Genomic DNA, 57,671 nt, shown 5'->3' with positions numbered 1-57,671 from the left:
ATTTAGAACCATTCCAACGATTGCTGCAATAATATAACCATGTAATTTCCCGTTCTTTTCAACGATTTTCCCGACGATGAATGCTACTAAAATGTAAGATATGATAAATCCGAATGTCGGACTGATAATTGATCCAAAACCACCACTGAATCTCGCAAATACAGGCGCCCCCGCAAGCCCGATGAACATATAGACCGCCATTGCCAGTGCACCCCTGCGACTACCAAGAATAAGTCCCGCAAGAATCGCAAAAAATGTCTGCAATGTAATCGGCACACCACCCACAACTAGAAATGGTACAAATGCGGTAATATTTGCGCCAATCATCATCAGTGCTGCGAACATTCCACTGTAGACAAGTGTTAACGGACTCATTGCGCTTTTACTTTTTGTTTTTACTGTAGCTGTTGTCATGATATGATACACCCCTAAAGTTTATGTTATCTTTAACAGAATAATAGATAACACATTATGAGTCAACAAATATTTAACGGAAGTTAACACAAATGACGTATTAGCAAATAAACAAAAGACCGATAGCAAATTCGCTATCGGTCTCTCTTTAGGATTTTTCGCCTTCGTCTTTTGGAAATAAAAAGTAAGAAATGATCCCGCTCAAAATCATCGCACCAATTATAATAGCCAAGCGCGTTAATCCGGGCACTTCTTGGAATTCTTTCGTCAATTTCATCCAGCCAAACCCTCCAACGAGCAGCATGACTGGAATGACAAATTTAAAAGCTCTCAACAAACTCACCTACTGTATATCATTATGGTAGCTTTATTCTACCATAAATCTGACCTATCACCAGCCGCGGCGATTTCCACAGCCACAACCGGGACGATGTCCACAGCCAGGACGATTACCGATACCGCCAACTTGCGGACCGAATCCGCCCATTCCTGGTCCCATACCTGGACCCATTCCGCCCATTCCTGGACCGAAACCTGGTCGAGCAGGGAGTGTTTGCCCCATCACATTCTGTGTTGTTTCTGTGAAATAGTGACGTGGAATTTCAACGTTATGCACCCGATTCACATTGACGATCGGATGGATATAAGGAACTTCACGCGGTACAAATTGATCGTGACAACGATACTGCGTCGGACATACTACCGGGCGTACTTGATTGCCACCCATCATATTCCCTTGATGACAATTTGGCTGCTGCCAATTACCTTGTTGCATCATACTATCACCTCCTCCTTCTAGTAGATGTGAAAAGAAGGAAGACAAACGGGCGATAGACACTATGAACTTTAATGAATATTGGATAATCTACTAACTACAGATGTTGAAATAAAGATTCCATTCAAATCCGCTGTGGCGCTCGGGGTTGCCTCCCATTGCGGACACAGGAAATAATAGAATTTCTTCTTGGTATAAACTGTATAATTTATGCAAAGTACGCAAAAATTATACAAACCGAACTCTTCGTTGTTCGGTTGGCTGCCCCTTTTAAGGCGCCTTCACCCAGTTTCCACATGTATTCGTATATTCAATATAGATTATAGCGCTTAGTCTTGAACTCCTGCATTACGCATTCTTCTGTAGTATAGAAACACTCGAGTCACTAGAAAGAGTGGGCTGATAGAACTGGCAATCAGAAAAGCCAGTATTACTTTATGGACGAGAGATCTATCATAATCAATATTAAAATTCATCCATAACACAAATGTCAGCAATGCGACTGAATAACTCGCCATAATACCATTCATAATCATTATTCTTCACACTTGCCCTTTTCGTTCCGCCTCATCGAAGCTCTTTATTTCAACCTATATAGAGCATTAAAAAAACAGAAAAACCTCACATCGCTGTGAGGTTTAGTTATTGGTAATCACGCGGAAGTTTTTTTTCATCCTCGAAGGAATCGGACTTTTCTCTTCTTTTCTCAAGCATTTCATATTGCTCATAAATTGGACCACCTTCGCCAATCATTTTTAATTTGGCGATGAAATCCTTATTAGTCCTAAGCTCCATTTCTGACGATTCAATAGGTAAACGTTCCATAGTCTATCATCCTCTCATCATTTTGCCGGGGCTAAATGCGGTGGAAAACATCCAAACGTTTATAGCATGTTCCATTTCTTTTCACTACCATTATACTAAATATTCTGTCACATGTAAATAGTAACACCTTTCACGTTTTATCGATTCACTAACAGGCTATACTATAGAAGATAAGTACGCCGGGAGGTTATTTTATGAAAAGAATTATTTTATTTGACGGTGTTTGTAATTTTTGTGATGCAAGTGTGCAGTTCATTATAAAGCGAGATCCTGCCAATCATTTTCTATTTACTTCATTACAAAGCGAAAAAGGACTGGAACTCACGAAAAAATATGCTATCCCGGAAGACGTTGACAGCTTGGTTTTGATTGAAAACGGTAAAGCGTTCACCAAGTCTTCAGCAGCGCTCCGTATCGCAAAAAAACTGGACGGATTATGGCATCTATTCTTCCTATTTATACTCGTACCACGTAAAATCCGTGACGGCGTATATAACTACGTCGCTATAAATCGCTATAAATGGTTTGGCAAGAAAGAAGATGCGTGTATGTTGCCATCGCCAGAACAGCGGAAACGCTTTATTTAACCAACGACAAAAGGGCCTGCCGATTTTTCATCGAGGGCCCTTTTGTTATTCACTTACACTTGTAGCTCTTTGTTTTCCTCAGCCGTAAACGCACGTGACCTGGTCAAAAAGCGTTTGCCTTCAACACCTTCGAGTGAAAACATGCCGCCGCGACCGTTGACAACGTCAATGATTAGCTGTGTATGCCTCCAATACTCGAATTGGTTTTTGTGCATATAAAACGGTGTTTCACCAATAGTACCAAGTAGGACATCCTGATCACCTATAATCAGTTCCCCATTCGGATAACACATTGGCGATGAGCCATCACAGCAGCCGCCCGACTGGTGAAACATGAGTGGACCGTGTTTCTCTACCAAAAACGCAATGAGTTCCAGTGCAGCGTCAGTTGCGAGTACGCGTTCCGTCATCCGCACTACCTCCCTCCTTTTCGAATCAATCACGCCTCGGCGTGATTGCGTCCAGATTTTGAATTGAGCTTGAGGCCTACAGGATGTAGGTCATGCAGTCGTTGCGACAGGAAGTCGCGAACTTAGACTGCCTTCCTTAACTCCCTTCAAAATCTGTGACATCCGTCGGAGGCTTTGGGCCAACAGGATGTTGGTCATTCAGACGTTGCCGCAGGACGCGGCGTTCTTAGTCTGAGATCCACAATTCAGCGGGGTTTGAACCCCCGCTGAATGAAATTAAAAGAAACCTTGTTTGTTTTCGCTGTAGCTAACAAGCATGTTTTTCGTTTGTTGGTAGTGGCTCAACATCATTAAGTGGTTTTCACGTCCAACACCGGACGCTTTGTAACCACCGAACGCAGCATGCGCTGGGTACATGTGATAACAGTTCGTCCAGACCCGCCCCGCTTGGATGCCGCGACCGAAACGATATGCCGTATTCATGTCGCGCGTCCAGACACCCGAACCTAAGCCGTATAGCGTATCGTTCGCAATTTCAAGCGCTTCTTCTTTTGTTTTGAATGTTGTAACCGAAACGACAGGGCCAAAGATTTCTTCTTGGAAAATCCGCATTTTATTATTCCCTTTAAAGACAGTTGGCTTGACGTAGTAGCCGTCTTTCAAATCGCCTTCAAGCTGATTTTGCTCTCCGCCAATCAGGCATTCCGCACCTTCCTGTTTGCCGATATCTAGATAGGAAAGAATTTTCTCCAACTGTTCAGTTGACGCTTGCGCACCCATCATGACAGTCGGATCAAGCGGATTTCCTGTTTTAATCGCTTTTACACGCTCAATTGCGCGGTCCATGAATTTATCGTAAATGGATTCTTGAATCAATGCACGCGATGGGCATGTACATACTTCACCCTGGTTCAGTGCAAACATGACGAAGCCTTCTACTGCTTTGTCCAAGAACGAATCGTCTTCGTCCATAATGTCTTCGAAGAAGATATTCGGTGATTTACCACCTAATTCGAGTGTGACAGGGATTGCGTTTTGTGAAGCGTATTGCATAATCAGACGTCCCGTTGTCGTTTCACCTGTGAATGCAATTTTCCCAATACGTGAGCTCGATGCAAGCGGTTTACCTGCTTCAAGACCAAAACCGTTCACGACATTCAAAACACCCGGAGGTAATAGATCTTCTATCAATTCTACAAGTACAAGAATTGATGCCGGTGTCTGTTCAGCAGGCTTCAGCACGACACAGTTTCCTGCAGCAAGTGCTGGTGCTAGTTTCCATACCGCCATCAGAATAGGGAAGTTCCATGGAATAATCTGTCCAACGACACCGATTGGCTCATGGAAATGGTACGCTACAGTATCGTCGTCAATCTGACTAACTCCACCTTCTTGCGCACGGATTGCACTAGCAAAATAGCGGAAATGGTCGATAGCAAGCGGCAGATCTGCATTCAATGTTTCACGAACCGCTTTGCCGTTATCCCACGTTTCAGCAACAGCTAGCATTTCTAAGTTTTGTTCAATGCGATCAGCAATTTTCAGTAACGTATTCGCACGTACCGTAACAGACGTTTTGCCCCAAGCATCTTTTGCAGCATGTGCCGCATCCAACGCAAGTTCAACATCCTCTGCAGTCGAGCGTGCAACTTCTGTAAATACTTTCCCCGTTACCGGCGTCACGTTATCAAAGTATTCCCCTTTAACCGGCGCTGTCCATTTTCCACCGATAAAGTTATCGTAGCGTTCTTTAAAGTTTACTTTCGCACCTTCCGTATTCGGAAAAGCATAAATCTGATTTTCTACCGCTTGTACCATTTTTCCATTCCTCCCTGTGAGTTGAATTTTTCACACAATGCCACTATATGTCGCAAACTTCCTCCGTATGCGCCTCTACCAGAAGCAATTAATGTATGCGCTTACAACAGACTTGAAATAAAAAAGAAGCTTGTCCTCTTATTCTGTCAGACTATGTTGATTATTTCAACTACTAGACTTTATAATCGTTCGACATAGATTGACATGTTCATCGGGAGCTACTTTATTATCCATGCGTGGTAAATTAAAGGGCCTACTCGTAAGTCTATAAATCGACTTACGAGTAGGCCCTTTATATAACAATGGTTTTACTGAGCAGTGTAGCCACCGTCCAAAATAATCGCTTGTCCAGTCATACCCTTTGCGGAGTCACTTGCAATATACAAAGCTAAATCCGTTATCTCCTTCACATCGAGCAGTCTTTTTTGAGGAACTAATGGGTATAGTACTTCTTCTAAAACTTGTTCAACTTCAATATTTCTTGTTTTTGCAAGGTCAGCAAATTGGTTCCTCACTAATGGCGTATCGACATACCCTGGACAAATCGCATTGACAGTAATTCCATCTGAAGCCGATTCGAGAGCAGCTACTTTCGTTAAACCAATTACCCCATGTTTTGCAGAGTTGTAAGCGGCTTTTCCAGCAAATCCAATAACGCCATTAATAGAAGCCATGTTAATAATTCTTCCAAACTCTTGTTTCTTCATATGAGGCAGTGCATGTTTGATGGCTATAAATGGTGCCGTCAACATAATTTTTACAAGCAGTTCAAACTTTTCAGTAGGGAAATCTTCGATAAATGATACATGTTGCATCCCCGCATTGTTGACAAGAATATCAATCCGCCCAAACTTCTCAACCGTAAATTCAATTGCCTTTTTGATGTCCTCTTCTTTTGTAACATCACAGACAATTCCTTCGACATTTTTTTCAATTTTGGAAAGTGCTTCATCGACGGCTTGTTGCGTTAAATCAGAGATAACAACTTTAGCACCAGCATCAGAAAATGCCTTTGCAATATCGAATCCGATTCCCCTTGCTGCTCCAGTTATAAATAACACTTGATCTTGCATCATATTCTTTGCCACCTTTACCTTTTAGATTGCTGTCCATCCACCATCTACTTTAATCGTTTCACCTGTAACAAAATTTGATAGGTTCGATGCCAAGTAAAGAACCGCTCCTGAAATATCTCCCGGTTGTGCCAGTTTGCCTAAGAGAATTCGACTTTCTACATCATTTTTAAATGCTTCATCTTCAAACATTTTAGTCGTCAATTCTGTTTCAATAAATGTCGGAGCAACGGCATTTACATTTATTCCACTTTGCGCCCATTCGACTGCCAACGCTTTTGTCAGTTGAACCGCTCCACCTTTACTTGCACAATACGCCGCCCTATTATAATAACCAACAAAAGCCATTTGGGATACGATATTGATGATCCTCCCACTGCGTTGCGGAATCATGTAAGTAGCGGCTTCCTGACTGCAAAAGAACGTAGATTTTAAATTTGTATCGAGCACTTGATCCCAATCATCTTCCGTCACTTCTATCGCCGGTTTAGCGATATTAACCCCCGCATTGTTCACCAATACATCTACCGTTCCAAATTGGGTCGCTACCTCATCAACCATCGCCCGAACCTGCTTGATATCCTTTAAGTCCGCTTGAATCGATTTACATTTCGTATTGTATTGGTGTAATTCCACTAGCGTGTTATGTAGTGCATTCTCATCTCGACCTACGATAACGACATTCGCTTTTAGTTCAGCGAATGTCCGGGCAATTTCTTTTCCAATACCCTTACTACCGCCCGTTACAATAACCGTTTTGTTTTCTAAATCTGAAAAGTATGGTTTCATATTAGCATCCTCCTACTCTTTCCGATCGTTTTTTAGGAAGTGAATAAGCGTTTTCTCCCGCTCTGCATTGATTGTTTCAGAAGTTTCTTGATCCCACATATAGAATCCTTCACCACTCTTATCACCGAATTTCTTTTGATTGACTAGATTTGATAAGTGAACTCCCGATTTACTTTCATTGCTAAGATCTTCAAACAAGTAATTTGAAATCGCAGAGAAAACGTCAAGGCCTCCCATGTCCGCAGTCATTAACGGTCCCGTTATCGGCAAGCGTCTCCCAATGCTATACGTTACAGCTGCATCGATATCTTCTTTCGTCGCAACACCTTCATCGAGCAGCGATTGTGCCTCGCGGAATAAAGCATACTGCAGCCGGTTCCCGATGAATCCTGGAACTTCTTTGTTTATCAAAATCGGCTTTTTATTCATTACGTTCAATAAATTCATAGCACGCTCAATCGTTACCTGATCAGTTTTCTCCCCTTTAACCACTTCGACAAGGGGGATTAAATGTCCCGGATTCCAAAAATGTGTAACGATAAAACGATTCGGGTACTCCATTTCTTCCGCTAAAGAAGTTGGCGTAAATCCAGACGTATTACTCGCAAGAACAGTATCTTTACTACATATTGCTTCAATCTCTTTATACAATTCCCGCTTCATTTGACTATTTTCTGGAATGACCTCAATTATAAAAGTCGCCTCTTGTACAATCTCTTCTAATGAAGTTGAAAATACAATGCGCTTACGAATTTCCTCAGCCATTGCTTCATTAAATAAATCATTGTGTACCATCACCGTTAATTTATTGCGAAGCCCTTTGTCTGCTGTTGCTAGGTCTTGTTCATTCATACCAGAGATTTTGACTTCTATCCCTGCCCACGCTGCTGATAGCGCAATTGAATGTCCCATCGTGCCGCAACCAATGATTGCTAGTTTTTCCATAACGGTCTACCTCCATTTTTCGATATGATAAAATACCCAACAAACTATAACAATTAGCTTGTTGGGTATCTATTACTTACATGCCTAATGAGAATAATACGACAGCTAACACGACGCCGAGTATTGGTACTATGACCGTTAATGCGCCAAACGCAGGATATGCGTCTTTATGCGTTTCGCCAGCAATTGAACGAATTGTCGTTACAACATAACCGCCCTGTGGCAATGAATCCAAAGAGCCTGAAGAAATTGCGACCACACGGTGTAACGCATCCGGATCGACACCCAAATCTAAATAATGTGGTGCAAGCAACGGTAAAGCAATCGCCTGTCCACCTGATGATGATCCAGTTAAACCTGCAATAACTGCTACAGCAAGTCCTCCTCCTATGAGAGGACTACCTGGTATAGCCGTCATAAAACTAACAGCGTCACCAAACGCGGGAGTTGCTTTTATGACTCCGCCAAACCCTACAACCGCAGCTGTATTAGCAATTGCAATAACTGCACCCATTGTTCCTTCTGAAACCGCTTTCCCAAAGTTCGAGAAATACTTTCTGTTGATTAAATACGTTGCGATTACACCACTCGTAAGAGCAACAATTAACGCAGATGTCCCCAATGAGTTATGGAATATAAATGAGATAATCAACACAACAAGTAAGGGAATTACACTTAACAATGGACTCGGTAAATGCTCCCTCACCTCATGATGATCCGTTTCTCTATCAACAAAATGTTCGCCTTTTGCCAACGCTTTTGAAATCATTTTTTTCAGCCACCAATAGCCGAAGATCGCCATAAATGCAGCTACAATTGCACTTACTTGCCATCCAGCATATGCAGTTGTTCCAAGGAACTCAATTGGAATCCAGTTTTGAATTTCTGGTGAACCCGCAGAAGTCATTGTAAACGTTGTAGATCCAAATGCTAATGTCGCTGGGATGAATCTTCTTGGTAAGTTTGCTTCTTTAAACAAACTGATGGCCATTGGATAAACAGAAAATGCAACGACGAATAAACTAACTCCCCCATACGTCAGGATTGCACAAGCGATTACAACAGCAAGAGCTGCCCGTTTCATACCAAGCTTGCCTACAATCCATTTCGAAACACTTTCTGCTGCACCGCTATCTTCCATAACTTTACCGAAAATTGCTCCAGTCAAGAACATTAAATACCATGAGCCGATGAAACTTGAAAAACCGCCCATATAATTTGTTACAAAGTTAGCTATCCCTTCATCCGGTACTCCCGGAAATAATGGAAGGCCACTTAATAGTGCAACAACGAGCGCTGACAGCGGAGCAGCAATTAGTAAGTTCATGCCCTTCATTGTCAAATAAATCAATAATGCTAGTCCCCCAAATAACCCTATCATCCCTAACATCGAATCGCCTGCCCCCTCTGCAGAAAAGAAATTATGCTTTCTTTCCGTACCTTCTTACTCGTAATAACGCTTGTTCAGCATGACCTGCAAAGTTCTCCAATTGACAGAGACGCGCTGCATATTCGCCGATATAAGCACTCGCTTCAGGTGTCACTTTTTGGTACGTTACCGTTTTGATAAACTTACCTACCCATAGACCGCCTGTATAACGAGCTGCACCTTTTGTTGGTAATGTATGATTCGTTCCAATCACTTTATCGCCGTATGCAACGTTCGTTTCAGGCCCTAGGAATAGACAACCGTAATTTGTCATGTTTTCTAAGAAATAATTCGGATCTGCTGTTAGAATTTCAACGTGTTCAAACGCTAGTCGGTCGGCTTCTACAAGCGCTTCTTCAATGCTATCCACTAACAGGATTTGGCCGTAATCATCCCATGAAACGCGTGCAACGTCAGCCGTTGGTAATACTTTAAGTTGTCTTTCGATTTCTTCTACAGTTTCATAAGCAAGTTTTTCCGAAGTCGTAATTAAGGCACCCGGAGATGTTGGACCGTGTTCACCTTGTCCAAGAATATCCGTAGCAATCATTTCAGCATCTGCTGTTTCATCCGCAACAACTAATGTTTCAGTAGGTCCAGCAAACAAGTCAATTCCTACGCGACCAAATAGTTGTCTTTTTGCTTCTGCCACGAAAGCGTTTCCAGGCCCGACAATCATATCGACAGATTGGATCGTTTCAGTTCCAATCGCCATAGCAGCCATCGCTTGAATTCCACCTAATAAATAGATTTCGTCCGCACCCGCCAAATACATTGCCGTGATTGTTGCATTCGGGATTTCACCGTTAATTGGCGGTGTGCAAGCGATTACACGCTTGACACCAGCAACTTTTGCCGTCAACACGCTCATATGAGCAGAAGCAACCATAGGGTAACGTCCACCAGGAATATAACAGCCGACGCTGCTTACAGGGATATTTTTATGCCCTAAAATAACGCCTGGAATGTTTTCTACTTCTACATCGTTCATTGACGCTAATTGCGCTTCTGCAAATTCACGAATGTTCTTTTGAGCAAATTTAATATCTTCGATTACTTCCGCAGGTACTTGCGCTACGATTTCTTTAATTTGTTCTTCGGTTAATCTGAATGCCTCAGGCGACCATTTATCAAATTTCTCGGAGAACTCACGAACCGCTTCGTCTCCTCTATTCTCAATTTCTTGAATAGCATTCGCTACAATTTTCGATACTTCAAGATTGTTTTTAGTCAATTCTTCTTGTGATTTACCAGCTTTCAATACTCTAACCATTTTATTTCCTCCTCTTTCTTTCTTGCATACGTATGCAAAGCACTTTATAGGTAAAGAGTATTTCAAATACTCTAGGAAGTCAACCTTTTTTTATGTCGTTTTACGCTCGATTAAAATCCCATTTACCTCTATATTGTCAGCAAAACCTGTGTACTCCTCTATTTCCGACATTAAATAACTGACTGTTTGATTTACCATTTCATTAATCGGTTGTGCCCAAGTCGTTAGACTATACGTCGGCCACGAAGCCATTTCAATATTATCAAACCCAATTACTTTCGTAGCTTCCGGAATAGCAATCGAACTTTCACGAAGTGCATCCAACACGCCTAACGCCATGATATCGTTCGCCACAAAAAATGAATCTGGAATTCCATTTTCATTTATCACTTGCTGGGCAATTTTATATCCGCCCTCATATGTATAATCCGATCCAATCCTTTTCAGGGCAATGTTATTTTTCGTAAGAGCTTCAGTAAAGCCTTGTTCCCGCTCTTTACTTGTCGATGTATTTTGATTCCCTGCAATATAAATGATATCCGAACTACCTTTATCAACAAGAAATTGTGCAATTTCCTTACTTGCCTCTAAATTATTACAACACACAGAGTAAAAATCATTACTCGCGATTTTTCTGTTAAAAAGCACCAAAGGAATTTTATATCTTTTAAAGTCTTCTATAGCATTTAAAGACAGTGACGCGTCTGTAATAATGACACCTGCAACATTATAATTAAATAATATATCGATATCTTCTTTTTGTATTTCGTCATTATTCGTGTATACAAACATAATGCTATAGCCCAAACTTTTAAAGGTCGTTGTAAATTGCTTTAAAACTTGAGGATAAAAAGGATTTTGAATACCCTTCATCACTATGCCAATGATTTTCGTTCGATTCGTAATTAAACTCCTCGCCAACTCATTTGGCCGATAGCCCAATTCTTTCGCGGCAGCTAGAACCTTTTCCCTTGTTTTCGCAGACACTGTGGCACCTTCAAAGTAAACTCTGGACACAGATGATTGAGATACGCCCGCATGTTTTGCGACATCCATCGCAGTAATTAACTTTTGCACTTCACTCACACCTTTGGAATCATATTATTGATTCAACTATACCCTCAAAACAGCTACTTCATCAATCGTTAACTTCTTGGTAATAGTTTGTTCATATCTTCCAACTAGAATAAAGAGTATCAGATGAAACGGGAGGAATTATCATGGAGACAGAAAATAGAAACAAACCGGTTAAACGATTTTTAGCAACACTAGGAGCAGGTGTTATTGGTTCGGTATTAACGTTAGCGATCGTAGTCAATACAGATCTACTACAAGGCGGTTCCGCTGAAGTGGTACCTGTCACTACGGATACGGTTCCCTATAATGTACAGCAAACAAGCACTAAAGATATACCGTCACTTTCCGACATGGTAGAACAGTCTTCCGGCGCAATTGTCGGGATTGTTAATTACCAAAAAGGGAATAATCCTTTTTCACAGCAAGCTGAAAGTACCAAGAGCGGTTCCGGTTCGGGTGTCATTTATAAAATAGATGGTGACAAAGCATTTATCGTGACGAATAACCACGTCATCGAAGGCGCAGAAAAGCTTGAGGTTTCACTTGAAAGCGGAGAGACAACAACGGCTACGCTCGTTGGAAAAGATGCACTAAGTGACCTTGCTGTCCTAACTATCGATGCGAAGTATGCAGACACTTCCCTAGAATTCGGCGACTCCGATAAACTTCGTGCAGGAGACGATGTCATCGCCATTGGGAATCCCCTTGGCCTCGACTTCTCCGGTACAGTAACCCAAGGGATTGTGAGTGCAGTCAATCGATCCATCAACGTGAAGACTTCTGCGGGCGAATGGGAAATGAATGTAATCCAAACGGACGCAGCCATTAACCCCGGGAACAGCGGTGGCGCACTCCTCAATGCAGCAGGACAAGTCATTGGCATTAACAGCTTAAAAATTTCTGAAAGTGGTGTCGAAGGACTTGGCTTTGCGATTCCAAGTAACGAAGTCATTCCATTAATTGAAGAAATGACAACAAATGGACAAGTTGAACGCCCATATATCGGGATTGGACTTGCGGATCTTGATCAGGTGCCACGGACCTATTTGCAAGGTCTTCCGAGTGAAATTAAAGCTGGCGTGGTAATTGCAAATATTGATCCTGAATCTGCAGCAGGAAAAGCGGGCCTCGATGTAGAAGATATAATAACAGCGATTAATGGTACTGAAGTGAAGAACTCAACAGAGCTACGGAAGTTCTTGTACACGAATCTTGCTGTCGGTGACAAAGCAACATTTACGATTTATCGCGGTTCCGAGTTGAAAACGGTTGACGTTTTACTTACGAGCAATGTATCCACGGCAAATTAATATATTCGTCCAAACACCTCTCCTTCATTCCATGGGAGGGGTGTTTGCAGTTGCTAATTTCTCGTTTTCGATTTACCTTGAAAGGAATGGCAGTGCAACAGGAGGTGTGTTTTAGTGAGAATTTTAGTAATTGAAGACAATGAAAGTGTATCTTCCATGATTGAGCTATTCTTCTTGAAGGAGGAAATCGATGGTTCATTCATAAAAAATGGTTTGGAAGGTTTCGAAATTGCGAAGCAAGGCGGCTGGGATTGCATCATTATTGACTGGATGTTGCCTGGCATGGATGGTATTTCGATTTGCCATAAACTACGGTTAGCAAACATTGCTACGCCAATTATTATGCTAACCGCAAAAGACGGTGAATCAGACCAAGTGCTTGGACTTGAAATGGGTGCAGATGATTATGTCACAAAACCCTTCAGTCCACTGGCGCTAATGGCTCGCATTAAGGCGGTAACACGCAGGTATTCAACGCTGAAAGACAAACCACTGCAAGATGGCGTCGTCGAAACCGCCCATTTTAAGATTAACCTCAACACACGTGACGTATTGCTCGATGGAGTACGAATACAAAACCTGACTCCAAAAGAATTCGATCTACTATACCATTTTGTCCAGCATCCGAAACAAGTTTTCTCACGTGAACAATTGCTGGATAACGTGTGGGGATATGACTTTTACGGTGATGACCGAACTGTCGACGTGCATATCAAACGGCTTCGCACAAAAGTCTCGACGGATGAACAACCTTTTTTCCATACTGTTTGGGGCGTCGGTTACCGATTCGACGAAACCATAGGTGACTCAAAGTGAAAGTAAAATACTTATACCAGCAACTTGTCAGTCACTTCAGCGTAATCGTCATTGCATTTTTATTATTAAGCTTGCTATTTTCACACTATATCGAGCAATTTGTCTATGCTAATAAAACAGAAGAACTTCAGACATATGGGCAATCTATTTTACGAGACATCCAACAAGACCAGCGAAGTTCTGACAGGATCCTAAAGTCTTATGGACAAGTCCTAAATGGTCGGGATATTCAATATAGTTTATTCGACGAAAACTCGGCCATCATTTATTCGACAGGCATAAAAACGCCGCTCATTAGTTTGAGTGAAAAAGAATGGCACGATATTAAAAATGGTCAACCTGTAACTGTGAAGCAGGATTTCAAACGATTCAACGAAGCCGTCACATTTGTTCTTCTTCCCTATGTCCAAAACAATCGATTTGTCGGCGGTATACTTTTGACGTCACCCATAAAAGGCTCACGTGAAGTTATTTCTCAAATGAATACTTATTTGCTTATTACAACGTTCATCGCACTGACCATTTCGCTTCTTCTCAGCTGGATTTTATCGACTTTTCACGTTAGGCGTATTAAACGGCTTCAAGATGCAACTTCTGCCGTCGCACAAGGTGATTACTCAGTACGTATCCCCTCCTCGGATTTTGACGAAATCGGTGAACTTGCAGGTGATTTCAACGAGATGGTTGAAAAGTTGGATGCCTCAATGGAGGAAATTGAAAATCTCGAAAACAGGCGTCGTCAATTCATGGCCGATGTGTCACATGAATTACGAACACCCCTTACAACAATAAGAGGCATGATTGAAGGACTAAAAAATAATATGATTCCTGAATCTGAAAAAGAAAAGGGATTACAGCTCGCCACTAATGAAACGTTGCGGCTTATCCGTCTGGTCAATGAAAACTTGGATTACGAAAAAATCCGCTCCAACCAAGTCACACTCTTTAAACAGGACATCCAGCTCGTTGAACTATTAGAAATCATCAAAGATCAGCTCGAGGGCGTTGCGGCGGAACGAAATAACGAGATTTTTGTGGCTGTAGACCCAAATATATTGGTGTTTGCAGATTACGACAGACTCACCCAGATATTGATCAATATCACAAAAAATAGTATCCAATTCACCGACAACGGTAGGATCTATCTTCGCGGTTATATGAGCAATACAAACTGTATCATTGAAATCGAAGATACAGGTATTGGGATTGACCCTGATGATGTCGAGAAAATTTGGGGTCGTTTTTATAAAGCCATTGTATCTAGAACAACGAATCCATACGGCGAATTCGGACTTGGCTTGTCGATTGTAAAAAGTCTCGTCATGATGCATAACGGCGCAATCGATGTAACAAGCGAAAAAGGAAAAGGTACAAAGTTTACGCTGTCGTTCCCTGTACAAAATGAAAACTAAAAATCTGTTTTAGCTGCTCTGCATTGTGCATAGCAGTTTTTTTAATATCTCGTTCATACCCCTGTCATAATTCGTTCATATTCTTCGGGCATACTAAAATTAATCAGATCCATGAAGGAGGAAAATAAATGAAGAATAATGCAATGAAATATGTTTTAGCAACGGTATTGACTCTAGGTGTAATTGGGTCGGTAACTGCCTATGCGAAAGAGGACAGCGAGACGACGAAAAGCTCCCCTTCATTCGAACATAAACATGGGGAGCAAGGAGATGCTAAAAAGTTTATTTCTGAGAAGGCAGAAGAACTTGGTATTAAAACTGACGGCAAGGACACGAAAGTAATTTTCGAAGAAGTACAAAAAGCCATGACCCTAAAACACGCGAAAGAACTTGGCATTGATACTGAAGGTAAAGAAATAAAAGCCCTTCAGAAAGAAATTTGGAATGCGAAACTTCAACTAGCAGCTACAGAGTTAGGCATTGATGCAACTGGCAAGGACGATGAAATGTTAGCAAAAGAAATTCGCGAAGCACAAATTACGAAAGAAGCAAAAGAGCTTGGTATCTCCACTGTTGGCAAAGAATTCAAAGCACTTGCAAAAGAAGTTGGGCAGGCTAAAGTTTTAAAAAAAGCAAAAGAACTGGGTATTGAAACAGATGACAAAGATCATCATGACTTAATGAAAGAAGTACGCGACAAAGAAATTTTCAATGCTGCTGAAAAACTTGGCATCGATACAGCGAACAAATCCGCACGTGAACTAATGAATGAAATCCGTACAAATTACGCCGACAAAGTTGAAGATTTGGACTTGTTCCCTTCTAAGGTAGAAAAAGACTTTTTCTTCGATAGACCACGTAGTGGTAAAGGAGAACATTTTGAAGGTCGACGCGAACATGACAAAGACGACAATGAGGGGAAATCACAAGTACCCGAAAAAAGTAATACCCAAGAATAAATAGACTAAACGAAAAAACGAATCTGTTTTTTCGTTTTTTTATTCCCCGTAATAGTTTGTTCATATTTCTCCTGTAGAATGAAGTTATATCAAACATTGGAGGAATTTAAAAATGCGTAAAAAAAGGTTATTCCCATTGTTAGCAGTCAGTCTACTCGCAATTATTCTAACTGTCACAACAGGCTGCTCAAAAGATTCAAAGGCGGCAGATGAAACTGTTGCAACTGTCGGTGATGAAAAAATTACGAAAGATGAATTATATGAAGTTCTCGTTCAATCTGCTGGAAAAGAAGCACTTACTGCAATGATTGACGATAAAGTCGTTGCACTTGAGTTGAAAAAAGAAAAAATCTCTATTTCAGATAAAGAAGTAGATGCAGAACTTGCAATATATATCGAAAATGCAGGTGGACAAGAAGCGTTTGACGCAGCACTTAAGCAGAATACAATGACTGAGAAAGAATTCAAAGAGAATATTATTGATTATTTATCTATCCGAAAAATAATTGAGCCACGTATTGAAATAACTGACGAGGACATCAAAGCGTACTTCGAAGAAAACAAAGAATCCTTTAACGAGGAAGAACAAGTCGCAGCCAGCCATATTTTAGTGGAAGATGAAGCCACAGCGAAAAAAGTTGCGAAGAAACTTGCAGATGGTGAGGATTTCGCAGCACTTGCAAAAGAATTCTCAACAGATACAATGAGTGCAGAAAGTGGCGGAGAATTAGGCTTTTTCCCACGTGGTAAAATGGTAGCCGAATTTGAAGAAGCAGCATTCTCCATGAAAGTTGATGCAATTAGCGACCCTATAAAAACAGAACACGGTTATCATATTATTCATGTAACCGATAAGAAAGCAGCAAAAGCTGCAACATTTGATGATCATAAAGAAGAAATAAAAGGACTATTACTAGAAGAAGGTGTACAAGCAGAGTACGTTAATTGGTTAGATGAAGCAAAATCAGACTATAAAATCAAGAATTCGTTACTCACAGAATAAGTTAAATATCGAAAAAACGTACTCCCTTCAATGCAGAATGATAGATACTGCGTTGAAGGGTTTTATTATTCGTTCTGCTTACATAGTTGAACGAATAATAAAACCCTTCAATATGCTGTACATACATAACAATTTGATTCATTTCAGATGAATTTCACCTACAAAAATAGTCGATTTACTACAACTCACTAGAAAGCGCTTTCACTCACTTCCTTTGCGATATATTATATGCAATGTATAAATTTCGCTATTATTCGACAGAATTTTATGCTATTCTAATTAAAATTCTATATTGTCTGAAAGGGGAGAATACTATGTCTCAAATGCTAGCTTTAGTTATCTTGGTCGCTATTTTATATATCGGAGATGTCGTCTCTGTCCGGACGAAAGCGTGGATTCCATCCGTTTTCGTCTGCGCTGTCCTCTTCCTGCTAGGTTATTGGACGTTTTTCCCGCAAGATATTGTTTCGCTTGCCGGCGTACCGCCTACTGTCGCATCAATGATGATTTATTTACTCATTACCAATATGGGTACATTGCTATCACTTCAACAACTGAAAGAACAATGGAAAACCATTTTAATTTCCCTTGCTGGAATTTTAGGGATTGTCGTTGCCCTATTCGGAATCGGTACAATGCTATTTGGTATTGAAACAATCATCGTTGCAATTCCACCTCTCGTCGGCGGTGTTGTATCTGCGTTGATCATGTCAGAAGGTGCTGCCAACGCCGGACTCGCAACATTGGCTGTATTCGCGATTGTCATTTACGTGATGCAAGGCTTCGCGGGTTATCCTCTTACGTCAATTGTTCTTAAAAAAGAAGGTAAAATGCTTCTTGAAAAGTATCGTAAAGGCGAACTGAAAGAACAAAAAACCAGTACTCAAGCTTCAGTTTCAGAACGACATGAACTTAAGCTATTTAAGAAGATGCCGGATAAATTCAATACAGACTACTTTAAGTTTTTCCGACTCGCACTCGTCGGATTCCTTGCGTATCTCGTTTCTACATTGCTGGCACCTATTGTGGTAATTAGTCCTTATGTGCTTTGCTTATTGTTTGGTATTATTGCAACAAGTATCGGCTTTTTGGAACGTCACGTACTGCAAAAAGCAAATGGGTTTGGATTAGCAATGATGGCACTTATGCTGTTTATCTTTGACGGTTTGAAAAAAGCGACACCTTCCATGATGATGGAAATTTTGTATCCACTCGTCGGCTGTATCGTATTGGGCGTCGTCGGTATGTACATCTTCTCGTTGTTCATGGGGAAAGTACTGAAAGTCAGTAAAGAAATGGCATTTGCTGTTTCGTTAACTGCGTTATACGGCTTCCCAGCGGACTATATTATTACCAACGAAGTCATCAATTCATTAACGGAAGATGAAAAAGAAAGAGAAGCACTGACAAGTCACATGTTACCGCCAATGCTCGTCGGCGGATTTATAAGTGTCACGATGGTTTCGGTTATCCTTGCGGGCCTCTTCGTCGGATTCTTGTAATGAGCTAATTTAGAAACTAATCAAACGAGGAGGACTAGATATGACAGCCAATCAACAACGGATTGAACAACATATCGAATTGTTGAGCCGATTTACAGCTACACCAGGTGCGGGTGTAACGCGGCTTACATATAGCCAAGAAGATTTACAGGCTCGGAATTATATTAAAGAAAAAATGGTGGAGTACGATCTAACAGTGACGGAAGACGGGTTCGGCAATATCTTCGGCAAGCTTGAAGGAGCTTTACCTGACGCACCTTCCGTTATCGTCGGCTCTCACTTTGACTCTGTTCCAAATGGTGGCGCGTATGACGGTGCTGCAGGTGTTGTTGTCGGATTAGAAGTGGCTGCACTGTTCAAAGAGAACAATCTTAAGCCAGCCTACCCGCTTGAAATCATTGCGCTTGTTGAAGAAGAAGGTTCCCGTTTTGGCGGTGGCCTAATGGGCTCACGTGGGATGATGGGTTTATTGACAGCAGAAGATTTCAAAACACTTGCTGATAAAGATGGCGTTTTAGCAGTAGATGCGATGGCAGATATCTCGGTCAACCCAGCGAATGAGAAAAAACGAGATCCGAAAACGATTAAAGCCTTTCTAGAGTTGCACATCGAACAAGGCCCTATTCTCGAGGAGACAAACATTCAAATTGGTGTCGTTGAAGCAATTGTTGGACTGACTCAATTAGAAGTGACTGTACAAGGCCAAGCTGGACATGCCGGTACAACACCAATGGATCGACGCTCCGATGCACTCGTTTCCGCGGCACAAATCATTGCCTCCCTGCCAGGTATTGCAAGCGGTGAAGGTCAAGGAACGGTCATTACAACGGGTCGATTGAATGTCTTTCCGAATGGCGCAAATGTTATCCCAGATAAAGTTGTCTTCAGCGTAGACATTCGTTCAGGTAAAGAAGAGCATGTATTGAATGCAGTTCGCAAAGTGGAAGAATTGATTGTACAACAAGATGGCAATGGTATTCGCACGTCAATTGAACAGCAACTCTACATTGAACCGAAAGAACTCGATAGCAGCATCCGCTCTTTATTAAAAGAAGTGAGCGACCATCTTGAAATTCCTTATTGTTCAATTAATAGCGGTGCGGGCCACGATGCAATGGTATTCTCAGATTATACGGCTTGCGGAATGGTGTTCATCCCAAGCAAAGACGGGCTAAGTCATTGTCCGGAAGAATGGTCGGATCCAGGTCACCTTGCAGACGGCACGACTATTATCTATGAAGCGGTAAAGCGATTAACGGAGGCTAAAACAACATGATCAATCAAAAAGTAAAAGATGCTATCACAAACTATAGCGACGAACTGACGGCACTGCGACGCAAATTACATAGCGAACCAGAACTGTCGTTCGAAGAAGTAAAAACAACAGCGTTCGTTTGCGCCTATCTAGACGAACTCGGTATTCCCTACCGCAAGACTGAACCTACAGGCGTTATTGCTGAAATTAAAGGCGCGGCGGGCGGCAAAACAGTCGCACTGCGCGGCGATATGGATGCACTCTCTGTTGAACAATTAAACACGCATGTACCTTATGCCTCCAAGATTGAAGGGAAAATGCATGCATGCGGCCATGATGCACACACATCGATGTTGCTAATCGCTGCAAAAGCATTATCCGATGTGAAAGATGAACTGCCGGGTAACGTACGCCTGCTCTTCCAACCCGCAGAAGAAATTGCGCAAGGCGCAAAAGCGATGGTCGATCAAGGTGCCATGGACGGCGTCGACAATGTTTTCGGCATCCACATTTGGTCGCAAATGCCGACGCATAAAGTTTCTTGTACACCAGGCCCCTCATTCGCTGCAGCTGACATTTTCAAAGTCCACTTCACAGGTAAAGGCGGACATGGTGCCATGCCTCAAGACTGTATCGATGCAGCACTCGTTGCTTCTTCGTTCGTCATGAATGTCCAGACTGTCGTTTCACGGACGATTGACCCGCAACAAGCAGCGGTCCTGACTGTCGGTAAAATGGAGGTCGGCACGCGTTTCAACATTATCGCTGAGAATGCTCTGATTGAAGGAACCGTTCGTACGTTCAATCAAGACGTCCGCGATCAAATCGAAACAAGCATTTCACAATACGCCAAAAGCGTCGCTGACATGTACGGCGCAACTGCGGAAGTTGAGTATATTCGTGGAACAGAACCGGTTATCAACGACGAAGAGAGTGCGAACCTTGTTCAACAAGTTGCAACTGAAGCATTCGGTCCAGACGTTGTCTATGATGAAAAACCGACGATGGGCGCCGAAGATTTCTCGTTCTTCCTCGACAAAGCGCCTGGCAGTTTTGCACTTGTTGGTAGTGGTAATCCTGAAAAAGATACGGAGTGGTCACATCACCATGGAAACTTCGATATCGATGAAGATGCGCTCGTTACTGGAGCAGAACTATATGCGCAGTATGCATGGGCTTATTTGAATAAGTGATTAATTGAAGGAACGGAAAAGTCGATTTGGCTTTTCCGTTTTTTTGTGCTTGGCGGTGATAATAGGCTCGATGGCGGTGATAAACCCCATTGAGTCGGTGATAACACGCTCGATGCCGGTGATAAACACAGTTGTGTCGGTGATAATATACTCCGCGGCGGTGATAATCTTGTTGCAGTTAGTCATATAATCGGTGTGCTATGATAAATCTACTCACTACAACTCGATTGAAAAGAGGTGTTCCTATGAATTTCATTGCTTGGACAATCGTTGCGTGCGAAATTGGTTTCTGGGTCGTCATTGCTCTCGGACTTATCACCCGCTATATTTTCAAACGCGAAAAGCTCGGTTTTTTCTTCCTTGCTTTGACACCAGTTATCGATTTAGTATTACTCATCGTCACAGCAACTGACCTATACAACGGGGCAACCGCAACACAAGTGCACGCCATCGCGGCAATCTATCTCGGGTCCTCTATCGCGTTCGGCAAAAGCATAATCCGCTGGGCTGATGAACGGTTTCGTTACTACATTCAAAAAACGGGCACAAAACCGGTGCGTAAAGCCGGATTTGAATACGCTCGACACTCGATGAAAGGCACATTGCAGCATCTGCTCGCTTATATTATCGGCGGTTCTTTCCTTGTCGCAATGATTTATTTCATTGGGGATCCAGCAAGGACAGAAGTACTATCCTCTACTTTGAAAGTATGGGCACTCGTTCTCGGGATTGACTTTGTCATTTCTATTTCGTACTTCATCTGGCCGCGTCCGGAGAAAGTTAAATAAGCTAATTGCAAAAGCCGATCTTTTCGAAAGATCGGCTTTTGAGATGAAGTTACTTATTTCTGTTCTAATCGTTTAATAGTACTCCAGATGCCTAGACATACTTCGGTTTTTATAAGGCATATGATCGGATGCGCGGGGGTTATGCTTGGTTCACTTGTTATATGATCGGACGCATGGGGTTATGATCGGTTCGTCTGTTATATGATCGGACGCATGGGGGTTATGATCGGTTCGCCTGTTATATGATCGGACGCGCGGGGGTTATGATCGGGTCACTTGTTATATGATCGGACTCACGAGGTTATGCTCGGTTCGCCTGTTATATGATCGGACGCTCGTGGGTTATGATCGGGTCACTTGTTATATGATCGGACGCTCACCGGTTATGATCGGTTCGTCTGTTATATGATCGGTCGCGCGTGGGTTATGCTTGGTCCACTTGTTATATGATCGGCTGCACGGGGTTATGATCGGGTCACTTGTTATATGATCGGAAGCACGGGGTTATGATCGGGTCACTTGTTATATGATCGGATGCTCGCGGGTTATGATCGGGTCACTTGTTATATGATCGGACGCTCGGGGGTTATGATTGGGCGCACCAAGGTTACGCTCGGACGCAACCGGGTTATGATCGCCCATTCTTTCACCAAAGATCAACTAGTTTCCAAACAAAAAAACCGACCTATTCAATTGGCCGGCTTTCGTCTCATTAACCAATATCGTAATAACTACAGACAACTTCAGCAACAGATTTTGCTGAAACCAGAAGGGCATCTTCATCAATATCAAATTTCGGGTGATGATTCATGAACGCCCTTTCTACACCTTTAGGTTTGCAACCAATATTAAAGAAAACGCCTGGAACTTTTTCCAAGTAATACGCAAAGTCTTCTGACCCCGAAAAGACGGGGAATTCCACAACTTCTTTGATATCGGGATCATCTGATTTTTTCAAAATGGAGACAACTTCTGCAGTCACCGCTGGGTCATTATAAAGCGGCGGATAATCAGCCGTATACGTCAACTCGCACGTGACGTCAAACTCCAGTTCAATGCCGCTCACAATGCGATGAATTTCCCGGGAAATTAACTGCTGCGTATCCTCATTCATATACCGGACATCACCTTCAAGCTCTATGCTATCTTTGATAACATTAAACGAACCTTTTCCGTCAAATGAACCGATTGTAACAACACCCATTTCAAACGGATTTAAACGCCTACTGACAATGGTCTGGATAGCCGTTACAAAATGAGCACCTGCAATAATCGGATCGTTCGACTGATGCGGGGATGATCCATGACCGCCACTTCCTTGAATCACCAATTTAAAATACGTTCTCCCCGCCATTGCAAAGCCGCTGCGATAACCAATCGTACCTGTTGAATGCGAAGGGAATAAATGCGTCCCAAAAACCAGATCCAAATCATCTAGCACACCTGATTCAACAATACTCTTTGCTCCACCCGGCGGCGTTTCCTCCGCATGTTGGTGAATAATTTTAATTGTACCCGCAATCGATGATTTCATCTGAATGAGACAATCCGCAAGAATTAACATGTACGCGGTATGCCCGTCATGTCCACATGCATGCATCACGCCATCATTTTTCGATTTGAACGGAACATCTGTCGCTTCATGAATCGGCAACGCATCAAAGTCAGCACGGAGTCCGATTGTCTTACCGGGCTTATCCCCTTTAATTGTTACGATGATTCCATATCCATTGCCAACATTCGTCTGCACTTCTACATCTTTTCCTTTATAAAAGTCAGCGATATATTGTGCAGTTTTTTCTTCTTTAAACGACAGTTCCGGATTCTCATGTAAAAAGCGTCGAATTGCTATCATTTCATCTTTACGACTTTCTAGCAGTAGCATTAATTCCTTTTTCGTCTCAATTACTTCTTCTACTCGTTGACTCATAACTAGTAGCCCCCTTTATTATTCTGCTGCCTTTTTGTTTTTTAACTTCTCAAGAAGTATACAAGCAACGACTGTTCCTAGTATACAAAGAAACGTTTTCATTGAAGCCGGTACCGGGCCCAAGTTAACCAGTAGTCCAAAAGCCAATCCAACGATGCCCCATAGCGGTTTCTTAATGGCAAATTGAGCAATAACCCCACCAAAAATGGCTGGCAGGACAAACTGGAAGCTATCGGTCAAAGTTGCCGGCAACAATGCAATCAGGTAAGAACCGAAAAGAATCGCGAACACAAGAATGACTGTATTGACGATGGAGGCGGCTGCTATAGCGAGTGTTGCTGTTACTTCCCCTTTTTTCGTCCCAGGTTCTGCACCGACTACACTTTGAGCAATTGATGCACTTGGCAGACACATATTACCTATATTTCCAGTTAAAAAAGCAAGATAAGTGCCCGAAACACCCAAAATCGGATAATAACTAATTGGCTCAATAAACCAGACTACCGCAATAATCGATGCATAAGCAAGGAACCCGGACAGTATTGGTGACCATCCCGGATGAATATCAAGACCAAACGATAGATAGAGAGGCAAAGCCAACGTCAGTACGATAACACTCCAAATCGTCAAGCGTCCCCAAAAATGTGATTTAGCATGAAACGTTGCAAAGTCGAGTGTTGCATCTGTCTCGTCCGTCCGTAAATCCCCTTGCATCATCACTTCAGTTTCCCCTTCATTCATAATCGTCATACCGTTTCTCCTGCCTTCCTCGTTAAGTTAGTAACAGTCCTATTGATAACCCCACAACAATCACTAATCCGAGAGACCATTCTCTTAACCAACTCATTTTAAACTTATTAGAAGCCCATATGATAACCGGCATGACAAGAAATGCAGCTATAAATACCACCGTCTCATTGATCCCTCTTATCATTTGCCCTGCACCAAAATAACCAAAAGCCCCTATCATTGCTGCAGTCGAAACAATACTCAACAGTTTAACATTGCTATTTTTTCTCGAAATTTTCTCTTGAAACTTACCTAGTGATTTCGTGAATAACGCAGTAACCAATAACCAGCCCATTCCACCAAGACACATGACCCAAACTGCAGTCGTGAATGCTTGTTCAGTAAATGTCGACGAACCCAGTTCCGAGCCGGCCGCCTGTGCTCCTAGACTCGCGCCGACCGTTTCGATTGGTGCCGATCCGACGATACCGATTCGCATGAGTGTAACCGGATTTCCAAGGAAAGTAATTAAGGAAATCGCGACGATAATAATTGCAAAAGAAGGCCCTAACGAACTGATTGCCCCCGTCCGCACGACCGACTTCACCTCCAAAGTTGTCAGTCCAACAGAGGGAGCTGTTTTTGAAGCAAGCCTGATGAAGACAACTGCTTGAAATATAACAATACCAATGACGAGAGCCGCAATAATCCATATTGGGAAGCTGTTTGCTACTTTCAAAACTTGTTCCATCTTCTTTCCTCCTCATTACGTTTTGTCACCGGCAATTTTATACGGTTACTATTTTCGTATTACAACTAATTCATAGGGTAAATAATAAAGCGCTCACATTGTTAGAATTTTTACTCTTTTCAATTTATGTTCATTACTATACACTGGAATTAGTGTGATAACAATGTTCATTCATACACTGTTTTAGTGAATTATATAGATATTTCTACACCACCGAAAGGAGAAAAGAGATGAAAACAGATAAGACAACTAATCCTTTATTACAAGGGAAGTTAAGGGATGTCGAACTGACAGTTTTAGTCGACAGCATTCGTTCAATCACTTCCAGTTTGGACCTTGACGAAGTTTTGGGGGAAATCATGCGGAATGCACTCAAAGTGATTCCAGCTACAGATGCAGGGTATTTAATGCTTTACGACGTGGGGACAGAGCGGCTACTAGTAAAAGCACCACTTGGGTTTAATGACAACATTTACAATTTCAAAGTGAAACCAGGAGAATCTATTACAGGGACTGTATTCGAGGATGGGCTAGGACTGATATTCAATTCCAAAGGAGAAATACTCAAGGCAATGGATTATCACCATGTTTCAAAATCGAACTTTCATCATATTATTTCATCCGCAAACATCCCAGAAGCACTTATTTGCGTACCCATTTCCATTGAAGACAAAAGGATTGGCATCATGATTACTCATCAATGGCATCGAAAAAAAGTGTTAGATGAACATGATCTCCTCCTACTGCAGGCGTTTGCTGAACAAGCCGCTATCGCCATTCAAAATGCTCAGTACTTTACAGAAGCGAATAATCGAATCGAAAAAATTACGCAGTTAAGTGCGCAGCTGGAAGAACGAAATATTCAACTTCAAAAAAGGCATAAAGTGCATGAAACATTGACCACTATTTCGTTGGAGAATAAAGGTCTCGAGGCAATCGTCCATGAATTCAACCTAATGCTCAATTCACCCGTTACCTTTTTCAACGTCATTGAAGACAAATTCTATTTACATGACCCTAATGAAATACCTAATTTCGATCAATTTGAACTGAAAAAAATCTTTTTAACAAGAAGGAAACCTATCCACCTCAAAGCGAATCACCCTTCCGTAAAAACCTATTATATCTACCCTGTTTATAATGGCCCTGTTTTTCTTGGGTGTTTCCTGATTCACGTGACCGAAGAAATTTCCGAGTCAGACCGAATTGCACTCGAACAAGGAAGTTCCATATTAGCTTTGGAATTAATCAAAAATCAAACCGTCACTGAATACTTTTATAAAAAGACGCACGAACAGTTCCTTGCGCTGTTAAACGCAAAAAACGATGATCATCTTGAAACACTAGCAAAGGAGTTCGGTCTAAACGCCTCCACACATTGGTTTATGGCGATTTTTGAAATACCGAATTACACAGATTTGCAGCTACTGGAAATCAAGATTCACCATCTAGTCCTGAAATTAAAAAACGAACTACCCAAGACTGAAACAATGATTTATGGGTTACAAAATCGAGTCATCTTCTTCGCCTCTATAACAGAATCCAGCCACTTTAAGATCTTCCAACAAAAGTTCAACGTCGTCAAAGAAGAGTGGGATGCGAAGGATCAGCATTCTTTCCGCGCTGGCATTAGCTCGACTTATAAAGGATTACACGCCATTAAAAAGATTTACGAAGAAGCGAACAAAACACTGACCTACCTAACCTCACGTAATCGACTGGATATCATTCGTTACGAAAACATTGGATTAAACAAGCTCTTTTTAAATCAGTCGCCCAGGGAAATCCAACAATTTATCGATGAGGTCTTTCTTCCCCTATCCTACCCTCATGAAAAAAAGTCCGAGTTGGAAGAAACCTTGCTGACCTATTTCGAATCAAACCGTTCCGCTACAAAAACAGCTGAAAAACTACATATTCACATCAACACACTATACCAGCGCATTCGGAAAATTGAACACGTACTGCAACTCGACTTAAACGACAATGAAGACTCCTTGAAAATACACCTAGCCTGTCATCTACGTTCTACTTATGTATAAAAATCGAAAAAGCCGACCCATCATAAGGTCGGCTTTCTTCGTATTACGTGTTATGCGTTCATACTTTTCAATGCTGTTCCAACTTTTACTGTACGTCCCGCCTGATGAGCAACTGCCGCTTTAATTGCCGCTTCGTCATCCGCTATTTTTCCATCTTGTCCGACAGTTACGCTTGTACCGTACGGGTTACCACCAGCTGCAAATGTAACTGCGTCGGTGAAACCTGGTGCCGCAACAATTGCTCCCCAGTGGTACATTGTTGTGTATAAGGAAAGAATTGTTGCTTCCTGACCGCCATGTGGGTTTTGTGCTGAAGACATTGCGCTTACTGCTTTATTAGCGAGCTTGCCTTGGAACCAAAGACCACCTAATGTATCGATGAAACTCTGGATTTGCCCAGGTACATTACCGAAACGTGTCGGTACACTAAAGATAATCGCGTCCGCCCACTCAAGATCTTCTCCTGTTGCAACAGGTACATCTTTCGTTGCTTCAGCATGCGCTTTCCAGCCCGGAGATGAATCGATTGCAGCTTGTGGAGCTGTTTCAGCCACTTTCATCAGTCGTACTTCAGAACCTGCTGCTTCAGCCGCCTCTGCAGCCCACTGTGCCAATTGGTAGTTCGTACCGCCTGAACTGTAATATACGATTGCTGTTTTTGTTTTTGTCATGTTTACCGTCTCCTCTTTACTTGTTGTAGTGTTTTTGCCGAATAACCTGTCTAAAAAACTCATTTTTTTATCTCCGCTTCTCTTTTCATTTCACAAATGTTGTTTTGTACCACTCTGCCGCTGCGTCCACTTCCGTACGCGTTAGCGAATGACCATTCATTTCCCAGTGAACTTCCGTCACTGCGCCCGCGCCTGCCAATAATTCCTTGAGATCTTCTGACTCCTTCGCAGGGCAAATCGGATCATTTTTTCCTGCGGTGATGAACACCGGAATGCCGGCTAAATCTGGCAAGTCGATTCCACGCCTCGGTACCATCGGGTGATGAAGAATTGCGCCTTTCAAAGCCTCTGCATAATGGAACAGCAGGCTTGCTGCGATGTTCGCTCCATTAGAATAACCAACCGCAACGACATTCAACCTGTCAAAACTATTTTCTTTTGCAGCTTCATCCAGAAACGCATTCAATTCCTTCGTACGGAAGATTAAATCCTCCTCATCGAATACCCCTTCCGCCAATCTACGGAAGAAACGCGGCATGCCGTTTTCAAGGACATTTCCTCGAACACTTAGTACCCCAGCATCGGGGTCAATTAAGTCGGCAAGTCCCAGTAAATCCTGTTCTGTGCCTCCTGTGCCGTGAAGCAAAAGTAACACCGGTTTTGAAGCATCTTTTCCTGGTTTATAAATATGTTTCATAGTATATCTCTCCTCGTATCAATCAATTTCGCGCACTTCAAAAGGGATCAAAGAAGATTCCAGCTGTTCGCGACTGTGCTCATATTGCGTTGGAAGCATAAGATTTTCTCCCATCGTCTCCACGGACTCGTCATGTGCAAAGCCTGGTGCATCCGTTGCAATTTCAAACAAAATATTTCCGTGTTCTCGGAAGTAAATCGCATTGAAATAGTTTCTGTCTTTCACCGGAGTCACGCCATAACCATTCTCTTCAACAAGTGATTTCCAGTCCAGTTGATCCGCATCATCTTCAGCGCGCCAAGCGATATGGTGTACTGTGCCGACACCCATTTGTGCACGACCTGATGATGTTGTTTTCAAATCGACGACATTGCCAATGTCCGCTGTTGAGCGAAACCGGATGTATTCGCCTTCTTCACCGATTTTTTCAAGCCCCATAACTTGTTCAAGAAGATGAGCCGTTTTTTCAGGTTGTGTAGATAATAGCGTTGCGCCGCCAAACCCTTTTATAGCGACATCCGCTGTTATTTCACCAACCATCCATTCATTCTTTACCCCATCTTCTCGCTCGACAATCTCAATTCTCAAACCGTGTGGATCATCAAATGATACATACGTTTCACCAAAGCGGTTTGATCTGCTAAACGCAATCTTAAATTTCTCAAGACGGTTTTCCCAGAAAGTCATTGCCCCGACCGGTACTACGTACGACGTAACACCGACTTGACCATCCCCAATTGTTCCTTGGCGAGCATTAGCCCATGTGAAAAACGTAATGATCGTACCCGGTGCACCGTTTCCATTACCAAAGTAAAGATGATACGTCCCCGGATCATCGAAGTTGACGGTTTTCTTGACAAGACGCAACCCAAGAACACCCGCGTAAAAGTCGACGTTTTCTTGCGGATGTCCGACGATTGCAGTTATGTGATGAATGCCCATTGATTTTTTCGTCATATCAATTCTCTCCTCGAATTAGTAGAAAGTTATTTATCTTGAATTCAAGGTAATCATATCAAGCAGAGTTTTCTTTGTCAACGAGTTGGCTTGAAGTGAATAAATCAGATGTAAGAAACGAGTCACCGCCTGTCTTGTTAAATGATAGACGCTAAAAAATAAATAAAGAGGCTATCTAAGATAACCTCTTGTCACAGTACATTCATTATTACCAAGGTTCATCCTATCGAATAGTAGGGATGCATAATTCGCTATCTACGCAACTCATATTTTTCCTTTCCGGATAAACAATGAACTCCTTCCATTTATGACAACGGAAGGAGTTCATTGTTTACTATTCAAAATTAGAGATTCGCCAGTACTGCCAAGCAATTACCTCGGACATCCACGCGAGCCCCTTACTTTCCGCTTGGTGAATTGGTTTCCATTCATTCTCTTCACCGCGCATCAGGTAAATCTCATGATGGGGCGCCTGATCGTGGTAACCCGTCATATCAAACGTTCCGTCCCGCCTCATAACTGCCCGCACTTCATAGTTAATGTCAGGGGCCGTTGTAAGGGGATTGCCGACAGCATGCAGAAGATGAAATCCCGCTTCGTCTTCCCCGTGATTTGTCCGTTTCAACGTAATCCCATCGTGTGAAGCGGTTGCTTGTTTCCTAAAGCGCTTAAAAGCATCATAGACAATCGATGGCCCAACATCCCTTGTAAACGTCAACGGAGAACGTTCAAGGTCATATGCCAGTTCGATGTCCACTCGGGTCCGATAACTGGCTCCATTTGAATCGAATCCCCTGTCATCCCCTTTAAAATAACGATTTCGCGATAAAAGATTCGGATTCAACACCCAGTCATCCTGCAAAAACGTCATGTAGCGGAACCCCCACCTATCTACATTCGGGAGACGAACTCTGTCTTGAACAGGCGTCAGCAACTCCCTCGGCTTGGCAATGGATTTTGTCACCGAAAACTGTTCAATCACCGCTTCTGCCTTCGACGAAACCGGATTCAACAGCCCAAAAACAGTGGAGACAATCGACTGAAAGACGTTGAATCGTTCTTCCGACTTCGCAAGTGAACGCTTAGATTTAATCGTATACGTATAGATTTCATCCAACGAAAAATCCCTGTCGATGTAAGAATTACCGACCGCCGTTGTCATATGCGTCCCATTTCGGTAGACATCATATTCAGCGACATCTTTAATTTCCTCCCAAGACAATGCAATTTGCGTCTTTGCGACAATCGTTGTCATGACAAGTGACTGAAGCGGACTTTCTTTGTTTTTCTGTTCAGCAAATGCTGACGTTTGCAATGCAATAACGTCAATTACAATACCATCTTCAACACGTTCGATTACGTAATTATATAGTTTCGCATGCTTGAAATCACCGTCACTAAATTCAGAGACCGTTCCTTCATACAAATGATGCCCGTCTCTATAAACTTTGTAAGTTCCGCCGACATCATTCCATGTGAAATAGATTAGATCTGCCTTATGCAAAACGGTTTGTATTTCAAACAGTTTCTTTTTCATCCGCACACCACACCCCTTACTTGGAAGTGTGGTATATTTCGCGAGCAGTTAAACATTACATTTCAATACCTGTTAATGAAAGAAGGACCGCACCTTTTAAACGACTTGCTGCTTCTCCAGGATCTTCTTCTCCAGAAATTGCAGAAATAACCGCTACCCCTGACGCACCCGCTTTAATGATAGCACCGGCTCTGCGTTCTGAAATTCCACCAATCGCAACAATAGGTAAACCAGGTAACAACGATGCCACTTCCCTAATTGTCTCGATACCAATAACCGGTTGCGTATCCATTTTCGTCTGTGTCTCATAAACTGGACCTAGACCGATATAATCAGCCCCAGCATCAGCTGCCGCAATCGCTTCTGTTACATTATGCGTAGAAACACCTATTAGCATGTCTGGACCAACCTTGTCACGCACTGCTGAAATATATCCGTCTTCCTGCCCGATATGAATACCGTCTGCACCAATTTCAATCGCAAGACCTATATCATCATTGACAATGAAAGGTACACTATATTGTTCACATAATTGCTGACACGCTTGTGCAAAAGCCTTCAATTCTTCACCCGTTAATGCACCAGGCCCTTTTTCACGTAATTGAAAGCTCGTTATACCACCCTTTAGCGCCTCTTCTAAGACATGTAACGGGTCGCGTCCCGCCAAATTCACTGTACCCATGATGAAATATAAGTTAACTGTTTGCTTATCCATAAACTACAACCCCTTCCATTGTCTTGTTACCGCGGCGTCCATATGCCCAGTGATTCGTCGGACCATGGCCGCCACCAATTTTAAGTCCATCTTCAATTGCTGCGTGGATAAAACATTTTGCAGAAACAACTGCATTCGCTGCCGTTTCCCCATTTGCCAAAAACGCTGTCAGTGCCGCCGAATACGTACACCCTGTTCCATGCGTATCTTTCGTATCAATCCATGGTGCGCGAACCGAGAACCGTTCCCCGTCAGCCCCCATGAACAGATCTTCCGCATAAGGCGCTTCTTTCCGGTGGCCCCCTTTAATAAGAACCGCCCCCGCGCCCAACGCTATTATATGTTTCGCCGCTCGTTCTATGTCTTCATTCGTCTTTATTTCCATTCCTGCAAGCACTTCTGCTTCTGGAATATTAGGTGTAACAATAGCTGCAAGAGGTACAAGTACAGTCTTCAACGCTTCAACCGCCTGTCTTTCTAACAATGAAGCACCCCCTTTCGCAATCATCACCGGATCAATGACAAGTGGAATTCCGCTCCAATGAAACGCCTCTCCCACTGCATAGATAATTTCTGTCGAAAAGAGCATCCCTGTCTTAATCGCTTTAACATCAAAATCTTCAATAACTGCCTGTATTTGCGCTTTAATAATAGCGGTGTCAACCGGCTGTATCGCCGTCACTCCAAATGTATTTTGCGCTGTCACCGCTGTCAGTGCCGACGTACCGAAAACACCCAATTCTTGGAACGTCTTCAAGTCTGCCTGAATACCCGCACCACCACCACTATCCGACCCCGCAATTGTCAATGCCACACGTACCATTCGATTCGCCACCCTTTTATTTATACTAAAAAGCCGCTTCCCGGTGGCGTAAGAAAGCGGCTAGCCATTTAACTATTCGTAAAAGGCGTACCCACTTTCCTACGCCGGTATAATCCGGATCAGGTTCCAAGGGTCCGCGCATTCATGCACGTCTCAGCCTAAAAAAGGCTCCCCTAGTGGTTGTTAAACTATTCAGCTTTGTAGCAAGTGTAACATATCTAGTGTGAGATTGTGGGAATGTTTGGTCCATTTTCAATAGAAGCATAGAGTAATGGAAATAAAAAACTCCATCAAATAGGTTCAATATATATAATAAACTCGTTTCACGTGGTAACAGTTTATTCCATTCTATCGTCGATAAGAGTATAGTTAGTGACATAAACAGAAAGAAGGCGCAGTTTATGCATAAAGCAGACAGCAGACCGAATAATCCCGACAAATCCATGTGGATCAGTCTTTTCGGGGCACTCGTTATTATTGCAGTGGTCATTATTACTAATCTTACAATGGGTTAACATTCACTAAAACCTAGATAGGCCGACATTACAGCGGCCTGTTTTTTTATTCAGAACCCCAAATTCTTTCCACTTCTGAGTCCCCATCCTTAATCCGTATAACATACACGTCTGGATTCGTCAGTGCCTGCCACTGCCCAAAATCGAATCGTTCATCATAACAACTTAATAATAGCGCCATTAAATTCCCGTGTGTCACAAGCACTGTCCGCGAACCGTCACCCAGCTCATCCACAACATCACAGACCCTCGACATCGCTTCACTCGAAGATTCCCCACCCTCATATTTTAGATGAAGGTCAAAAAACGTATCTTCCAGCTTTATCAACCAATCCTCGAAATCCATTGAACTTAGCACGCGCTCCATAAGCCGACTATCCACCTCTACATGCAACTTCTTCCGCTCAGCTATAGGCCAGCCCGTCTGACGTGCACGAGAAAACGGACTCGTAATAATCCGATCCACTTCGATATCTTCGAAAAACGCTACAAGCTGACCCGCCTGCAGAATCCCTTCAGCAGTCAATTCCGCGTGTGGTGCCTGTCCTTCTGCGGAGCAATGACGCACGATGTAAATAACTTTTTCCATAACCGCTTCACCCCATTCTTCTTACTAAATAGACATACAGCCCATTCGTAAACTAGCTGTAGTCATCCCTATTACTCTTTTTCCCTTGTATGCTCCAAAGAAAACATCTCAATGTTTTAGATTCCTTAGAAATCACAACAAAAAGTGCCTGTACAATAAACCATCATGAAAATTTAAGCATTCATGGTGGTTTCTTATGCAGGCACTCACTATTATTTATTCATCTGGGCAAGGAAGTCAGCTAAAGGGTCTTCCTCTTCTACAACAGAGGTTTCTTCTGGCTCCTTTAACTGTTCCCAATCAAAATTATCCAGATCATCCTCTATGTTAATCAATTGATGTTCTGTTTCCACCTCAACGGCAGCGCTCGTTTCTTCCTGCAAATATAATGCTGCATTTACATCTATTGCATTGCTGTTCAATGATGCAAAGAGAGAAGCTGTGCGGATTGGATCGGACATCAACTGATAGACGATACTCCCTAGTAGCGCCTCGGAATGTTCGTGCTTTAACCAATCACGTTGCGCTTTAGTTAACCCTTTTGGGAGCGGAATTGTTATGGCCTCTCTATGCTTTAAAAGTGAGTCATTCACCCCATCTATCACGAACTCCGCAATTTTACTGGAAAAGTTTCTTCTTTCGACTTCTTTTAACTTTTGCAGTTGCTTTAGTGTGTGGTCAGATGTATCTGATGGGAGACGAAATGTAATGGGCTGTCCCCTTTTTAATCCCGCGTCATTCATGCATAGTCACCTTACTTTGTTTTAACTAACTTTTCTTCTTCTTTAATTTTGACTTGTTGATTTTTTTTCGCAAAGTCTGAAATTAACTTGTAATAAGCGTTGGCCATCATCCAAACACTTTCTTTTTCATCTTCAAAGAAATCGATATTATAACCATCTAAGCTATTATTTAACGTTTTAAGATAGTCTTTAAGGACAATAGAGCCTCCGCCGATGAAATAGCAGATCTCAGATTGCGAGTTTCTTGCCCATACATTCCGTAAATGGCGGTATTGCTTTTTCGCTAACTCCAAGAGAATCCGATCTACAATGTCATGAACACTTGTCCGGCTTCCTTTTACCATAATATGATTACGGTTATTTTTCTTCGTTATAATATCCACAACATCTAGACGACTGTCCAACTCTACGCCATGTCTAACATAAATTTCTTCTCGAATAGCATCCAGAGACTCTGAAACACCCAAGTTAAAGCCTTGCGCCTTATCATCATCAACTTTACGATTCCTAATAACCGCAACATCCGTTGATAACCCACCGATGTCTTGTATCAAGATTTGTTTATCGATTAATTCTTTATTAATGATGTTTAAATTATTATCCATTACAAGGTTGATAAACGCAGCAAAACCTTCCGGATAAACCTTTACTTCATCAAATTTAATATTTACTTTTATACCTTGATATTTAGGTGTAACCAAAAACTCTACTTGGTGAACAGAGCTAAGCAATTGGGAACGATAACCAACGTCTTTCCCTTCCTTTACTTCTCTCAGTGGAAGTCCTGTACCTAGTGTATACGTAGCTTCAATCACATTATTATTCCGTTTAAAAATACCTTTATTCTCATCACGTGCTGCATCTATTGCAAGTGCCGCGAACAACATCACCAAAGTTTGATCTTCCTCAGATTTGTTGCTACCTGGATCTAGTTCAGTTGAATTACCACTTTTCGTAGCAAGATTCCCAACACGGTAAATAGCGTTGTTATCTTTTAATGTTGGAGAGTGCAAACGAATATGAATGCCATCAGTAGGCTCTTGGTTGTCTAGTTCTTCAATGCCGATAATCGGACGATCTGCAATATCTTGTGCAATTACATTGGGTATATTGAGTTCTGCTTCCAATTTACCGAAAATGGCTTTTAATGAATCGTTTCCTACGTCAATTGCTGCAATACGTGTTTCTGTCATAAAAATCATCCTCCCCAATTATTCTATCTTTCTATTGAAATGGTACTGGAATTTTGTTGGCAGGTCAATCCAATCCAACTATTTAACACACAAATGTAATATTGTGTACCTAGCTGTAAACTTGTACACATTAACGTATACACCCGCCATCACTGGTTGCGTACGTGTTTGTACACTTGTACACATTAATGTTTACAAATGTATACATTAACGTACACAAGTACACCGTAATGTATACATCCACAAAAATAGTTAAGATGGACGTTTACTCAAGTTCGATATAAGCCCTCCTTCCCCTTCCCTTCCTAACTTCAAGCTGAAGCAGAGCTTGCTTACCATTCAATAAAAAGGGTATTTAACAAATAAAACCCATTAGACATTCCCTTACTTTTCTAAAGTGCCAGTGATTATAAGTTGTTATTCGATCTGTTCCCACCTTCATTACAAGCATGCGAGCTGTTGACCAAGCAATTTCGGCTTCTCAGTTTCGCCTCTAACATGCCTTTACGGGTTAAATAGTATCATCAATCACCAATTAGCTTACGCCACACTCCAGGCCCCCAGCTGCATCTAGGAGTAACCTGACTAATAATAGGTGGCCGAACAAGACAAAATGACAACCATTTCATACACCAAAATAAAAAACACCAAAAAAAGTAGACATCTATTTGAATGTCTACTCATTTTCACGTTTTTACGTACTCCTACTAATTATTCCAAACCCACCAAACGTTGCTACTCAATACTAAGGCGTATCTGACTCAATCCGTTTCATGAATTCCTCTACTGCGCTATAACCTTGCTGCTTTAAATACCAGTTATTTGCAGCGGCTTCAATCAAACCTGCGATATCACGCCCTGGTTGAAGTTGAATTTGGATATGCGGAATCTGTACGTCCATGTATTCCACAAACTTCGTTTCCTGCTCTAATTCATTATTCAAGTCATTTTCTTTCCACTTAGTTAATTCGATATCCAGTGCAATCCGCGTTTCATCCTGGAAAGCGGCTCTTCCATAAAGGCGCACCACATTTAACAAGCCAATACTACGCAACGCAAGAAATTCTTTGCTGTTTTCGTCGTGCGTCCCGAGCAAGGTTTGTGGGCTAAGCTTTTTCAACACCACGACATCATCTGCCACAAGCCGATGTCCCCGACCAATCAATGTATGAGCCGTCTCGCTTTTCCCTACACCAGACTTGCCGCGGAGTAGAATACCCATTCCCGATACATTGACGCAAACGCCGTGTATTGCAATTTCTGGAGCCATTGCTTTCACAACATACGCATCTAATTTCGCACTCAATTCACTCGTGGAATCACGAGTGCGTAACACCGGGATTTTCTCTTCCGTACAGTATTGAATCAGGCCCAGTGGCTCTTCCTGCTGGGATGTAATGATGATACATGGGGGCGCATATTGAACAATATTTGCAATCCGCAGCATACACTCCTCAAACGTCAGCGTATGAAGGTAATTAACTTCATTTTTCCCCAGAATTTGAACATGTTCTTTTGCAATAAAATCAAATATATCCATAAACTCTAATCCTGGACGACGTACTTTGGATTTTTTTATAATACGATGCAATTGGTCGTGTCCGCTTAACACTTCCAAGGAAAACGTATTGACTATCTCTTCAATCGTAATCGTTTTCATGAACAGCCTCCATTCTGCAGTCTTCTTACATGACCTCTTCGTTTACTTTACCACCAATTGGAGCTAATTCTTAGCGACTATCTCCGACTTAAAACTACACTAAATATGTTGAACAAATGAATACGGCGTATGCGCTTTACATGGGCTTTTGGGAGGCCACTGAAAAAGCCCTTGTACTGGAAATGAATTAGGATTCCCACTAATACCGCTTCGACGCTTTGTGGATGCCTCCCGCGATAAGCCAGAAAGGAAATCACTTTCGGTCTTATCGCTTCGGCTACCACGAAGTCGCGCCTTCGCTGGATGGTCTATGTGAGAAAGCGCATTTCGTTATCTGTGATGGAATCTGCAAGCTGGAGTACGTCTTTCTTGACTATAAGTAGTATCAACTAGTAATCACATTATAGTCTCGGCATATAAATCTTAAAATCACATTTCTCTCGATAATGAACACCCTAGCGCAGGCGCAGCAAAGGCTTACGACGAAAGGCATCCCCAAAGCGCCAAGTGTTTTACAACCCACACCCCGAATTAAGAGGAAACTGAAAAAGTTCTTTTTTAAAGTAAGAACTAGTTGATTGTAGTGAAGAGCGGCGACTCCAGCGGGAACAGCGCGAGCTGAAGACCCCGCAGGAACGCAGTGACGAGGAGGCTGAAGCCGTGCCCGCGGAAAGCGTCCGCTCGGAACGGAAATCAACGGGATTGAAGGAAATAGGACTTTTTCAGTGACCCCCGAATTACAACTCTCTCATTATTGAGTACCACAACAGATTCAATGGGATTCTTTAATTCAACATATATACATGCCTACTTACCGCCATCCACTGGTCCGTTCTACTGTTGGTACGAACGAACTGGATAATGCCTTCATCCTTGCTTCTAGCAATTTAAGACGCCCCTCGACAGTTCTTGTGTAGATGAAGTCTGACTTTCCAACCCGACGTTTCCACTCTTCCAAGAAAAAGTTCACATATTCTTTCTTTTGTCCGATTACTTGCGGGATAGCATGATAATCAGATCTCTTCCAAAGTTTTCCTGCCTTACGAATTAGTATATATCGTGGATTTTCAATTGGATTAAGAAATTCCTTCAATGCGGTCATGAAGATTGTCTTCTCATGCGTCGTCCCTTCTTCAAGCCAGCATGTATATATCCCTCCGCCGTCTCGCGTCACCCGGATCATCTTGTTATGGAGTGGCGTTATAACAGCACCTGCATGAAGCATGGATGCATAGACAGTTTCCGCAATCTCTTTCATACTCGCTTCTATGGAAGGATGCTTGCTATACAACTTCACCGTTTTATAGCAAGAAGGTGCTGCAAAAAGGAGCCCGAGCACTGTCGCAATCGCCATTCCTTCTCCGAATGAAAACGCACCAAGCTTTCGGAAAAGATTGCTAAAATCGACTACTGCTTCTAAAGCGATAAACCCCGTGATCCACAAAAGACCTCTCAATGTGTTATCTAAATAATATGGACGCGGCAAGGAGCGTTTATCCGCCACGATTTCCTCGGTCATTTCACGGCCTCCATCAATGGCTCTTTGCCAACGGACGAAAAAAGTGTCCCGTTTGCCCGCACGTTGTACCATTTCATGATTTAACATATTAACGCGCTCCACCGTGCCTGGGGGAGCGCCAGTCTCCAGTCGAGCAATGCCCGTTTCGATGATATCTCGCTTTGCTCCTATGCCAATTAGTGATCGAAATCTCCGCGTTAGATTATCATAATCCGCTCCTCCACCTGCATCACTTCTATCCACACAGACCAGATGCCAGATGGAAGACGTTTTAGCATGATCATTTCGATCTGTCCGAATCGCACGTCCGCGCATTTGATTTGACAGCATAAAGGAACCGACATTAGACGCCAAAATAAGTGAATTTATGCAAGGCGCATCCCATCCTTCTCCAAGGAGGGCGGCCGTCCCGGTTAGTACATCCACGCCGCCCCTTTTGAGAACTTCGGTCATTATTGCGACCATCTGTTGCCGATCACCCGAGCCCACCTCAATTCTGATAAAGGACGCATCAACGTCAAGCGGTGATGCAACGACTGTCAACCCACGGTTATTTGCTGCTTCCTCAAATATGGACCATGCACTCACTGGAAGGACGACAATCGACCCAGTTAGGATGCCTGGCTTAACTAATGGACCGAGTTTTCTACGCAGTACTTCAAATATCGGCACGACACCAAGGCGAGCAAATGGACGCTCATCTCCTTTTTTTAATGGCATATCCGCAGCTCGAATGTAATCTGTCAAAATAACCATGCGGAGCTGTTCACCGAGAATTGCTTTCTCCGCTTTGACGATTTCTTCTATACTCTTCAATTTTGATGCACTATGTATTAGTCCCCTCTTTATGGACGCATTTGAAAGAAGGACGACTTTCCGACGTTCCACCGCCCCGATACGTGTTAAACGTTTTCGTATATCCTTTAAAATGACATCTTTATCATCCACCTGAAATAGCAAGCCTGTTAGTAACTCTTCAAGCCAAGAAAGCGACAACTCCGGCATTTGGTCATCTTTCATTCCGATGATAGGCAGGGCATGGGTGTATGCTTGTGAACCGTTATTTTTCAAGAACAAAAGCATACTGGAAAAAACACTTGGACTGGACAAAATCTGCTCTACATGTGCTTCTGGTTCTGCTATCCATGGATGCTTTTCGAGATACATCACAAATTCTTTATCCTCGATCAGTTGCTCGATGAACTTATCCACTTCGTCACGAAACTCTAGAATTCGCATCATTTCATCCGCTTCAGGAATTGAATAGTGAATAAAATCCTGGTGTGGACAAAGTTCCGATGCTTTCACAAGCTCCGGTACCGATATTTCTAGATCAATCGGTCCGCACAATGCGACATAACGTTGCCACTCTGCAGCACTTACATCGAAAGGCGGTGTGGCAGTTAGCGCAACGACAACAGGTTCACCAAGTCTCTCCTTCACATCCATCATCGTCCTCCACCAAGATGTGCGAAGATGGTGGGCTTCATCCAATATTAGTGTGCCAAAACCAATCTGATCTAGTTGACGGATTAGATCGTCACCACTTCCAGTCATACTGTCTTCTACCGTTTCATCGTCAATCTGATCTTCACCATCATCGGTTATTTTTTCTTCTTGTCTATTAAATAGACTATGTAGCGATTGATATGTCGTCACCGTGACAAATGCAGGTTCCTTTAAATTAGTCGACATCCAGGTAGGAAGTTCATCTCCAAGGAAAAGCTCGGTGAACCGCTCCATCCACTGCGCCCGAATGGCCACGGTCGGCGCAACAATTAAGGTCGGTCGATCAAGCCGAAGCATAACTTCAAGACCTAGGACCGTTTTTCCAGATCCCGGTGGCGCCACGAGATGAAGATGCCCATTCACAAGATGACTTTCCAGTTCGTTCAGTATGCGTCTCTGATATGAACGCCACTCATAACAGAATTGGATGTTATCCGGAAACCGTTCCACAATTTACTCCCCCTTTGACAAGACTGGTCTTCCATACCCCGCTCATTTTTACTTATACTCAAATTATACCAAATGGACACCACCTTTTCTTACTTGTTAGCGGAAAGTTTTATCTACAGAAACTCGTGTATTCGACTTTAGATCCTGAAACTTTTTATGGAATGAAAAACAGCGTCCTTTTTTTGCAGACGCTGTTTTGAATGACTACTTTCATTTAAAGCAAATACAGAACCCTTTCAGTGGCCTCTATCCACAAAACACTTTGTTTCCACTATCTTCACAGTACTAGACTATTTGTTTCAGAAAAAATATTGTCTATATATGTTGAATTAAAAAATCCCATTGAATTTGCTGTGGCGCTCAATAATGAGAGAGATGATGTAATTCGGGGTATGGATTGTAGAACGCTTGGCGCTTTGGGGATGCCTCTCGCCGTAAGCCTGGATTAGCGCTTCGCATCCAGTCTTACGGCTTCGGCGACCCCTTTGCCGCGCCTGCGCTAGGGTGTTCATTATCGAGAGAAATGTGAATTTGAGATGTATATAATGTGATTACTTTTTGCTACTCATTATATTCAAGAAAGACACACTCCAGCTTGCAGATTTCATCCCAGATAATGAAATGCACTTTCTACATAGACCATCCAGCGAAGGCGCGACTTCGTGGTAGCCGGAGCGATAAGACTGAAAGCGGTCTTCTTTCTGGCTTATCGCGGGAGGCATCCACAAAGCGTCGAAGCGGTATTAGTGGGAATCCTAAACCATTCCAAGTACTAGGGCTTTTTCAGTGGCTTCCCAAAATCCCCTGTAAAGCGTATACGCCCTATTCATTTGTTCAACATATATAGTTCTCCATTCACTTCAATGCCCTTAATCTTTTACTTAACTCATTAAAAACCTTATCGAGGTCAGCATACCTTTTATCCCCTTGTTTCATCATACTCAACTGCCCAAGCACTGCCTGCAGCTCCGTTTCAAGCCGCAAACGTTCATCAGCAGTCTTTTCAGGTTGCACTATGGCACTGCGCTCTTGCCATTCAGCATATGTCAGCGGTATTTTCCGCACTGTCCCTTGCTCGAATAGAAGCAGCCCGTCTGCCATCCGCTCTGTGAAATAACGGTCATGTGAGGCGAAAAGCAACGTTCCTGGAAACGTCTCCAGTGTCTTTTCTAGCTCTTCTCTAGAAGGTAAATCAAGATGATTCGTCGGTTCGTCCAACAGCAATACATCCGTTTCCTCGACAATGAACTGCATCAATTTAACCTTCACCCGCTCCCCCACACTGAGGTCCGACAACGGCAGGTCCCACTGTTGCTTTGAAAATCCAAGGTTTGTCAAATGTGTACGGATTACTCCCTGTTCGCGGAACGTATCCACATGAAAATAATTCGCCATCGTCATGTCTTTTGGAAAGTCAGTTGCTGTCTGACTCAAATAACCAATCGTCATTCCGTTCGTTTTCCAGATATCTCCTTTATAATTCTCTTCTCCAAGTATCATTCGGAAAAGCGTCGATTTCCCTGCACCATTTGGACCGATAAGACCAATCCGTTCACCCGCTTGTACAGTAAACGAGACGTCTGCAAAAAGTTCATGCCCGCTGAATAACTTTCGGACATCTTTTAACTCCATGACTCGCTTCCCTTTTTTCTTCCCACCTTTGACGTCAAATGACACGCCAATTTCATCTTTAGGCTTCTCAATACGATCTTTTTCCAATTCCCCTTCTAGCCGTTTATGCTTCGAGCGGATTTGGACATCGCGTTTTTTCGCCTTCATCCGGAAGTATTCCTTTGCCCCCATCATTCTTCCGCCCTTTTTCGTCGATTCCGCATGTGCCTTCGCAGACCAATTTTCCAACTCTGCGATTTGTTCTTCCACTTGCTCAATCTTTCGCTGTTGCTGTCCATAATGCTTCAACTGGACTTCCCGATTCGCGTCCTTCAGATTCCGGTATTGCGTATAGTTTCCTTTGTAGACCGTCAGTTTGCCGTGCTCAATTTCGAATACGAAATCCGCCGTCCTGTCGATGAAATGCCGATCATGGGAGACGATCAGATACGTACCAACATCCTCATTGATGATCCGGATCAATTCTTCCAGACTGTCACTGTCCAAGTGATTCGTTGGTTCATCCAAAAGGTTCAGCCTGCTCTTCTCAGCGAGCGCAGACGACAGCCGCATCTTCATCCGCTCCCCGCCGCTTGCAGAACTATATTCAGCACGCTCCGGTACTTTCCACTTCCGCCGGTACGTATGGGTTTCTGCCCGTTCCCAATCGATTGTCCCTTCGTCTTCCTGTTCCTGCCTAAAATAGGTGATGGACGGCGGCTTGCCATTCCAATTAACTGAACCTGACGTTGGCACTCTCTCCCCTGCTAGTAATGACAGCAGCGTCGTTTTCCCCGCACCATTTGCTCCAACAATCGCAATGCACGCCCCTTCCGGAATATCCGCAGACACTCCATCAAAGATTACCGTTTCACCATGTGCTACTGATACTTGATTTAATGTTCCAATAAGCATATCCATTCCTCCAAGTTCGGAGGGAATACAAAAATCCCTCCGACATAAAATCGGAAGGATTAGTCATTATTCATCCAAATTCAAAGTTCTCTAAAAAGCCTCTTGTTCGTGCAAAGAGGAAGGAACTTATTTAAATGTGGACAGACTAATCCTATTTTCCGTTCGAATAAAAAATTCAGTTTCCGGAATCAAAAGATTAGTACTTCATTGTCCACACGTCATTCCTTCCTCTTTTAAAGTTATACATATTATAGCATACTATTCTGTTTTTCTAACCAAGTTACCATAATTCAAGAATAAATTATTCATTCATTTCTTTCTTCTGATACTGTAAAATTAGATAAACACTGAAAAACTCTTCTTCACCCTATCATTTTACTGGAAATTTTGTTTCCTATTACAATATGGTGGTGATTTCTATTAAATTTAAAACTGTTATATTTCCTACTTTTATAATGTTGATTTTTTCGTTGATAGGATCTTGTACGAACGAGGAAGATTGTACAATGTGTTCTTTAGTAAGACCTATACTCCACATCATGTAAGCCCCTATAGAAAGTGACACTTCCTAAAATAAGAAAAGAAATAGAGATTAGATATAACGTACATATCTAACCTCTACTCTGTGAATATGCAATTTAAGAAACTTTGCACGCTAGGTATTACGTAATTCTGTTCAACTCCCAAAAGAGAAAGCGGTTTAACATTTACCTGGCTACTTATTTAGCGTGCTAAGAGGACTGACTGATAGTGCCTTTTTCGGTGGTATTTTTAGTGAACTTGATGTTATCGGTTGAGGAACAGGCGTTTCAATTCCGTACGGAGATACCGTGTTCATTTCGTCAAGTTTCCCTGTAATCGATAATGCTTCAGGATATCCGAAGCTTCCATGTTCACTATAGTCCAAACCGACTGTTTCTTGTTCTGCCGTCACCCTCAATCCCGTCATCACCTTTTTCATGACAAACAAAATTGCGAAGGATACGCAAAACGCATAGGCAGCCGATACGGTCACGCCCATGAACTGGACCCCAAGTTGAGTGAATCCTCCACCATAGAATAACCCCTCATGCCCAACAGTTGCCAATCTGGGTGAGGCAAAAAACCCAGTTGATAAGGTCCCCCATACGCCTGCAATACCATGAACTGAAAGCACATATATTGGATCATCTATTTTTCGTCTTTCAAAAAATCTAGCACTATAAAATACCAGTATTCCGGCAACAAGGCCAATGATTACCGACGCCCATGTCTCTACAAAAGCACATGAAGCAGTAATCGCAACAAGTCCGGCCAATGTCCCGTTCAGCATTGTCGGAACATCAGATTTCCCTAAAGCAACCCATGAGATAAGCAACGCACTTATCGCTCCCGCTGATGCTGCCAAACTAGTATTTAAGGCAATAAATCCGAAGAATCCATTCTCTACTCCAAGTGTGCTTCCAGCGTTAAAACCGAACCAACCTACCCATAAGATCAAGACACCTAAAGTAGTGTAAACCTGGTTATGTCCGCTCAAGTTGTTAGCAGTTCCATCGACGTTGTACTTTCCAGCTCTTGGCTTCAATAGAATCGTAGCTGCCAATGCTGCCATTGCTCCTGTTAAATGGACGACTGTTGACCCTGCAAAATCCTGTTTTCCATGCGCTGCCAACCATCCACCACCCCAGATCCAGTGGGCTACTACCGGATAAACGATAATTGAGAACAGCAAGGCAAAGACAAGATAGGTGGAAAGTTTAGCCCGCTCTGCAAAGCCTCCGAAAGCAATTGCTAATGAAATGCCTGCAAATGCAAGCTGAAATACAAAGAATACGGCAGTCGAATAGGTACTTCCCTCTATTTCATAGCCTGAATAGAAGAAGTCAGACCACCCTACAAAAAAGTTCCCATTTTCACCAAATATAAATCCGTAACCAACTGCCCAAAAAACAAGTGAGGCAATTCCAAATGTAAATATAGTTTTACCGGCAATGTGACCAGCATTTTTCATCCTTGTCGAGCCCGCTTCCAATAATATAAATCCACCTTGCATCAAAATGACTAAAATAGCGCCCAACATAATCCAGACACTATTTAATAAGAATAAGTTATCCATCTAAAATTCCCTCCTCCTATTTTTTAATACTTCTAATTTATTTGTGACGCGGAACTAGCACCAGGACACTTTCAGTTTTCAATACCGTTACTATGTTAATGTTTTAGCCACATGTTGATTTGCTTTAGGCAGGCAATGAGCTATGATCCTATCATGAGCAGGCCGAACCCAGAAACTTTGATAAGAAACGAATGATAATCGTACGTGCTCAATAAATAGCACTTAAGTCTTTCAAGAGCGGTTCATGCTTGCGCCATGACTGTACTGGATACTCCCCCTTTTATGTTCGCCAGTATTGCAAATCCTCAAGCAACAACTCTGAATAAACATTCGTAAAAAAACTTACTGGCTCATTGGCTATCTTCCTCAACTCCTTTTCTCTTTCAATACTATCAGCCAGAGGATCCAAGATATTTAGATTATCTGATCAAACATTTACACTTTTATGTTCATAGATAAAGTTCATGAAATACATAAAAGCCAGGCAACTAAATGCCTGGCTCTTGAACGTATGGGTAGATTTCCGAATATGCTTATCGTATCTCTGAGGGGTTTTTACCAGTGTACTTTTTAAATTGTCTACTGAAAAAATGGATGTTGTTATATCCTAGAGCATCAGCAACTTCTGTCACTGTGAGTCCTGTAAAAAGCAATAAATGCTCAGCTCGCTTTATACGAGAATAGACAATATAAGACTTGACGGTATGGCCGATGACTTGTTTAAAATTCTGTGAAAAATACCGTTGAGATAGATTTGCACGTTCAGCCAAACTATTAATCGTATGCGGCGACCCTGGATTTTGTTGAATATAATTGGCAATTTCTCGAATCGTTTCTAGTAATTTATTGCTCGTATTAGTCATTTGTTTTTCTTGTCCTCGTTCTTCTCTTAATAAATGAATCATCAATTGCTTCAAGATTAGCTGGGCCTCAATTTTTGCACCAAATGCCTGCACTAGAAATAATCGAACATATTGAGTTAAAAGCGATTCAAAGGTAATGGAATTTTTGAAGACCCGGTGACCTGAAGGTACCAATTGGAACGGTTCAGTTATATCAAAATGAATGTAAGTTAACACGAGGGGATTTTGCGGATTATGTGTGGCTGTTGTCTCATCGCCGGGTTTAAAAAGAAAGCAATGCCCTTTTTCTACATTATATGGCTTACCATTGAGCACTACTGTCCCTTCCCCAGCCCAAACATAAAATAAATCATAGTTGGGAATTGGTTTATCACGTTTTTTCCATTGCCAGCTCGGTTCACAATGAATAGTGGCCAAAAATGGTTTCAACATAAAATGATCTGAATTCAGATAAAGCATCCCAACTCCTCCTTTTATTCAGCAACAACTTACCTATTTACTTTATTCTGCATCTATATGTTAAGCAACTCTAATGCATTGTTCCATTAAAAAAACACCTACCACACGTGCTGATTAACCAAATCAACCAGTAAATAACTTGATTCCCCCCTTAGCACTACTTGTATAGTCGCGTTTTTGGATTACTTCGGATTGAATGACTTCTATTACGATTACCGAGATGTCTGAATGTATAAGTACACAGAGTGCTGAAGCTCTTTGGTATGAAAGAATAGCTGGCTTATTAACTGGAGAAAAGCCGCCAAAGATGCAATTTTGGCGGCTGAAACGTTCTATGATGTTTGCCAATTACCAAGCCTGCGCAATCTGGGGCGATACTATTCGAACGGATCGATCGTGAATTCAAGTATTCATCTGATTATATGACCAACCAATTACTAACGATTTCTTGTGATTTTCGTGATATGAGTTGCACCATTTTCATGATTTTTGCTTCATTTGAACATTTTACACTTTTTATTTATTTTTTTTAGATAAAATACACGAATTGGGAAAAGATATGAATTGAGGAATAAAAATAAAGGGGCGGTTAAAGCATGTCAATGGAATGGTTTAACAGAGTAACTACTGAGCTTCATGATCATCTGAATTCAATTTGCGATCAATATGATCAAGTCGGTCATATGTCGATTGACCAAAGTGCAAAACATCCACGTATCGAATTTTTTGTCGAAACGGAGGACGACGAAAGGGATTACTTCTGTACCCTTCATTTTGATCCACATAACGCAGAGTTTTACGTGGAAACTTTTGACTTTGAATTCGAACAGCAAACCAGAATCATTCTTACTGACATTGAAGATATAATTGACGCTATTCATGATATCTTCCATGATTTCATCAGTGATGATGAACTAGATGATCTTGACGAGGAGTTCGTTTTAGACGCCGTCAATAGTGGAGAATACTACGTGGGTGAAATTGCTGATACAGAGTTTGAGGAATTGAGCGTCGAATGGGAAACACCTGAAGTCACTGCTTTCCAAATCGAAGATGCAATAGAAATAACGCATCAATTTGGGGTAGTCAATGCTACTGGAGATGGTGTTCTTCGAAGGGTCAAGCGCTTTTGGTCGGAAGGCAACGAGCTTCACAAAGAGGAAAGCAGCTTCGTCTTTACAAAAGAAGAGGCGAGCACACTCATTGCTTTGGTTGCGAGTAATATGGATAAGATGACTTCATATGAAAATCTGTAAAGCTTAAAGAAAATAAACAGGCATTAGGGAATCTTTCCTAGTGCCTGTTTATCGTTTTCATTTCCACGTAGATTTATTTCCTTTGAACCGCTACGGCGCTAGGGGAGGCATCTCGCCTTAAGCCAGATGAGGTATTCTTTAACCTATCTGGAATAACCTCTTGGCATTAACTGTATAATTATAGTCAAGAAATCCGCAATCCAGGTTGCAGATTTCATCACTAATAATGAAATACTCTTTCTCACATAGACCATCCAGCGCAGGCGCGTCTTCGTGGTAGTCGAAGCGGGATTAGTGGGGAATCCTAATTCATTCCAAGTACAAGGGCTGTTTCAGTGGCCTCACAAAAGCACTTATAAAGCGCATACGCCGTATTCATTTGTTCAACGTATATAGATTTTTAATTTCCCTTTTTAGTTTTATGTAATTGTTAAGCAATACTTCACATACTCTTATTACTGAGTATTTCCAACTAAGAGGAGGAAATGCATGGACATATTTGCCAGACCTGGAGATTCGTTTTGGAATTTCAGCCAGGTATTCAAGATGCCTCTTCAACTGATTATCGATTCCAACCGAAACATCAACACACAAATACTTACGACAGGTCAGCGAATTCAAATCCCTGGATTTGTTGCTACCAATTATAAAATTCAAACAGGAGATTCTTTATGTTTGATCGCACAAAGACTAAATCTTCCTTTGTATTCACTTCTTCTTGTCAACCCTAATCTTGAACCGAACCGCCTGCAAGTTGGACAGTTGATTAAAATTCCTCAGAGGATTACCTGGAGGCTTATAAACGGGATACAAAATTTTGATTACGACATTATGATGAATGATATCAGAAGGTTACTAGCCGTTTATCCATTTTTGCAAACCGCTCCTATCGGAAATTCCGTTTTAAAACGAGAAATACCAGAAATCTTGGTTGGTAGTGGAACTAAACGAGTTCATTATAATGCTTCATTTCATGCGAATGAATGGATTACTACCCCTATCATTTTGACCTTTTTAAATGATTATTTGCTTTCATTAACGAACCAAACTACTATCCGCGGTCTTTTTACATTCCCCTTTTACCAACAAACGACATTATCCATTGTTCCGATGGTCAATCCGGACGGAGTTAATTTGGTGTTAAATGGTCCGCCTGCAAATGAGCCATGGCGAAGCAGAGTTGTTGAATTGAATAATGGTAGCTTGGACTTTTCGGACTGGAAAGCCAATATAAGGGGTGTGGATCTGAATGATCAATTTCCTGCCAATTGGGATCGGGAAAGAGCTCGTAATCCTAAGTATCCGGGTCCAAGAGATTATGGCGGTGAGCGTCCTTTGTCCGAACCTGAGGCAATTGCAATTGCGGACCTGACAAGAAGGCGGGATTTTGCAAGAGTACTCGCTCTTCATACACAGGGAGAAGTTATTTATTGGGGGTACGAGAACCTTGAACCCCCTGAGTCTGAAGTTCTTGTTAACGAGTTCAGTAGGGTCAGCGGATACGAATCAGTTCAAACAATTGAAAGCTATGCTGGATATAAGGATTGGTTTATTCAGGAATGGCGGAGACCTGGATTCACAGTTGAACTTGGTTCAGGAAAAAACCCGCTTCCCTTGGACCAGTTCGATGAAATTTATCAAGAGACGTTAGGGATTTTTCTAGCAGGGTTATATGTATGATTAATTAACAAAATTCAACTTATTATGCGGATGCCTGTGAACGTAACTGGGTTTGCTTGACGATATGTGGAGTCCTTCTCCAACACGTTAGGCTTTGCACACTAAATAATCATGACCGTTTGATAGCAAAAGGTATTCAATTCATAGTAAGGCAGGTAAACACGTATTGACACGTCAATTTTTCTCTGCTAAATTAACATCTAACACTAAAAGTCTATGACGAGAAAAAGTATGAAAAGGTCCCTGTTCCCTAGTGAGTTGGCGCTTAGTGAAAGTCGACGAACAGCCCTTATCCGAAATTCATCTCTGAGATACAAAGCCGATAAGTCAGTTAGCTTTGACGGTTTTCCACCGTTATCTGGGGCACGTATGAGAATACGTTGACTGAAAGCCGTTTGTTTTTAGAAACCTGCGGAGTTATGGGTATAATCGCGAGCACAAACTCGTCCCTTTTTTAGGGTCGAGTTTTTTTATTTGCCAAAGCTGGAAGGAGATTTACTAGTTATGAAAAATTTAATTGTCGTCTTAGGTTCACTCATTATTGCATTTGCTTTTAACTGCTTTCTCGTTCCTTTCGGGATTTTAAGTAGTGGTATTAGCGGAATCGCAATTTTACTCGGCCTAATCAGCCCATTTAATACCGGTCTATTAAATCTAGTCCTTAACTTGCCTTTGATTGTTTTAGGCTACTACAAACTCGGAAAAACAATTACCATTAACACACTGGTTTGCGTCGTGTCGCTCTCGGCATTCTTATACGTGATACCAGTCGTTGCTGTGACAGACAATATCCTGTTATCAACGGTTTTCGGTGGCGGCATTGGTGGTATGGGCGTTGGTCTTATCCTCAAATACTCAGGAACTTCTGGCGGTTTGGATATTATTGCGATTATCGTTTCCCGTACAAGTTCTTTCAGTATCGGCCTTCTCCTCACGGGGATGAATGGCGTAATCGTGCTACTTTCAGGATTTGTCTTTGACTGGGAAATCGCGTTATATACCCTGTTGTCTATCTATATCACTGGTAAAATGATCGATACAATCTTCACAGATCACGTCAAACTGACGATGCAGATTGTCACGACAAAAGGTGATTTAATACGCAATGAGTTACTGGGATCCATCTATCGTGGGATTACGATTACGGAAGGTTACGGGGGCTATACTCAAGAGAAGAAAGACATTTTAATGATGGTCGTCACGCGTTATGAAACGCTGCATGTTAAAAAGATTGTCCGAAAGCATGATGAAGACGCATTTATTAATATTTATGAGACGGTTGAAGTTGATGGTAAATTTTCAGTTAACTAGTAGATAGTAAAAAATAGGTGCCCGGTTCTGAAAACAACTCAAATTGTTTTAGAACCAGTGGCACCTATTTTAATTCAATATAACGGTTAAGAAACTGATCTATTTTCATATTGTATTTGTCTTCGTCCAATGCAATGGATTCACCGTGGTTTGCATTCGGGACAAGATAGAGTTCTGCGTCACTTGAAGTATGTCGGTACAAATCCTTTGTCAACTCTGTTGGAACAAATGTATCGCTTTCCCCATGAATATACAGGATCGGGACACTCGTTTTCTCCACCTCTTTTAGTGCACTCGCTTCTCTGAATGAATAACCTGCCCTGATTTTGGTTAACACACTGGTGCTATCTAACAATGGAAATGCCGGCAGATGAAACATCCGATTCATTTGATACTGGAATAATTGATAGACGGACGCATAGGGACTGTCCGCTATGATGGCTTTGACCTGGCTAGGAAGTTCTTCTTCTCCACTAGCCATCAAGACGGTCGCCGCCCCCATCGATAAACCATGGTAGACCACTTTAATATCAGTTCCAAGTTTCTCCACCAATAGTTGTGTCCAATCAATCAAATCGAGCCGATCTGGCCAGCCAAATCCATAATAATTACCCTCGCTCTTTCCATGCCCTCGTGCATCAGGCATGAAAATATTATAATCCAAATCGTTATGATAATGCTGTCCGAATAGCCCCATTTGCTTCGCGTTTCCTAAATAGCCATGCGTTAAAATGACCAATTTATCCGTTGGCTTGGATGCCGGCAAATAGTAACCTGACAGTTTCAGTCCGTCGCGTGACGTTAAAGTGAGTCGTTCAAAATTTTGATCCGCGACCCAACCTATCCAATCTCCATTCAAAAAGAGGTTCATTGCCTTATCGGATACTTCCAAATCTGCATTCTTCTGCAAGAAATCTTTCGGTCCCCGCTTGACTGCTAGCTCATAAAAAAAGAAACTGCCGATGATTTGGATCAGCAAGAAAACTGTAGCAAAAAGAACAAGTAGCCTCTTCCATTTGATTCGAATCTTACTCATTCCCCTTTACTATGCTGTCTCTTAGCATTCATGACGCCTATGATTAGTATAGTAGAGAAACTGAGAAAAATGAAAGAAATCAATACGATTACAGGAAATACCAATAGAGTTTCTGATAGTCTATCGCATCACCCAAGCAATTCGTGCAAAAAGGAATGGTACCTATTTTGCATTCTCCTACATAGAACTCTGCACCTTGGACACAATAGCTAGGATGAAATCATTCTACAAAAGGAGGTTCAAGTCATGTCGGAAGAAAATAAAAACAAAAACAAAGACAAAGGTAAACAGCGGAATGCCCTCAAATACGATACAAAGCCGAAAGACGATGTTGAGTTTGCACGTGAAAGCGAATTTTTAAATTTAGATGGTAAGAAAAACAAAAGAAAGCGTTGAAAACAGTGCCTGTCAGTTTCCCCCTAGAGAACTGTTAACTGATGCACTGAATTCTACTTATCGCATCTAACATAAATCCCCCAAGTCAGATGAGCATCTGACTTGGGGGATTTGTTTTGGATATTTTTACTTAAAACGTTATTAACTCAGCTACTCATCCTCATACATAATCGATTTCTAGCTACAGAAAACGCATCGGCCTAAAGTTTAAATAATCACACGCATATATTAATCGAGGACAGACGTATTTTTGATAAGCATAAGGTATGAGATTTCTTTTTAACAAGGTATCAACAATAACTTGTTACGAATTGCGCTAATTGGAAAATTTAACGGTAGACGATGCATGCTTTCTACTACCTTGGTATTAATTAATTGATCAATAAAGGAATGAGGTCTTTGAATGAAAATTAGTTTTCTAACTCCAGCTTACAATAGTGAAGAATGGATTAAGATAATGCTGGATAGTATTCCGAAAGAATATGCTTATGAAATTATTGTTTGCGACGATGGTTCCACTGATAAAACAGTAGAACTACTAAAGGAATATGAAAAAACTTGTCCACAATTAAAAATAATAACGCATGAAGCAAATAGAGGTGCTAGTGAATCATATAATCGATGCATTGCTGAAGCAACCGGGGATTATGTAGCAATCATTGATAGCGATGATCAATATTTACCTCCGATTCGGGATGTACTAGCACAAGTTGACGGTGAATATGACATTTATTACTACAATATGTTAACGAAACACGGACTACAATTTGTGAAAAGTAAAGATGATGCTTATACGTGGTGTGGACAATTTAAGATCATTCGAAGAAGTTTTATAGGGGATGCAGTGTTCACAACGAGAAAAGATTTTGCCGGAGATTGGGATTTTAATAGAGTATTAATGGATAATAACCCCAAATGTAAATATACTGGACTATTTGCCTATTGGTATAACTATCCTAGAGAAACTTCCGAATCTGATTTGCATCTTAGAGGGCTGAAATAAGGAGATGAATGTCGTTCTATTTCTGGAACAGCCTCTCCAATGAAAGGAGTTGACCTATAACTATATGTTTAAAGATAAAATACTACTAATAACAGGTGGAACTGGTTCATTTGGTAACGCTGTATTAGAAAGATTCTTAACTACTGATATCAAGGAAATTAGGATATTTTCAAGAGACGAAAAAAAACAAGATGATATGCGCATTTTATATCAGAATAACAAAATTAAATTTTTCATAGGAGATGTACGTGATAGTAGCAGTTTAAATAACGCTATGTACAATGTAGACTTCGTTTTTCATGCAGCAGCCCTTAAACAAGTTCCCTCTTGCGAATTTTTCCCCTTAGAAGCCGTAAAAACAAATATTCTTGGAACAGAAAATGTATTAACTGCAGCGATAAACGCAGGTGTGAAAAAAATTATTTGTCTCTCTACAGATAAAGCGGCATACCCTGTCAATGCAATGGGGATTTCAAAAGCGATGATGGAGAAAACATTCATTGCAAAATCTAGAATGGTTACTCCTGACAAAACCTTAATTTGTGGAACTCGCTACGGTAACGTGATGGCATCCCGTGGATCAGTCATACCATTGTTCATAGAACAAATTAAGAACGGAAAGCCGTTAACGGTTACTGATTCCAAAATGACTCGTTTTATGATGAGCCTTGAAGAAGCAGTCGAATTGGTGTTATATGCCTTTACAAATGCAGTGAATGGCGACATCGTAGTTCAAAAATCACCCGCTTGTTATATAAAAGATTTAGCACAAGCATTGATTGAATTATTTAATGCGAAAAATGAAGTTAATATCATTGGTACCCGTCACGGAGAAAAAATTTACGAGGTACTTCTTACGAAAGAAGAAGCAGCCAAAGCAATTGATATGGGAGATTTTTATAGAATTCCTGCTGATAACCGAGATTTAAATTATGGGAAATACCTCGAAGAAGGTTCCCCTAAAATTACGTTAACCGATGAATATAACTCTAATAATACAAAGACCCTTTCAGTAGATGAAATAAAAGAAAAGTTGTTAAAACTAGATTTCGTTAAAGACGAACTGCGTAAATGGAATGGAGGATAACATGAAATTCCTAGTTCTTGGGGCAACTGGAATGGCAGGTCACACCATCTCATTATTTTTAAGTGAGAAAGGGCATGAAGTTACTACCTTTTCAAGAACAGCATTTCCTTATTGCAAGAACATAAATGGGGATATTATGGATGATTTTTTGTTGAATTCAATTCTAGTAAAAGAAAACTATGACGTAGTGATCAACTGCATAGGTATTTTAAACGAAGCGTGTGAGTTAGTACCGTCAAGAGCTGTCTATCTAAATAGTTACTTACCACACCTTATAGCCGATAAATTAAAAAACACCAACACTAAATTAATTCATATGAGTACAGATTGTGTTTTCTCAGGTAAATCAGGACCCTATTCCGAAGATAGCATTCGTGATGGTGAAACTTTTTATGATCGAACGAAAGCTTTGGGCGAAGTTAATGATAATAAAAATTTAACCTTTAGAAATTCAATTATTGGTCCGGATTTGAAAAAGAATGGAATTGGTTTATTTGATTGGTTTATGAAACAACAAGGAACTATTAATGGATTTACAGGAGCCATCTGGACTGGCGTCACTACTTTGACTTTAGCAAAAGCTATGGAAAAGGCTGCAATCGAAGATTTAACAGGGTTATATCACCTTGTAAATAATCAGAGTATAAGTAAGTTTGATTTATTAAATCAATTCAATGCAAATTTTAAAGCGGATGAGTTAACAATCTTGCCTAGCGATTCCGTCAATGCTGATAAAACATTGATAAATAACCGACAGGATTTTTCATTCAAAGTACCAAGTTATGAAAATATGATCATAGAGATGAAACAATGGATTTGGACACACAAGAATTTATACCCACACTATTTTCAGTAACCGTTGACCATGTTCTTCAGATAATGGAAGTAAAAACAAAGGTACCTAGTTCTGATGCGATTTAGAATTGTTTCAGAACCAGATACCTTTTTTAATTTGTAGTAAACGGGTTTGCGACCATTACTTTTCTTTAAGATCTTAAAGGTCACTGAAGACTTTTCCCTTGTAAACACTAGTAATTGCCACCTCGCAATCTTCCAGTTCACACTGTTCTTAACTTGCTTTATAACATTAATATTTCCCGAATGTCTTCTTCGGTTAAAGTAGACGACGCTTTCTCCTCAGAATCGATGATTTCTTCAATCAGATGCCTTTTCTTATCTTGCAATTCATTTATTTTTTCTTCGATTGTACCGCGGGCAACAAGCTTGATGACTTGTACAACATTTGTCTGGCCAATACGATGCGCACGATCAGCTGCTTGCTCCTCAACCGCAGGATTCCACCAAATGTCATATAGAATAACGGTATCTGCTCCCGTCAGATTGAGACCTGTACCGCCTGCTTTCAAGGAAATGAGAAATAAATCACGTTCACCTGCATTGAATCGATTACAAATTTCCACTCGTTTCTCTGATGGCGTTTGTCCATCAAGGTAGAAATAAGGCAGTTCTTGATTCGCTAACTCTCTACCTATAAGTCCAAGCATTTTCGTGAATTGGGAAAAAATCAACACCCTTCTTCCCGACAGCTTGGATTCCTCTATAATCTGCATTAGCTGTTCAAATTTCCCCGAACTCCCTTTATAGCCATCCACAAATAAGGCTGGGTGACAGCAAATCTGTCTTAACCGAGTCAAACCAGCGAGAATTTTGATGCGGTTTTTTCGGAGTGTATCCTTGTCGAGATGTTTCAGTGTGTCGTGTCTGAGCTTAGCCAAAAAGGCAGCATATAGCTTCTTCTGTTCAGGTAGCAACTCCACCGATTCCAGCCACTCGACCTTTTCAGGAAGCTCCGCAAGGACATCCTTTTTCAACCTACGAAGCAAAAATGGACGAATCCTCCGAGCAATCGTCTTCCTCGGAAGATTACTGAATTCCTTAAGACCCTGAAATAATTCAGGAAAGACAACTCGGTAAATGGACCATAGCTCTTCTAATGAATTCTCTATCGGTGTACCAGTTAGGGCGAAGCGGTTATCTGCCTGTATCTTTCGCGCTGCTTTTGCTGTTTGTGTCATAGGATTTTTAAATGCCTGTGCCTCATCAAAATAAACGGTATGGAAGAACTGTTTTTCGTACCACATGATGTCACTGCGCAACAACGGATAGGAGGTAATAAGAACGTCCATATCCATTACATCCTTCTGTAAATTGCTCCGCTCTGTCTTATTACCATCTACCACAACAGCTTGTATCTCTGGAGAAAACTTCATGACTTCACTTAGCCAGTTATACGTCAAAGATGATGGGCAGACAATAAGAACCGGAAGCTTCTTTTTACGGATGTTAGGAAGCTCGGATAAAATAAACGTGATGCTTTGCACTGTTTTACCCAGCCCCATGTCATCTGCAAGAATCCCGCCGAATCCGTAATGAGCAAGTGTTTTCATCCATTTGTAGCCATCTTTTTGGTAGTCCCGTAATATTGGATCCAAACTTTTCGGGACTTTAAACCCCAAACTGTCTGGATTGTGGACGTTCTCCAAAAATTGCAGGAACGATTTCTCTAACGTGAACACATCACGATTATCGACTGAATCAAGAAGCTGAAGACCTTGAGCGAATGGTAATATCAAACCGCTTTCCAATTCTTCATGCTGTTCAGGAAGTGCATTCAAGAAGCGGTTCATTTCTTCAAACTCCCTCGTCTCCAATGAGAGTATGGATCCATTACCCAATTGATAGTACTTCCGTTTTTCTTCTAGAGCCAATAGAACTTCACGTATGTGCTTTTCGGGAATACCATCGAGCTCAAATTTGAATTCTAGCCAATTGGTCCTCTCTTTTTTCATCTTCACAGTAATCTTCGGGTGAGCTTTGCCTCTAAATATCCGATTTTTCACAGCCGTAGTTGCATATATTTGCGCAAACGTTTTAAGCTTCGGAACGACATGATACAAAAATTCATATTCCAATTCTTCATTGTGCAAAAAATAACCGCCGTCTGTCTTGGAAAACAAGCTTTTTTCTATTAACTGCAAGATCTCTTCTTCCTTATCCATATCCCTCACAAAAGTGGAGCTTGCCGGGATATCCCCAGTAGGTTCCAATGGATTGATCATAATATTTTCATAATGAAACTCCAACCCAACGAGCAATCGGTTTTTCACACGATCCAAGTACACTTTAGCAATTAGCGGTGTCTTAAGAAAGTGCTTATACATACTGTCCGATAGTTGTACATTGCCTAGTTTCTTCAAACCAGGCACCACTTTTTCTAGAAAAAAACTAACCTGCTCTTGAGGAATCGAAATT

General features: G+C 41.7%; 49 protein-coding genes and 1 riboswitch (2 of these 50 cut by a window edge). Of the genes, 18 read left to right on the top strand and 31 right to left on the bottom strand.

Features of this window, described 5'->3' with window-relative positions; genetic code table 11:
* The 4 genes from ACGLYD_RS20520 to ACGLYD_RS20505 all read right to left on the bottom strand — a co-directional run.
* Window positions 1-414, bottom strand: partial view of a biotin transporter BioY gene (locus ACGLYD_RS20520; RefSeq protein ID WP_067204657.1) — the 5' portion only. It extends 183 nt beyond the left edge of the window; only the first 414 of its 597 coding nucleotides appear in the window; its start codon is at window positions 412-414; its stop codon lies off the left edge, out of view.
* Window positions 415-562: 148 nt separating this feature from the next.
* A complete protein-coding gene (locus ACGLYD_RS20515; protein ID WP_156475936.1) occupies window positions 563-748 on the bottom strand; it encodes a histidine kinase in 186 nt (61 codons plus the stop codon).
* Between the two features lie 57 nt (window positions 749-805).
* A complete protein-coding gene (locus tag ACGLYD_RS20510; protein ID WP_067204654.1) occupies window positions 806-1,192 on the bottom strand; it encodes a hypothetical protein in 387 nt (128 codons plus the stop codon).
* 639 nt (window positions 1,193-1,831) lie between these two features.
* On the bottom strand, window positions 1,832-2,014 hold the full coding sequence (locus ACGLYD_RS20505; RefSeq protein WP_340741263.1) for a hypothetical protein: 183 nt from the start codon (window positions 2,012-2,014) through the stop codon (window positions 1,832-1,834).
* 194 nt (window positions 2,015-2,208) lie between these two features.
* On the opposite strand from ACGLYD_RS20505, the gene ACGLYD_RS20500 reads away from it, so the two are divergent.
* A complete protein-coding gene (locus tag ACGLYD_RS20500; RefSeq protein ID WP_338654046.1) occupies window positions 2,209-2,601 on the top strand; it encodes a thiol-disulfide oxidoreductase DCC family protein in 393 nt (130 codons plus the stop codon).
* Window positions 2,602-2,654: 53 nt separating this feature from the next.
* Here the strand turns inward: ACGLYD_RS20500 and ACGLYD_RS20495 are convergent, their stop codons facing one another.
* The 8 genes from ACGLYD_RS20495 to ACGLYD_RS20460 form a co-directional block, all read right to left on the bottom strand.
* Window positions 2,655-3,011: a DUF779 domain-containing protein gene (locus tag ACGLYD_RS20495; protein WP_340741262.1), complete on the bottom strand. Its 357-nt coding sequence runs from the start codon at window positions 3,009-3,011 to the stop codon at window positions 2,655-2,657.
* Between the two features lie 276 nt (window positions 3,012-3,287).
* Complete coding sequence (gene adh / locus ACGLYD_RS20490; protein ID WP_067204639.1) at window positions 3,288-4,829, bottom strand: aldehyde dehydrogenase; 1,542 nt, start codon at window positions 4,827-4,829, stop codon at window positions 3,288-3,290.
* Window positions 4,830-5,137: 308 nt separating this feature from the next.
* Window positions 5,138-5,905, bottom strand: coding sequence for a 3-hydroxybutyrate dehydrogenase (locus tag ACGLYD_RS20485; protein WP_187046446.1), 768 nt, complete (start codon window positions 5,903-5,905; stop codon window positions 5,138-5,140).
* Window positions 5,906-5,926: 21 nt separating this feature from the next.
* On the bottom strand, window positions 5,927-6,691 hold the full coding sequence (locus tag ACGLYD_RS20480) for an SDR family NAD(P)-dependent oxidoreductase (protein ID WP_187046445.1): 765 nt from the start codon (window positions 6,689-6,691) through the stop codon (window positions 5,927-5,929).
* A 12-nt stretch (window positions 6,692-6,703) separates the two neighbouring features.
* Window positions 6,704-7,636, bottom strand: a complete 933-nt coding sequence (locus ACGLYD_RS20475) for a 3-hydroxyacyl-CoA dehydrogenase family protein (protein WP_399630296.1) — start codon at window positions 7,634-7,636, stop codon at window positions 6,704-6,706.
* Between the two features lie 76 nt (window positions 7,637-7,712).
* Complete coding sequence (locus ACGLYD_RS20470) at window positions 7,713-9,026, bottom strand: GntP family permease (RefSeq protein ID WP_187046443.1); 1,314 nt, start codon at window positions 9,024-9,026, stop codon at window positions 7,713-7,715.
* A gap of 31 nt (window positions 9,027-9,057) precedes the next feature.
* A complete protein-coding gene (hisD, locus tag ACGLYD_RS20465) occupies window positions 9,058-10,338 on the bottom strand; it encodes a histidinol dehydrogenase (protein ID WP_067204627.1) in 1,281 nt (426 codons plus the stop codon).
* A gap of 90 nt (window positions 10,339-10,428) precedes the next feature.
* The gene (locus ACGLYD_RS20460) at window positions 10,429-11,415 is read right to left on the bottom strand and encodes a LacI family DNA-binding transcriptional regulator (RefSeq protein ID WP_338654053.1); all 987 of its coding nucleotides are present in this window, start codon (window positions 11,413-11,415) and stop codon (window positions 10,429-10,431) included.
* 143 nt (window positions 11,416-11,558) lie between these two features.
* On the opposite strand from ACGLYD_RS20460, the gene ACGLYD_RS20455 reads away from it, so the two are divergent.
* The 9 genes from ACGLYD_RS20455 to ACGLYD_RS20415 all read left to right on the top strand — a co-directional run bounded on the left by ACGLYD_RS20455 (window position 11,559) and on the right by ACGLYD_RS20415 (window position 21,653).
* Complete coding sequence (locus ACGLYD_RS20455; RefSeq protein WP_399630293.1) at window positions 11,559-12,725, top strand: S1C family serine protease; 1,167 nt, start codon at window positions 11,559-11,561, stop codon at window positions 12,723-12,725.
* Window positions 12,726-12,839: 114 nt separating this feature from the next.
* Window positions 12,840-13,541, top strand: coding sequence for a response regulator transcription factor (locus ACGLYD_RS20450; protein WP_187046440.1), 702 nt, complete (start codon window positions 12,840-12,842; stop codon window positions 13,539-13,541).
* Entirely contained in the window at window positions 13,538-14,953 is a 1,416-nt protein-coding gene (locus ACGLYD_RS20445) for a cell wall metabolism sensor histidine kinase WalK (protein WP_187046439.1), read from the top strand. Before ACGLYD_RS20450 ends, ACGLYD_RS20445 begins: the two co-directional genes overlap by 4 nt.
* Window positions 14,954-15,081: 128 nt before the next feature.
* Window positions 15,082-15,912, top strand: coding sequence for a hypothetical protein (locus tag ACGLYD_RS20440; protein WP_399630290.1), 831 nt, complete (start codon window positions 15,082-15,084; stop codon window positions 15,910-15,912).
* Between the two features lie 112 nt (window positions 15,913-16,024).
* Window positions 16,025-16,915, top strand: a complete 891-nt coding sequence (locus ACGLYD_RS20435; RefSeq protein WP_342539462.1) for a peptidylprolyl isomerase — start codon at window positions 16,025-16,027, stop codon at window positions 16,913-16,915.
* 314 nt (window positions 16,916-17,229) lie between these two features.
* Window positions 17,230-18,417 carry a hypothetical protein gene (locus ACGLYD_RS20430; RefSeq protein ID WP_187046436.1) on the top strand — a complete coding sequence of 396 codons (1,188 nt, stop codon included), beginning with the start codon at window positions 17,230-17,232 and terminating at the stop codon, window positions 18,415-18,417.
* A gap of 40 nt (window positions 18,418-18,457) precedes the next feature.
* A complete protein-coding gene (locus ACGLYD_RS20425) occupies window positions 18,458-19,693 on the top strand; it encodes a Zn-dependent hydrolase (RefSeq protein WP_399630287.1) in 1,236 nt (411 codons plus the stop codon).
* Entirely contained in the window at window positions 19,690-20,865 is a 1,176-nt protein-coding gene (locus tag ACGLYD_RS20420; RefSeq protein ID WP_399630285.1) for an amidohydrolase, read from the top strand. The genes ACGLYD_RS20425 and ACGLYD_RS20420 overlap by 4 nt, the downstream gene beginning before the upstream one ends.
* Window positions 20,866-21,110: 245 nt before the next feature.
* Window positions 21,111-21,653 (top strand): hypothetical protein, encoded by a 543-nt coding sequence (locus tag ACGLYD_RS20415; RefSeq protein WP_342539458.1) that lies wholly within the window; start codon window positions 21,111-21,113, stop codon window positions 21,651-21,653.
* Between the two features lie 712 nt (window positions 21,654-22,365).
* Here the strand turns inward: ACGLYD_RS20415 and ACGLYD_RS20410 are convergent.
* The 3 genes from ACGLYD_RS20410 to ACGLYD_RS20400 are packed head-to-tail and all read right to left on the bottom strand — an operon-like array spanning window position 22,366 to window position 25,063.
* Window positions 22,366-23,583 carry a M20 family metallopeptidase gene (locus ACGLYD_RS20410; RefSeq protein WP_399630282.1) on the bottom strand — a complete coding sequence of 406 codons (1,218 nt, stop codon included), beginning with the start codon at window positions 23,581-23,583 and terminating at the stop codon, window positions 22,366-22,368.
* 18 nt (window positions 23,584-23,601) lie between these two features.
* Window positions 23,602-24,333 carry a small-conductance mechanosensitive channel gene (locus ACGLYD_RS20405; protein ID WP_399630281.1) on the bottom strand — a complete coding sequence of 244 codons (732 nt, stop codon included), beginning with the start codon at window positions 24,331-24,333 and terminating at the stop codon, window positions 23,602-23,604.
* A gap of 22 nt (window positions 24,334-24,355) precedes the next feature.
* Window positions 24,356-25,063 carry a DUF5058 family protein gene (locus ACGLYD_RS20400; RefSeq protein ID WP_399630278.1) on the bottom strand — a complete coding sequence of 236 codons (708 nt, stop codon included), beginning with the start codon at window positions 25,061-25,063 and terminating at the stop codon, window positions 24,356-24,358.
* A gap of 230 nt (window positions 25,064-25,293) precedes the next feature.
* On the opposite strand from ACGLYD_RS20400, the gene ACGLYD_RS20395 reads away from it, so the two are divergent.
* On the top strand, window positions 25,294-27,105 hold the full coding sequence (locus tag ACGLYD_RS20395; RefSeq protein ID WP_399630275.1) for a helix-turn-helix domain-containing protein: 1,812 nt from the start codon (window positions 25,294-25,296) through the stop codon (window positions 27,103-27,105).
* 50 nt (window positions 27,106-27,155) lie between these two features.
* Here ACGLYD_RS20395 and wrbA read toward each other — a convergent pair whose 3' ends face one another.
* The 14 genes from wrbA to ACGLYD_RS20325 form a co-directional block, all read right to left on the bottom strand.
* Window positions 27,156-27,839 (bottom strand): NAD(P)H:quinone oxidoreductase, encoded by a 684-nt coding sequence (gene wrbA, locus ACGLYD_RS20390; protein ID WP_082786455.1) that lies wholly within the window; start codon window positions 27,837-27,839, stop codon window positions 27,156-27,158.
* 22 nt (window positions 27,840-27,861) lie between these two features.
* Complete coding sequence (locus tag ACGLYD_RS20385) at window positions 27,862-28,473, bottom strand: alpha/beta hydrolase (protein ID WP_067204585.1); 612 nt, start codon at window positions 28,471-28,473, stop codon at window positions 27,862-27,864.
* 18 nt (window positions 28,474-28,491) lie between these two features.
* Window positions 28,492-29,430, bottom strand: coding sequence for a ring-cleaving dioxygenase (locus tag ACGLYD_RS20380; RefSeq protein WP_187046427.1), 939 nt, complete (start codon window positions 29,428-29,430; stop codon window positions 28,492-28,494).
* Between the two features lie 334 nt (window positions 29,431-29,764).
* Window positions 29,765-30,967, bottom strand: a complete 1,203-nt coding sequence (locus ACGLYD_RS20375; protein ID WP_342539451.1) for a DUF3238 domain-containing protein — start codon at window positions 30,965-30,967, stop codon at window positions 29,765-29,767.
* Window positions 30,968-31,022: 55 nt separating this feature from the next.
* On the bottom strand, window positions 31,023-31,682 hold the full coding sequence (gene thiE, locus ACGLYD_RS20370; RefSeq protein WP_067204577.1) for a thiamine phosphate synthase: 660 nt from the start codon (window positions 31,680-31,682) through the stop codon (window positions 31,023-31,025).
* Complete coding sequence (gene thiD, locus ACGLYD_RS20365; protein WP_067204574.1) at window positions 31,675-32,505, bottom strand: bifunctional hydroxymethylpyrimidine kinase/phosphomethylpyrimidine kinase; 831 nt, start codon at window positions 32,503-32,505, stop codon at window positions 31,675-31,677. Before thiD ends, thiE begins: the two co-directional genes overlap by 8 nt.
* Window positions 32,506-32,584: 79 nt before the next feature.
* Window positions 32,585-32,690: riboswitch (TPP riboswitch) on the bottom strand.
* Window positions 32,691-33,066: 376 nt separating this feature from the next.
* Window positions 33,067-33,609, bottom strand: a complete 543-nt coding sequence (locus ACGLYD_RS20360) for a histidine phosphatase family protein (RefSeq protein ID WP_187046425.1) — start codon at window positions 33,607-33,609, stop codon at window positions 33,067-33,069.
* A 212-nt stretch (window positions 33,610-33,821) separates the two neighbouring features.
* Window positions 33,822-34,352, bottom strand: coding sequence for a hypothetical protein (locus ACGLYD_RS20355; RefSeq protein ID WP_187046424.1), 531 nt, complete (start codon window positions 34,350-34,352; stop codon window positions 33,822-33,824).
* A gap of 11 nt (window positions 34,353-34,363) precedes the next feature.
* The gene (locus tag ACGLYD_RS20350; RefSeq protein ID WP_067204556.1) at window positions 34,364-35,545 is read right to left on the bottom strand and encodes a ParM/StbA family protein; all 1,182 of its coding nucleotides are present in this window, start codon (window positions 35,543-35,545) and stop codon (window positions 34,364-34,366) included.
* Window positions 35,546-36,290: 745 nt separating this feature from the next.
* Window positions 36,291-37,205 (bottom strand): HPr(Ser) kinase/phosphatase, encoded by a 915-nt coding sequence (hprK, locus tag ACGLYD_RS20345; protein ID WP_067204553.1) that lies wholly within the window; start codon window positions 37,203-37,205, stop codon window positions 36,291-36,293.
* 811 nt (window positions 37,206-38,016) lie between these two features.
* Window positions 38,017-40,683: a DEAD/DEAH box helicase family protein gene (locus tag ACGLYD_RS20340; protein ID WP_399630267.1), complete on the bottom strand. Its 2,667-nt coding sequence runs from the start codon at window positions 40,681-40,683 to the stop codon at window positions 38,017-38,019.
* A gap of 855 nt (window positions 40,684-41,538) precedes the next feature.
* Window positions 41,539-43,209: a ribosomal protection-like ABC-F family protein gene (abc-f, locus tag ACGLYD_RS20335; RefSeq protein WP_399630265.1), complete on the bottom strand. Its 1,671-nt coding sequence runs from the start codon at window positions 43,207-43,209 to the stop codon at window positions 41,539-41,541.
* A gap of 715 nt (window positions 43,210-43,924) precedes the next feature.
* The gene (locus tag ACGLYD_RS20330; RefSeq protein ID WP_342539441.1) at window positions 43,925-45,307 is read right to left on the bottom strand and encodes an ammonium transporter; all 1,383 of its coding nucleotides are present in this window, start codon (window positions 45,305-45,307) and stop codon (window positions 43,925-43,927) included.
* 533 nt (window positions 45,308-45,840) lie between these two features.
* The gene (locus tag ACGLYD_RS20325; protein WP_067204540.1) at window positions 45,841-46,629 is read right to left on the bottom strand and encodes an AraC family transcriptional regulator; all 789 of its coding nucleotides are present in this window, start codon (window positions 46,627-46,629) and stop codon (window positions 45,841-45,843) included.
* Between the two features lie 596 nt (window positions 46,630-47,225).
* Here ACGLYD_RS20325 and ACGLYD_RS20320 point away from each other — a divergent pair.
* From ACGLYD_RS20320 to ACGLYD_RS20310, 3 genes are all read left to right on the top strand, one after another.
* Window positions 47,226-47,885, top strand: coding sequence for a hypothetical protein (locus ACGLYD_RS20320; RefSeq protein WP_067204537.1), 660 nt, complete (start codon window positions 47,226-47,228; stop codon window positions 47,883-47,885).
* A gap of 489 nt (window positions 47,886-48,374) precedes the next feature.
* The gene (locus ACGLYD_RS20315) at window positions 48,375-49,565 is read left to right on the top strand and encodes a M14 family metallopeptidase (RefSeq protein ID WP_399630262.1); all 1,191 of its coding nucleotides are present in this window, start codon (window positions 48,375-48,377) and stop codon (window positions 49,563-49,565) included.
* 504 nt (window positions 49,566-50,069) lie between these two features.
* Complete coding sequence (locus ACGLYD_RS20310; protein WP_067204532.1) at window positions 50,070-50,876, top strand: YitT family protein; 807 nt, start codon at window positions 50,070-50,072, stop codon at window positions 50,874-50,876.
* 64 nt (window positions 50,877-50,940) lie between these two features.
* Here ACGLYD_RS20310 and ACGLYD_RS20305 read toward each other — a convergent pair whose 3' ends face one another.
* A complete protein-coding gene (locus ACGLYD_RS20305) occupies window positions 50,941-51,912 on the bottom strand; it encodes an alpha/beta hydrolase (protein ID WP_067204529.1) in 972 nt (323 codons plus the stop codon).
* Window positions 51,913-52,158: 246 nt separating this feature from the next.
* On the opposite strand from ACGLYD_RS20305, the gene ACGLYD_RS20300 reads away from it, so the two are divergent.
* The 4 genes from ACGLYD_RS20300 (at window position 52,159) to ACGLYD_RS20285 (ending at window position 55,254) form a co-directional block, all read left to right on the top strand.
* A complete protein-coding gene (locus ACGLYD_RS20300; protein WP_187046415.1) occupies window positions 52,159-52,308 on the top strand; it encodes a hypothetical protein in 150 nt (49 codons plus the stop codon).
* Between the two features lie 403 nt (window positions 52,309-52,711).
* Window positions 52,712-53,311, top strand: coding sequence for a glycosyltransferase family A protein (locus ACGLYD_RS20295; RefSeq protein ID WP_067204523.1), 600 nt, complete (start codon window positions 52,712-52,714; stop codon window positions 53,309-53,311).
* Window positions 53,312-53,375: 64 nt separating this feature from the next.
* Window positions 53,376-54,398 carry a polysaccharide biosynthesis protein gene (locus ACGLYD_RS20290; protein ID WP_067204520.1) on the top strand — a complete coding sequence of 341 codons (1,023 nt, stop codon included), beginning with the start codon at window positions 53,376-53,378 and terminating at the stop codon, window positions 54,396-54,398.
* Between the two features lies 1 nt (window position 54,399).
* Window positions 54,400-55,254 (top strand): SDR family oxidoreductase, encoded by an 855-nt coding sequence (locus ACGLYD_RS20285; protein WP_399630256.1) that lies wholly within the window; start codon window positions 54,400-54,402, stop codon window positions 55,252-55,254.
* Between the two features lie 223 nt (window positions 55,255-55,477).
* Here the strand turns inward: ACGLYD_RS20285 and ACGLYD_RS20280 are convergent, their stop codons facing one another.
* Window positions 55,478-57,671: the 3' portion of an SNF2 helicase associated domain-containing protein gene (locus ACGLYD_RS20280; protein WP_399630254.1), read on the bottom strand. 1,028 nt of this gene lie beyond the right edge of the window; the window shows 2,194 of its 3,222 coding nt (coding positions 1,029-3,222); its start codon lies off the right edge, out of view; its stop codon occupies window positions 55,478-55,480.

Source organism: Sporosarcina sp. SG10008 (assembly GCF_044569405.1).
GTDB classification, from domain to species: Bacteria; Bacillota; Bacilli; order Bacillales_A; family Planococcaceae; genus Sporosarcina; species Sporosarcina psychrophila.
The sequence above is the reverse complement of the archived record's forward strand: the minus strand, read 5'-3'. Positions and strand labels throughout refer to the sequence as shown.

Bases quoted from the DNA above. Each gene is read 5' to 3' on its own strand.
- ACGLYD_RS20485 (WP_187046446.1), bottom strand. From the start codon at position 5,905: ATGATGCAAGATCAAGTGTTATTTATAACTGGAGCAGCAAGGGGAATC.
- ACGLYD_RS20395 (WP_399630275.1), top strand. From the start codon at position 25,294: ATGAAAACAGATAAGACAACTAATCCTTTATTACAAGGGAAGTTAAGG.
- ACGLYD_RS20430 (WP_187046436.1), top strand. From the start codon at position 17,230: ATGTCTCAAATGCTAGCTTTAGTTATCTTGGTCGCTATTTTATATATC.
- ACGLYD_RS20405 (WP_399630281.1), bottom strand. From the start codon at position 24,333: ATGACGATTATGAATGAAGGGGAAACTGAAGTGATGATGCAAGGGGAT.
- adh (WP_067204639.1), bottom strand. From the start codon at position 4,829: ATGGTACAAGCGGTAGAAAATCAGATTTATGCTTTTCCGAATACGGAA.
- ACGLYD_RS20500 (WP_338654046.1), top strand. From the start codon at position 2,209: ATGAAAAGAATTATTTTATTTGACGGTGTTTGTAATTTTTGTGATGCA.
- ACGLYD_RS20375 (WP_342539451.1), bottom strand. From the start codon at position 30,967: ATGAAAAAGAAACTGTTTGAAATACAAACCGTTTTGCATAAGGCAGAT.
- ACGLYD_RS20415 (WP_342539458.1), top strand. From the start codon at position 21,111: ATGAATTTCATTGCTTGGACAATCGTTGCGTGCGAAATTGGTTTCTGG.
- ACGLYD_RS20440 (WP_399630290.1), top strand. From the start codon at position 15,082: ATGAAGAATAATGCAATGAAATATGTTTTAGCAACGGTATTGACTCTA.
- ACGLYD_RS20435 (WP_342539462.1), top strand. From the start codon at position 16,025: ATGCGTAAAAAAAGGTTATTCCCATTGTTAGCAGTCAGTCTACTCGCA.
- ACGLYD_RS20285 (WP_399630256.1), top strand. From the start codon at position 54,400: ATGAAATTCCTAGTTCTTGGGGCAACTGGAATGGCAGGTCACACCATC.
- ACGLYD_RS20505 (WP_340741263.1), bottom strand. From the start codon at position 2,014: ATGGAACGTTTACCTATTGAATCGTCAGAAATGGAGCTTAGGACTAAT.
- ACGLYD_RS20350 (WP_067204556.1), bottom strand. From the start codon at position 35,545: ATGACAGAAACACGTATTGCAGCAATTGACGTAGGAAACGATTCATTA.
- ACGLYD_RS20320 (WP_067204537.1), top strand. From the start codon at position 47,226: ATGTCAATGGAATGGTTTAACAGAGTAACTACTGAGCTTCATGATCAT.
- ACGLYD_RS20495 (WP_340741262.1), bottom strand. From the start codon at position 3,011: ATGACGGAACGCGTACTCGCAACTGACGCTGCACTGGAACTCATTGCG.
- ACGLYD_RS20300 (WP_187046415.1), top strand. From the start codon at position 52,159: ATGTCGGAAGAAAATAAAAACAAAAACAAAGACAAAGGTAAACAGCGG.
- ACGLYD_RS20310 (WP_067204532.1), top strand. From the start codon at position 50,070: ATGAAAAATTTAATTGTCGTCTTAGGTTCACTCATTATTGCATTTGCT.
- hprK (WP_067204553.1), bottom strand. From the start codon at position 37,205: ATGAAAACGATTACGATTGAAGAGATAGTCAATACGTTTTCCTTGGAA.
- ACGLYD_RS20305 (WP_067204529.1), bottom strand. From the start codon at position 51,912: ATGAGTAAGATTCGAATCAAATGGAAGAGGCTACTTGTTCTTTTTGCT.
- ACGLYD_RS20360 (WP_187046425.1), bottom strand. From the start codon at position 33,609: ATGGAAAAAGTTATTTACATCGTGCGTCATTGCTCCGCAGAAGGACAG.
- ACGLYD_RS20475 (WP_399630296.1), bottom strand. From the start codon at position 7,636: ATGGAAAAACTAGCAATCATTGGTTGCGGCACGATGGGACATTCAATT.
- ACGLYD_RS20480 (WP_187046445.1), bottom strand. From the start codon at position 6,691: ATGAAACCATACTTTTCAGATTTAGAAAACAAAACGGTTATTGTAACG.
- thiD (WP_067204574.1), bottom strand. From the start codon at position 32,505: ATGGTACGTGTGGCATTGACAATTGCGGGGTCGGATAGTGGTGGTGGT.
- ACGLYD_RS20425 (WP_399630287.1), top strand. From the start codon at position 18,458: ATGACAGCCAATCAACAACGGATTGAACAACATATCGAATTGTTGAGC.
- ACGLYD_RS20325 (WP_067204540.1), bottom strand. From the start codon at position 46,629: ATGCTTTATCTGAATTCAGATCATTTTATGTTGAAACCATTTTTGGCC.
- ACGLYD_RS20315 (WP_399630262.1), top strand. From the start codon at position 48,375: ATGGACATATTTGCCAGACCTGGAGATTCGTTTTGGAATTTCAGCCAG.
- abc-f (WP_399630265.1), bottom strand. From the start codon at position 43,209: ATGCTTATTGGAACATTAAATCAAGTATCAGTAGCACATGGTGAAACG.
- ACGLYD_RS20330 (WP_342539441.1), bottom strand. From the start codon at position 45,307: ATGGATAACTTATTCTTATTAAATAGTGTCTGGATTATGTTGGGCGCT.
- thiE (WP_067204577.1), bottom strand. From the start codon at position 31,682: ATGGATAAGCAAACAGTTAACTTATATTTCATCATGGGTACAGTGAAT.
- ACGLYD_RS20410 (WP_399630282.1), bottom strand. From the start codon at position 23,583: ATGAGTCAACGAGTAGAAGAAGTAATTGAGACGAAAAAGGAATTAATG.
- ACGLYD_RS20295 (WP_067204523.1), top strand. From the start codon at position 52,712: ATGAAAATTAGTTTTCTAACTCCAGCTTACAATAGTGAAGAATGGATT.
- ACGLYD_RS20355 (WP_187046424.1), bottom strand. From the start codon at position 34,352: ATGAATGACGCGGGATTAAAAAGGGGACAGCCCATTACATTTCGTCTC.
- ACGLYD_RS20455 (WP_399630293.1), top strand. From the start codon at position 11,559: ATGGAGACAGAAAATAGAAACAAACCGGTTAAACGATTTTTAGCAACA.
- ACGLYD_RS20380 (WP_187046427.1), bottom strand. From the start codon at position 29,430: ATGACGAAAAAATCAATGGGCATTCATCACATAACTGCAATCGTCGGA.
- ACGLYD_RS20385 (WP_067204585.1), bottom strand. From the start codon at position 28,473: ATGAAACATATTTATAAACCAGGAAAAGATGCTTCAAAACCGGTGTTA.
- ACGLYD_RS20470 (WP_187046443.1), bottom strand. From the start codon at position 9,026: ATGTTAGGGATGATAGGGTTATTTGGGGGACTAGCATTATTGATTTAT.
- ACGLYD_RS20400 (WP_399630278.1), bottom strand. From the start codon at position 25,063: ATGGAACAAGTTTTGAAAGTAGCAAACAGCTTCCCAATATGGATTATT.
- ACGLYD_RS20290 (WP_067204520.1), top strand. From the start codon at position 53,376: ATGTTTAAAGATAAAATACTACTAATAACAGGTGGAACTGGTTCATTT.
- hisD (WP_067204627.1), bottom strand. From the start codon at position 10,338: ATGGTTAGAGTATTGAAAGCTGGTAAATCACAAGAAGAATTGACTAAA.
- ACGLYD_RS20510 (WP_067204654.1), bottom strand. From the start codon at position 1,192: ATGATGCAACAAGGTAATTGGCAGCAGCCAAATTGTCATCAAGGGAAT.
- wrbA (WP_082786455.1), bottom strand. From the start codon at position 27,839: ATGAGTTTTTTAGACAGGTTATTCGGCAAAAACACTACAACAAGTAAA.
- ACGLYD_RS20420 (WP_399630285.1), top strand. From the start codon at position 19,690: ATGATCAATCAAAAAGTAAAAGATGCTATCACAAACTATAGCGACGAA.